Source organism: Rhodoplanes roseus (assembly GCF_003258865.1).
Taxonomy (GTDB): Bacteria; Pseudomonadota; Alphaproteobacteria; order Rhizobiales; family Xanthobacteraceae; genus Rhodoplanes; species Rhodoplanes roseus.
Map to the genome: position 1 here is coordinate 1 of NZ_NPEX01000001.1, position 57,345 is coordinate 57,345.

At 62.0% G+C, this 57,345-nt stretch carries 54 protein-coding genes (1 of these 54 only partly in view); 22 read left to right on the forward strand and 32 right to left on the reverse strand.

Features of this window, described 5'->3' with window-relative positions:
- The 5 genes from CH341_RS00005 to CH341_RS00020 form a co-directional block, all read left to right on the forward strand.
- Positions 1-644, forward strand: a 644-nt coding sequence (locus CH341_RS00005; protein ID WP_146604323.1) for a 2-hydroxyacyl-CoA dehydratase family protein, incomplete at its 5' end; no start/stop codon positions are given.
- 677 nt (positions 645-1,321) lie between these two features.
- Positions 1,322-1,987, forward strand: coding sequence for a hypothetical protein (locus CH341_RS33510; RefSeq protein WP_146604324.1), 666 nt, complete (start codon positions 1,322-1,324; stop codon positions 1,985-1,987).
- An 11-nt stretch (positions 1,988-1,998) separates the two neighbouring features.
- Positions 1,999-2,406, forward strand: coding sequence for a hypothetical protein (locus tag CH341_RS00010; protein ID WP_111416985.1), 408 nt, complete (start codon positions 1,999-2,001; stop codon positions 2,404-2,406).
- Between the two features lie 391 nt (positions 2,407-2,797).
- Entirely contained in the window at positions 2,798-4,069 is a 1,272-nt protein-coding gene (locus CH341_RS00015; RefSeq protein WP_111416986.1) for a tetratricopeptide repeat protein, read from the forward strand.
- Positions 4,070-4,227: 158 nt separating this feature from the next.
- A complete protein-coding gene (locus CH341_RS00020; RefSeq protein WP_111417053.1) occupies positions 4,228-6,228 on the forward strand; it encodes a carbohydrate porin in 2,001 nt (666 codons plus the stop codon).
- A gap of 218 nt (positions 6,229-6,446) precedes the next feature.
- Here CH341_RS00020 and CH341_RS00025 read toward each other — a convergent pair whose 3' ends face one another.
- Complete coding sequence (locus CH341_RS00025) at positions 6,447-7,574, reverse strand: divalent metal cation transporter (protein ID WP_425376134.1); 1,128 nt, start codon at positions 7,572-7,574, stop codon at positions 6,447-6,449.
- Between the two features lie 976 nt (positions 7,575-8,550).
- Between CH341_RS00025 and ihpA the strand changes: the two genes are divergently transcribed.
- The 14 genes from ihpA (at position 8,551) to CH341_RS00090 (ending at position 25,298) form a co-directional block, all read left to right on the forward strand.
- Complete coding sequence (ihpA, locus tag CH341_RS00030) at positions 8,551-9,825, forward strand: divalent metal ion exporter subunit IhpA (protein WP_111416988.1); 1,275 nt, start codon at positions 8,551-8,553, stop codon at positions 9,823-9,825.
- Entirely contained in the window at positions 9,822-10,769 is a 948-nt protein-coding gene (gene ihpB, locus CH341_RS00035; RefSeq protein ID WP_210208136.1) for a divalent metal ion exporter adaptor subunit IhpB, read from the forward strand. The genes ihpA and ihpB overlap by 4 nt, the downstream gene beginning before the upstream one ends.
- A complete protein-coding gene (locus CH341_RS00040; protein WP_111416989.1) occupies positions 10,759-11,124 on the forward strand; it encodes a P-II family nitrogen regulator in 366 nt (121 codons plus the stop codon). The genes ihpB and CH341_RS00040 overlap by 11 nt, the downstream gene beginning before the upstream one ends.
- Entirely contained in the window at positions 11,117-14,326 is a 3,210-nt protein-coding gene (locus CH341_RS00045) for an efflux RND transporter permease subunit (RefSeq protein ID WP_111416990.1), read from the forward strand. The genes CH341_RS00040 and CH341_RS00045 overlap by 8 nt, the downstream gene beginning before the upstream one ends.
- Positions 14,323-14,703 carry a hypothetical protein gene (locus tag CH341_RS00050; RefSeq protein WP_111416991.1) on the forward strand — a complete coding sequence of 127 codons (381 nt, stop codon included), beginning with the start codon at positions 14,323-14,325 and terminating at the stop codon, positions 14,701-14,703. The genes CH341_RS00045 and CH341_RS00050 overlap by 4 nt, the downstream gene beginning before the upstream one ends.
- Before the next feature lie 35 nt (positions 14,704-14,738).
- Positions 14,739-16,916, forward strand: a complete 2,178-nt coding sequence (locus CH341_RS00055; RefSeq protein ID WP_111416992.1) for a heavy metal translocating P-type ATPase — start codon at positions 14,739-14,741, stop codon at positions 16,914-16,916.
- A 47-nt stretch (positions 16,917-16,963) separates the two neighbouring features.
- The gene (locus CH341_RS00060) at positions 16,964-17,278 is read left to right on the forward strand and encodes a ferritin family protein (RefSeq protein ID WP_111416993.1); all 315 of its coding nucleotides are present in this window, start codon (positions 16,964-16,966) and stop codon (positions 17,276-17,278) included.
- A 145-nt stretch (positions 17,279-17,423) separates the two neighbouring features.
- Positions 17,424-18,281, forward strand: a complete 858-nt coding sequence (locus tag CH341_RS00065; protein WP_111416994.1) for a hypothetical protein — start codon at positions 17,424-17,426, stop codon at positions 18,279-18,281.
- A 3-nt stretch (positions 18,282-18,284) separates the two neighbouring features.
- Positions 18,285-19,184, forward strand: coding sequence for a cation diffusion facilitator family transporter (locus CH341_RS00070; protein WP_111416995.1), 900 nt, complete (start codon positions 18,285-18,287; stop codon positions 19,182-19,184).
- A gap of 14 nt (positions 19,185-19,198) precedes the next feature.
- Entirely contained in the window at positions 19,199-19,594 is a 396-nt protein-coding gene (locus tag CH341_RS33515) for a hypothetical protein (RefSeq protein WP_146604325.1), read from the forward strand.
- A gap of 132 nt (positions 19,595-19,726) precedes the next feature.
- A complete protein-coding gene (locus CH341_RS33520) occupies positions 19,727-20,191 on the forward strand; it encodes a hypothetical protein (RefSeq protein WP_146604326.1) in 465 nt (154 codons plus the stop codon).
- Between the two features lie 138 nt (positions 20,192-20,329).
- Positions 20,330-20,737: a FixH family protein gene (locus CH341_RS00080; RefSeq protein WP_111416997.1), complete on the forward strand. Its 408-nt coding sequence runs from the start codon at positions 20,330-20,332 to the stop codon at positions 20,735-20,737.
- Positions 20,734-22,122, forward strand: coding sequence for an efflux RND transporter periplasmic adaptor subunit (locus CH341_RS00085; RefSeq protein ID WP_111416998.1), 1,389 nt, complete (start codon positions 20,734-20,736; stop codon positions 22,120-22,122). The genes CH341_RS00080 and CH341_RS00085 overlap by 4 nt, the downstream gene beginning before the upstream one ends.
- Positions 22,119-25,298, forward strand: coding sequence for an efflux RND transporter permease subunit (locus CH341_RS00090; RefSeq protein ID WP_111416999.1), 3,180 nt, complete (start codon positions 22,119-22,121; stop codon positions 25,296-25,298). Before CH341_RS00085 ends, CH341_RS00090 begins: the two co-directional genes overlap by 4 nt.
- A 140-nt stretch (positions 25,299-25,438) precedes the next feature.
- Here the strand turns inward: CH341_RS00090 and CH341_RS00095 are convergent, their stop codons facing one another.
- The 24 genes from CH341_RS00095 to CH341_RS00205 all read right to left on the reverse strand — a co-directional run bounded on the left by CH341_RS00095 (position 25,439) and on the right by CH341_RS00205 (position 48,472).
- Positions 25,439-25,789 (reverse strand): DUF1515 family protein, encoded by a 351-nt coding sequence (locus CH341_RS00095; protein WP_111417000.1) that lies wholly within the window; start codon positions 25,787-25,789, stop codon positions 25,439-25,441.
- Positions 25,790-25,897: 108 nt separating this feature from the next.
- Entirely contained in the window at positions 25,898-26,287 is a 390-nt protein-coding gene (locus CH341_RS00100) for a hypothetical protein (protein WP_111417001.1), read from the reverse strand.
- A 2-nt stretch (positions 26,288-26,289) separates the two neighbouring features.
- On the reverse strand, positions 26,290-26,676 hold the full coding sequence (locus tag CH341_RS00105) for a hypothetical protein (protein WP_111417002.1): 387 nt from the start codon (positions 26,674-26,676) through the stop codon (positions 26,290-26,292).
- Between the two features lie 14 nt (positions 26,677-26,690).
- The gene (locus CH341_RS00110) at positions 26,691-27,503 is read right to left on the reverse strand and encodes a glycoside hydrolase family 108 protein (protein WP_111417003.1); all 813 of its coding nucleotides are present in this window, start codon (positions 27,501-27,503) and stop codon (positions 26,691-26,693) included.
- Between the two features lie 67 nt (positions 27,504-27,570).
- A complete protein-coding gene (locus CH341_RS00115; protein WP_111417004.1) occupies positions 27,571-28,902 on the reverse strand; it encodes a DUF2793 domain-containing protein in 1,332 nt (443 codons plus the stop codon).
- A 9-nt stretch (positions 28,903-28,911) separates the two neighbouring features.
- Complete coding sequence (locus tag CH341_RS00120; protein ID WP_111417005.1) at positions 28,912-32,739, reverse strand: baseplate multidomain protein megatron; 3,828 nt, start codon at positions 32,737-32,739, stop codon at positions 28,912-28,914.
- A 3-nt stretch (positions 32,740-32,742) separates the two neighbouring features.
- Positions 32,743-33,378: a hypothetical protein gene (locus CH341_RS00125; RefSeq protein ID WP_111417006.1), complete on the reverse strand. Its 636-nt coding sequence runs from the start codon at positions 33,376-33,378 to the stop codon at positions 32,743-32,745.
- Between the two features lies 1 nt (position 33,379).
- The gene (locus tag CH341_RS00130; RefSeq protein WP_111417007.1) at positions 33,380-33,811 is read right to left on the reverse strand and encodes a C40 family peptidase; all 432 of its coding nucleotides are present in this window, start codon (positions 33,809-33,811) and stop codon (positions 33,380-33,382) included.
- Complete coding sequence (locus tag CH341_RS00135; protein ID WP_111417008.1) at positions 33,811-34,650, reverse strand: DUF2163 domain-containing protein; 840 nt, start codon at positions 34,648-34,650, stop codon at positions 33,811-33,813. The genes CH341_RS00130 and CH341_RS00135 overlap by 1 nt, the downstream gene beginning before the upstream one ends.
- Before the next feature lie 22 nt (positions 34,651-34,672).
- Positions 34,673-35,260: a DUF2460 domain-containing protein gene (locus tag CH341_RS00140; RefSeq protein ID WP_111417009.1), complete on the reverse strand. Its 588-nt coding sequence runs from the start codon at positions 35,258-35,260 to the stop codon at positions 34,673-34,675.
- On the reverse strand, positions 35,257-38,376 hold the full coding sequence (locus CH341_RS00145; protein WP_111417010.1) for a phage tail tape measure protein: 3,120 nt from the start codon (positions 38,374-38,376) through the stop codon (positions 35,257-35,259). Before CH341_RS00145 ends, CH341_RS00140 begins: the two co-directional genes overlap by 4 nt.
- 33 nt (positions 38,377-38,409) lie before the next feature.
- Positions 38,410-38,550 (reverse strand): DUF7697 family protein, encoded by a 141-nt coding sequence (locus CH341_RS33985; RefSeq protein WP_170149403.1) that lies wholly within the window; start codon positions 38,548-38,550, stop codon positions 38,410-38,412.
- 161 nt (positions 38,551-38,711) lie between these two features.
- Positions 38,712-39,092 carry a hypothetical protein gene (locus CH341_RS00150; protein WP_245430782.1) on the reverse strand — a complete coding sequence of 127 codons (381 nt, stop codon included), beginning with the start codon at positions 39,090-39,092 and terminating at the stop codon, positions 38,712-38,714.
- A gap of 3 nt (positions 39,093-39,095) precedes the next feature.
- Entirely contained in the window at positions 39,096-40,037 is a 942-nt protein-coding gene (locus tag CH341_RS00155; RefSeq protein ID WP_111417011.1) for a phage tail tube protein, read from the reverse strand.
- Positions 40,038-40,062: 25 nt separating this feature from the next.
- Positions 40,063-40,476, reverse strand: a complete 414-nt coding sequence (locus CH341_RS00160) for a hypothetical protein (protein ID WP_342634982.1) — start codon at positions 40,474-40,476, stop codon at positions 40,063-40,065.
- Between the two features lie 31 nt (positions 40,477-40,507).
- Complete coding sequence (locus tag CH341_RS00165; RefSeq protein ID WP_111417056.1) at positions 40,508-41,164, reverse strand: DUF6441 family protein; 657 nt, start codon at positions 41,162-41,164, stop codon at positions 40,508-40,510.
- A 5-nt stretch (positions 41,165-41,169) separates the two neighbouring features.
- Positions 41,170-41,487 (reverse strand): head-tail joining protein, encoded by a 318-nt coding sequence (locus CH341_RS00170; protein WP_245430784.1) that lies wholly within the window; start codon positions 41,485-41,487, stop codon positions 41,170-41,172.
- 9 nt (positions 41,488-41,496) lie between these two features.
- Positions 41,497-42,519, reverse strand: a complete 1,023-nt coding sequence (locus tag CH341_RS00175) for a major capsid protein (RefSeq protein ID WP_111417014.1) — start codon at positions 42,517-42,519, stop codon at positions 41,497-41,499.
- An 83-nt stretch (positions 42,520-42,602) separates the two neighbouring features.
- A complete protein-coding gene (locus CH341_RS00180) occupies positions 42,603-42,992 on the reverse strand; it encodes a head decoration protein (RefSeq protein ID WP_111417015.1) in 390 nt (129 codons plus the stop codon).
- 15 nt (positions 42,993-43,007) lie between these two features.
- On the reverse strand, positions 43,008-44,306 hold the full coding sequence (locus CH341_RS00185; protein ID WP_111417016.1) for a S49 family peptidase: 1,299 nt from the start codon (positions 44,304-44,306) through the stop codon (positions 43,008-43,010).
- Complete coding sequence (locus tag CH341_RS00190) at positions 44,303-45,790, reverse strand: phage portal protein (RefSeq protein ID WP_111417017.1); 1,488 nt, start codon at positions 45,788-45,790, stop codon at positions 44,303-44,305. The genes CH341_RS00185 and CH341_RS00190 overlap by 4 nt, the downstream gene beginning before the upstream one ends.
- Positions 45,791-45,793: 3 nt before the next feature.
- Complete coding sequence (locus tag CH341_RS00195; RefSeq protein WP_245430794.1) at positions 45,794-45,991, reverse strand: phage head-tail joining protein; 198 nt, start codon at positions 45,989-45,991, stop codon at positions 45,794-45,796.
- Between the two features lie 17 nt (positions 45,992-46,008).
- On the reverse strand, positions 46,009-48,024 hold the full coding sequence (locus CH341_RS00200; RefSeq protein WP_111417019.1) for a phage terminase large subunit family protein: 2,016 nt from the start codon (positions 48,022-48,024) through the stop codon (positions 46,009-46,011).
- A complete protein-coding gene (locus tag CH341_RS00205; protein WP_245430786.1) occupies positions 47,972-48,472 on the reverse strand; it encodes an elements of external origin in 501 nt (166 codons plus the stop codon). Before CH341_RS00205 ends, CH341_RS00200 begins: the two co-directional genes overlap by 53 nt.
- 208 nt (positions 48,473-48,680) lie before the next feature.
- Here CH341_RS00205 and CH341_RS00210 point away from each other — a divergent pair, with 208 nt between their 5' ends.
- On the forward strand, positions 48,681-48,953 hold the full coding sequence (locus tag CH341_RS00210; RefSeq protein WP_111417021.1) for a DUF3489 domain-containing protein: 273 nt from the start codon (positions 48,681-48,683) through the stop codon (positions 48,951-48,953).
- Here the strand turns inward: CH341_RS00210 and CH341_RS00215 are convergent.
- On the reverse strand, positions 48,950-50,179 hold the full coding sequence (locus tag CH341_RS00215) for a site-specific DNA-methyltransferase (protein ID WP_111417022.1): 1,230 nt from the start codon (positions 50,177-50,179) through the stop codon (positions 48,950-48,952). The genes CH341_RS00210 and CH341_RS00215 overlap by 4 nt on opposite strands.
- A 112-nt stretch (positions 50,180-50,291) precedes the next feature.
- On the opposite strand from CH341_RS00215, the gene CH341_RS00220 reads away from it, so the two are divergent.
- Together CH341_RS00220 and CH341_RS33525 are read left to right on the forward strand one after the other, a co-directional pair.
- Positions 50,292-50,471, forward strand: a complete 180-nt coding sequence (locus CH341_RS00220) for a DUF3606 domain-containing protein (protein ID WP_111417023.1) — start codon at positions 50,292-50,294, stop codon at positions 50,469-50,471.
- A 361-nt stretch (positions 50,472-50,832) separates the two neighbouring features.
- On the forward strand, positions 50,833-51,117 hold the full coding sequence (locus tag CH341_RS33525; protein ID WP_146604327.1) for a hypothetical protein: 285 nt from the start codon (positions 50,833-50,835) through the stop codon (positions 51,115-51,117).
- A gap of 101 nt (positions 51,118-51,218) precedes the next feature.
- Here CH341_RS33525 and CH341_RS00225 read toward each other — a convergent pair whose 3' ends face one another.
- The 6 genes from CH341_RS00225 to CH341_RS00250 form a co-directional block, all read right to left on the reverse strand.
- On the reverse strand, positions 51,219-51,680 hold the full coding sequence (locus tag CH341_RS00225; protein ID WP_111417024.1) for a DUF6362 family protein: 462 nt from the start codon (positions 51,678-51,680) through the stop codon (positions 51,219-51,221).
- The gene (locus tag CH341_RS00230) at positions 51,673-51,870 is read right to left on the reverse strand and encodes a hypothetical protein (protein ID WP_111417025.1); all 198 of its coding nucleotides are present in this window, start codon (positions 51,868-51,870) and stop codon (positions 51,673-51,675) included. The genes CH341_RS00225 and CH341_RS00230 overlap by 8 nt, the downstream gene beginning before the upstream one ends.
- Complete coding sequence (locus CH341_RS00235) at positions 51,867-52,184, reverse strand: TSCPD domain-containing protein (protein WP_111417026.1); 318 nt, start codon at positions 52,182-52,184, stop codon at positions 51,867-51,869. The genes CH341_RS00230 and CH341_RS00235 overlap by 4 nt, the downstream gene beginning before the upstream one ends.
- Positions 52,181-52,690 carry a crossover junction endodeoxyribonuclease RuvC gene (locus CH341_RS00240; protein WP_111417027.1) on the reverse strand — a complete coding sequence of 170 codons (510 nt, stop codon included), beginning with the start codon at positions 52,688-52,690 and terminating at the stop codon, positions 52,181-52,183. Before CH341_RS00240 ends, CH341_RS00235 begins: the two co-directional genes overlap by 4 nt.
- 495 nt (positions 52,691-53,185) lie before the next feature.
- A complete protein-coding gene (locus CH341_RS00245) occupies positions 53,186-56,077 on the reverse strand; it encodes a DUF927 domain-containing protein (RefSeq protein ID WP_111417028.1) in 2,892 nt (963 codons plus the stop codon).
- Positions 56,078-56,087: 10 nt separating this feature from the next.
- Positions 56,088-57,345: the 3' portion of an ATP-dependent DNA helicase gene (locus tag CH341_RS00250; RefSeq protein WP_111417029.1), read on the reverse strand. Its footprint extends 35 nt past the window's final position; only the last 1,258 of its 1,293 coding nucleotides appear in the window; its start codon lies off the right edge, out of view; its stop codon occupies positions 56,088-56,090.

Consider the following 57,345-nt stretch of genomic DNA (forward strand, 5'->3'; position numbering starts at 1 on the left):
GGCGCAAGAACCGCGTGCTGCGAAAAGTCGCTCGCGTGCTGGAGCTGCGCTCGCTGCATCCGCTGCATGTCGACGGCTATCACACCAAGCTGATCTTCATGGGCGCGATGCACGGCTACGGCGATCTGGAGGCGTTCGCCGAGGTGCTGGATCTGCTGATCGGCGAGCTGGAGGATCTCGGCGCGCCCGACGCTGCCGCGCCGCCGTCCTACATCCCGCTGGTGCTGGCCGGGTCGGTCGGCAATGTCCGGCTGTTCCAGGCCATCGAGGAGTCGAACGGCGCCATCGTCGGCTGGGTCTATCACGGCGCCGACCTCTATCGCGAGGATCTGCCGCCGCTCGAGGCGCTCGCCCACTACGTGCTGGACGCCCAGGCGCGCGGCGATCTCGGCGAGGCGATCGGCACCTCGGTCAACTACCGGCGCGTGCTGGTCGAGGAGGAGGTGCGCAAGACCGGCGCGCGCGGCATCATCTCGTCGTCGATCACCGGCTGCCCCTATGCGAGCCTGATGCAGCAGCTCGAGCGCGATCACTTCAAGTCGGTCGGCATTCCGCTGATCGCGCTGGAGACGGACGTGCACCGCGAGCCGCCCACCGAGGAGCAGATCATGCGGGTGAAGGCCTTCATCGAGATGCTGTCCTAAGCTGACCGATCTGGGTGCGTGCCGAGCTGCTTGGCCGCGATGATGCCGTCCCGGTCGCGCTGCGCGCCGGCCTGCAGGAGCATCGGCTTCCACGGATCGATCGCGCGCGTCCGGCGCCACCCTCGGGGCTATGGGATGCGACACCCCAGGGCTCGCAGCTCCGCTCCCCATGACCCGAGGCGGGAGGGTCGACTCTCGGCATCGGCCGACGCCTCTGGTGACGACGCCCGCTGCCCCTCGGCCTGGATGGAGACCTCGTGGATGAAGCCGTGGCCCTCGGCGACGCGGCGGCCGAGGCGTCTACGAAGGCCTGGTAGCGCTCGGCGCAATCGCGACGCCTTGAGCGCCGTGCCTCGGAGGCGAGCCTCCACCCGAGAAGCGTACCCCGGAGAAGTTCCGATTCGAGGTCGTCTCGGTCCGCCGGCGGAGGGAGTGGAACCGGGGCGAACATTCTCCATGTGGAGCGACGCACCAGATCGTGCGATGGCGGACTCGATCGCAGAAGTGACAGCGCAAAATCGGAGACGAAAACTCCACCACCTGCTCCCGTTTGAGCCTCACGTCCGGAGGTGTGAGCGCGAGCGGCTCAATTGGGGCGACGCCGGCAACAGGAATTATTTCCTTGCCTACCCGGCTCCGATATAGGATTATTGTCATGGTCCACCGAGACACTGATCATGGCACCCTCTCCCGACCTCGCCTCCCAAATCCTCCGGTACAAGTCCTTGGTCGCAGCCGAGGCGGTCTTGCTGGGCTTGGCGGAGCTGCTGCCTCCGGGACCACGGCAGCGCGCCGAGTGGCTCCGCATCAAATCGAACCTTGCCTTTCGCCAGTTCCAACTCGATCTTGTCCTCTTTTTTGATGCGGAACAGAAAGCGGGGTTCATAGAGGACCAACCGCGTTGGCCGAAAGGGAATGGTGAGATCAGCGGACGCTGGTCGGGCGGAGCGGGAACAGGTGACAGCGCTGCCGAGGGTGCGAGCGTTTCGCCGGGTTCAGCACCGAGGGGTCATCATTTCGTCCACAGATCCCTTTATGAGAAGCTCTCTCTGCGTCCCGACACACGGAAAGTATTCGAAACGGCCGTTACGGGCCCCCTCCGAGCGGGACCGCATGGATGGAGCAAAGAGCATTACACGTACAATCGAGCCGTAGAGGAGAGCTTTGAACGTTATCTACGAGATAATCGTATTCGTATCGAGGACATGACGCCGGACGAAGCTCGGAAGTTCATCGATGCCACCAAGCGCAGCACGGACCCCCGGATCAGAGCCGTCAACATGAGAATCTACATGCGCGAGATCATGTACTGGCTTCGCCGTGTCCCACGTGGAAACGAGTAAGGACCGACACCATGTCTCACAATGGGGGTGACGAAGTTCAGGCAGAAACGTTCGACCGTTTGAGCGATCGGGTCGGTAAGCTACTCGAACAGTTCGGACGACACGACAGCTTGTTGGAAATGGGCGACTACTCCATTTATGGGGACTACTGGGGCTTTCCTCAAGTCAAAGTCACCGTCGAGAGCCTCGAGCTTTTACGCCCCGACATCGTCGAGCGTCTCCAACGCATCGTCGCGGACTTCCCCGGATGGGAGATCGTGGTCGCCGTGGCCGTCCCCGAACACATATCCGATTGGCCGGACATGGGATTATATATTCGGCCAAACGAGATCATCGATGGATTGCAGCGGCGGTATTTTCCAGCCGAATATCAGACGATCGAATACGCGGGCAGCCGCCGCGGCACGGAACAGGATTGAAGGGAGGAACGGAGGACAGCGAAGAGTTGCGACATACTCAGCGCGGCGCCTCGGAGGCGAACCGCTCGAGAAGAAGCGTACCCCGGAGAAATTTCGATGCCAGGTCGGCTCGATCGCGTGGCGGAGGGAGAGGAACTGGGATTCAACGGTCTCCCGCACGATTGCGATCGACTTCGCTAGGTCCCTTTCCTTCCCACTCGCTAGCCCAGAGTTTCAAGCAATTTGCCGGAAAATGTGCCTTCGATGGTGAGACCTTCGTTGTGGCATGGCCACGCCCGCGCGGCAGAATCCCGTCCTTGTCCGCACGGCTGGCAGGCAATTGAGTCATGACAGCCTCCTCTCTGCGGAGTAAAGTACACTCGCCATCCCCGGTCCACACCGAAAACGTTCAATGAACACGTCGCCGCTTGCCCGAAGGTCCTCTGTCGTCGCAGCAATCGCCGCGCTGTTGCTGTTTGGCGCCGGCTCGTACGGCCGTGCGCAGTCGGGCAACGAATTCGCGCAGGCCGGGTTCGCTGCGAAAGAGCGCCGGGACTACCCACGTGCCATACAGCTGTTCACCGAGGCTCTAAGGATCGGGAACTTTCCTGCTGATCAGCGTGGCTTTTTGCTGTACAGCAGAGGAGTAGCGCTCGAAGGCCTTGGGATTCGCGACAGAGCTCTCGTAGATCTTGACGCAGCTATTGCGCTGCTTCCGAGTTTTCCGAACTCCTACATTTATCGCGCGTTAATCTGGACCGACAGGCAGGAATACGACCGCGCGATCGAGGATCTATTGCAGGCCAGTCGCCTGAACCCGTCCGATCCGATGGTCTTCAACAATCTAGGTGGAGTGTACGAAAATAAACGCGAATTTGAGAAAGCGATCGCCAGCTACAACCAAGCTCTCAAGTTGAGCCCTAATTATGCTGACGCCTATTACAACCGCGCTCACGCTTATCTCATTCAGAAAGACTTCGATCGCGCCCTTGCGGATTATGACCAGACTATCTGGTTGAACCCCAACTTCGCCAATGCCTATGGAAATCGGGGTGCACTTTACCTGATGCGTGGTGACAGCGAAAAGGCGATCGCTGATTTTGACAAGGCCATTCAACTGACACCGCGCGATGCAACTTTCCGGAACAATCGCGCCAACGCGTATCTGACGCTCGAAAAATATGACCGGGCATTGAGCGACTTCGATCAAGCTTTACAGTTAGATCCTGGCAATGTCGGAACATATCTCGGGCGAGGCCGTGCTCGGTTGTTTGCGGGCAATTCTGAGGCGAGCGCGGAGGACTTTCAAACAGCCGTGCGCCTTCGACCGTCGAACCCATATCCGGTTATCTGGCTTCACATCGCGAGAGTCCATCGAGGCGAATCCGATGAGGCGGAATTGGCGACCAATGCCGCGAGGGTAAACCGAGGGAAGTGGCCTACGAACCTGCTCGATCTCTACCTACGCAAGTCAGAGATTGGCGAGGTTCGCGCGTCCGCTTCCGCTGGTGACCCGAAAGAGGCTTGCGAGGCAGATTTCTTCATCGTGGAATTTCAGTACCACGTTCGACAAGTGTCAGAGAAAGACGCCCGTGAGTTGCTGGAGGCAATTGCAGCCCGGTGCCGTGCCCACGACGTGGTTTTTAGCGGTGCCAAAGCAGAGTTGCGACTTCTAGCCCGCTAATCGCTCACGGTCTCGATTTTCCTCTTTGTGGTGTCTGGGGTACGAACATTCGGCCAACGACGGGCGGGGCTCCTCAAGCTGTTGCAAGTCATTCGCATCTAGGCTACGCCCGGTAAGCGGTACTTTGTTTGCGGGCGGGGGTCGGCGTGGGTCGCTTGATGAGCGTGTTAGTCAGGTCGTCGGTGGCAATCCTGATATTTGCCACCGGCCGGCCTGTAGCAGCCGACACCTTCAGATCTCCGGCAGCCCCGGCTGCACTCCCCTGGGCAGGATCCTACATCGGAACGAATTTCGCGCTTGGGTGGGGCCGCTCGGATTGGAGCATCGCGCCAACAAACGGGCCGTCCTCTCCCAGCTCTGTTATTTTCCCAGCAACCTTCGACGCATTCCGCGGCACTGGCAGCTACGCTCTCGGCTTGCAGGCAGGCTACAATCACCAGTACACCTCGGGACTGGTGCTTGGCATCGAGGCAGATGTTTCGTTCCCCAACACAATCGGTGGGAATCGGACATCCGGAAATGCGATTTACGAAGAGAAGCTTCTTTTTGGGGGCACTATTCGTGGCCGCCTCGGATACGAACTTCCAAACCATTGGCTGTCGTATGTCACGGGGGGATTGGCTTGGTCATATAGCCAGTTCACGCGAACTCCGGATGTGACCAGCCTAAGCGCCGACTCCGTTTCCATGATACCGCGCCTAGGCGTCGCTGTCGGCGCAGGCATTGAAGTGCCGCTCACATCCAGTTGGTCGGCAAGGCTCGAATATATGTTCACAAGTTGTGGCAATCGAGCAGTCAATTTTCCGGACTTTGCAGAGCGATCCGACGCGGACTTGCATCTACAAAGCCTTCGCGTCGGCCTGAATTACAAAATACAAGGATCCAGCGCCACGCTAGACCTTACGAAAGAACTCGAACCTCTTGAGACTGATCGGTTCGCGTTCCGTGGCCAAGCTACGTTCTTGTCCCAATATGCTGCGCCCTTTAGGGCGCCGTACTCCGGTCAGAATAGCCTCTCTCCTAATCAAGGTCGCGAAACGTGGGACGTGACCTTGTACGCCGGAGTTCGACTCTGGCAAGGAGCTGAAGTCTGGTTCAATCCGGAGATCGATCAGGGGTTTGGGCTGAGCGGGACATTGGGCGTTGCCGGGTTTCCTAGTGGCGAAGCGTACAAGGTGGGATCCTCCGCTCCCTACGCGCGCCTGCAGCGCTATTTCTTCCGCCAAACAATCGATCTCGGCGGTGAGGTGCAAAAGGTGGAACCCGGTCCCAATCAATTCACCGGACAACAAACAGCAGATCGACTCGTGATCACGGCAGGCAAGTTCAGCGTGGTCGATATCTTTGATGTCAACAAGTATGCACACGATCCGCGCGTCGACTTTATGAACTGGTCGGTCATCGACACGGCCACGTTTGATTATGCAGCCGATGCATGGGGCTATACCTACGGAGCCGCAGTCGAATGGTACAAAGGAAACTGGACGTTGCGGGGCGGACTATTCGATCTTTCCATCGTGCCAAACAGCACACAACTCGATCCTCAATTCCAGCAATTCCAGTGGGTGGGCGAGATCGAGCATCGGCATAACATTTGGGGGCAACCTGGGAAAGTTCTTCTAACGGGATTTCTTACCAGAGGCCGAATGGGCCGCTTTGATGATGCCGTGAATTTGGCTCAACTCACCGGAGGTCCCGCCGACATCACAGCTGTCCGGCGGTATAGAAGCCGAAGCGGAATGAGTTTAAGCCTTGAACAGCAGATCGTTCCCGGCGTAGGCATGTTCGCCCGCGGGGGCTTAGCGAATGGACAGATTGAACCTTACGAATTCACTGACGTGGACCGTACGTTGGCTGCAGGTTTATCCGTCTCGGGGAAGCCATGGGGTAGGCCAGATGACACGATGGGCTTTGCTGCCGTTGCGAACGGCATCTCGGCAAAGCACCAGGAATTTTTCAATGCGGGAGGTTTGGGAATTCTTATCGGAGATGGGCAACTCCCTAATCCGGGCTGGGAAAAAATTGTTGAGGTGTATTACAGTTTGCCTCTCAATTCGTGGCGGCTAACATTCGATTATCAGTTCATTGCCAATCCCGCCTACAACCGAGATCGTGGGCCCGTTTCCGTTGCAGGTGCACGACTGCGGGCGTCATTCTAGAAATGGCGAAACGTGTTAGTCCTCATCATTTGCGGGATTTGGTCCGTGTCGATAACGGCCGCAAATTGGGCTACGCTGATCGCGGATGTAGGCTGTCTCATGTCTTCAGGCGCGGCAATCTAAAGCCGACGTGGCCAGTGTCGTAGCTTGCAGCGGTCGCGCGCGCCATGCTCGGCTCGGCCCAGCGCAGCTGGTGTCGCAGGTTGCGATAGACAAGGCTACAGGAGGAAAGTGACGCCCATCGCACTCGCGGCCGCGGCCATGATGGCCGTTGCGGTCCAGCCCAGGCCCGTCAGCCAGCCGCTAATGGTAAAGGCACCCATTATCTTGGTGTTCGCCGCCATCAACATCATGAGCGCCATGATCGGCACGGCGACTATTCCGTTGATGACCGCGCACCAGTACAGCGCTTTGATAGGGTTGATGGGGGTGAAGTTAAGCAGCACTCCCACACCTGTTGCTATCACGATGGTGGCGTAGAATGCTTTTGCTTCTTTCGGCTGCCGCGCAAGTCCTATCGGCCATTTGCGGGCTTCGCCGACCGCATATGCCGCGGAGCCGGCCAGAACCGGAATAGCCAAAAGGCCCGTTCCCAGAACCCCAAGCGCGAAGATCGTTGCGGCATAATTACCCGCGATCGGGCGCAGCGCTTCGGCCGCCTGAGCGGAAGTTTCAATGTTCGTCACCCCGGACACATGAAGTGTTGCTGCGGTCGTTATGATGATAGCCAGTGCAATAAAATTGGAGACTCCCATCCCGATGAGAGTATCCAACTCAATGCGTTTCAGCGCATCTTGTCCTTGTTCAGGCGCACGCTTCAGGATTTGGCGTTCTGGAACGGCTCGGATGTCCTCTGCCTCCTGAGAGGCCTGCCAGAACAAAAGATACGGACTGATCGTGGTACCGAAGACAGCCACGATGGTCTGAATGTATTCAGTTTTCCAAGTAAACGATGGCAGCACGAATTGGCGTAACGCCTCGTCCCAATGCACGTCCACCATAAATAAGGTTGCCACATAGGCGAGAAGTGCAAGGGTGAGCCACTTCAAATACGAGACGTAACGGGTGTATTGCAAGAGCACCTGAAGCCCGATGCATAGAGCCCCGAATATGACCACGTAAAGAGTTTTCGGACCGCCCAGCACCAGACCGGTGGAATCAGCCATGGCCCCTAGGTCGGCGCCAATATTGATGGTGTTAGCTGCTGCTAATAGCGCGACGAATATCTGCAACAACCAATTCGGATAGTGCTGACGCAAGTTTCCTGCGAGGCCACGCCCGGTCGTACGGCCGATTCTGGCGCTGATCATCTGGACGGCGGCCATGAGCGGATAGGTCAGCAGCATGGTCCAACTCAGGGAATATCCAAATTGAGCTCCGGCTTGGCTGTATGTGGCAATGCCGCTAGGATCGTCGTCGGACGCCCCCGTGATAAGTCCAGGACCTAGCGCGTCCAGCAAGCGCGGCTTGCTCGTAGCCACTACCGCGCTAGGGTTTTCGGGGAGAGGTAAATCCGACACGTCTGCCCTCAATCTGGGACGAACACAGACAGTTCACGCCGAAACGTGAGGGGTTAATCTTCCTATAACCAACGAGTGCGCACCGACGAATCAAGGGAAGCCTCGCATACGATGACCCGAAACCAAAGAACCACATTCGTTATCGGCATTTTGGCTACAATCGCTTTGGTCGCGACAATCGCAGGAATTCTCCTGCACCGTGTCTTTCCGGATCATCCTTGGGTCACCATCGTGGGCCCCCTTGGTGCCGCAGCCATGGTGATTGCGTTGTCGGGAACCTTCCGGCGCGGATGACGATCCAGCCTTCACTGCCGGCATAAGTGGGGAAATGTGATAGTGTTCGCCAGTGCATCTGTGTTACCCCCCCAGGCATGGAACGACAGCTCGGCCCGAGAACGCCGCGACTGCGAGCACCGGCATTTCGCCGGATGCTGTTGATGTTCCTCGCTTTTTCTTACTTGTTCGTGGGTTTGACTCACACGGTCTCATGCGCAGAGGCATCGGTCGCAGCTGCTATTTCATCCAATGCGGATAGCATCTCGGATGACAGATCGGACGGGGACGGCGGGAAGGACTCTCTGGTTATCGTGGGCCACTGCCACGTTTGCGCTCCGGTCTTGATGGCGGCGCCATTTGTGGCGGGTGGCCCCTCAGAGCGCCCGATCGAACTTGTGTTCCTCACGCAACAGCTTCAGTTCGGCGACCACTCTCGACTTGATACCCCACCTCCCAAAAATCTGACCTAAGACCGTCGCTGCGCGGCTTCGGCCGCGTTGTCTTGTCGCGTTTCCAGGTTGGTGTGATGCATTGGGTTGGTGTGGCCTTGCGCCTGACGTGCGCACTGCTTTTAACGACAATTCAAGTCGAAGCTGCTGAACGTCAGACGCGGCCTATTTCATTGCCGCAGGCCCTTCAGCGCGCCTTGGCTGCAAATCCGCGTTTGACGGCCGCCGAACGCGATATTGGAGTTGCGCGAGGACTTCGGATCCAGGCGGGAGCCCTCCCCAATCCGGATCTCTCCTTCGAGCTCGATAATGCATTGGGCTCGGGCCCCTACAGGGGACTACGATCGGCCGAGTCCAATTTGCAGCTAAGCCAGTTGGTCGAACTTGGCGGCAAGCGCGAGGCTCGCGTTGCGGCGGGTGAAGCCGGCATCGATACAGCCGTCTGGCAGCGGCGAGCGACGCGGCTGGAGGTGCTGTCCGAGACGGCGACCGCGTTCATCACCATCATCAGCGCCCAGCGCCGCATCGAGATATTTGATGAGCAGATCGCCAGCTTCGATCCGCTCATTCCGTTGCTGCAAAAGCGTGTCCAGGAGGGCGCCTCCTCGCCCGCCGAGACGCTGCGTGGCCAAATCGCAGCCGACCTTTTTCGCGTCGAGCGCGAGCGGGCGAAGACCCAGTTAGCCTTGGCCCGCCGCGATCTAGCTATACTCATGGGCGACAGCAGCCCGCGATTCGGCAATGCGGTCGGACGGCTCGCGACTGTCGGTCAGCCGCCATCCTTCCAGTCCATTGTCCATGCCATTGAAGCAAATCCGCAGTTGCTGCGCTGGACCGCGGTCACCGCACAACGCAACGCCGAACTCCTCATCGCGCGCCTGAAAGCCATCCCCGACCCGCGCATTTCTGCGGGCTGGCGCCACTTTCAGGATACCAACGACAACGCCGTCCGGCTCGGCGTTTCGATACCACTCCCAGTGTTTGACCAGAACACGGGCAACATAATCGCTGCCCGGGAGACGCTCGCGAAGACCGAAGCAGAGCGAGCGATAAACAAGCTGGTGCTGATCAGCATCGTTGGCCGAGCCTACGACGCTCTGACTGGTGCCCTGGCCGAGATAAAGCTGCTTCGTTCGTCGGTCATTCCCAATGCGCGCAGCGCCTCGGAGACAATCTTCAGCGGCTATTCGCAAGGGCGTTTTACTCTACTGGAACTGCTCGATGTCCGAGGATCGCTCTTGCAAGCGTTGCTGCGCGAACAGGAAGCCCTACAGAATTTCCACATCGCCATTGCGACTATTGAAGGTCTTGCCGGTAATCCGTTCACGCTCACTCGCGAGAGTTCGAGATGATCAAGCGACTGATCCGATATTCAATCTTTATCCTGCTGACTGCAGCGCTCGCTTATGTTGGCTACCGGATGCTACCCGCAACCTCCAAGACAACGCCGACTGAAAAGTCAGAGAAGAAAGAACATTCAGACGCCATCGCACTAAGCGATGCCAAAATCCTGGCGGCGGGAATCGAACTTGCAAAAGCCTCAGCCGGCGTGCTGCGGGACAGCCTCTTGCTGAACGGCATCGTCCAACCGAACCAGGAAGCGCTCGTGCAGGTCACGCCACGCTTCCCAGGGATAGTTCGCGAAGTGCGCAAGCGTATCGGGGATCGCGTCCAGAAGGGCGATATCCTTGCCATCATCGAAAGTAATCAGAGCCTGACGACGTACGAATTGAAGGCGTCCCTGGGCGGCACGATCATCGACCGTCAAACATCGTTGGGCGAATTCGTATCCGAACAGAAATCAGCATTCATCATCGCGGACCTGTCTACCGTTTGGGTCGACTTTTCCGTTTATCGCCGCGATCTGAGGCGGGTCAGCGTCGGAGACCAAGTCCTGATAGACCCCGCAGACGGTGGAAAGCCGATCGAGGCAAAGATCTCATATCTATCGCCAGTTGGCAGTAGCGACACCCAGAGTGCCCTGGCTCGAGCGCTCGTCTCGAACTCAGATCAGCGCCTTCGTCCGGGGCTGTTCATCACCGGCAAACTCACCCTGTCCGCCAAAAACGTCAACATCGCGGTGAAGTCCTCGGCGCTTCAAACCCTGGAAAATCGGAATGTCGTATTCGTGCGCAGCGGAGAAAAGTTCGAGGCGCGGGACGTAGAGATTGGAGACCGCGACCAAGAGTTTGTCGAGATCACATTCGGTGTAGTCGAGGGCGAGATGTACGCCGCGCAGAATAGTTTCATCGTCAAAGCGGAAATGGCGAAAGGAACAGCCGAACATGAGCATTGATGGCGAAATGACATTGGTGACAGCTCTCATCAGGCCACACATGGAAGGGCATGTTGTGCGGGTTCTCCATGACCTGCCGGACTTCCCCGGGTTTACATTCAGCGAGGCCCGTGGTCAGGGACGCGGGCGCGGACAAGGCGGCGCCTTTGTATCCAGCGATACCGACCTGACTTATCACCGCTTTTTGGAACTGCGACTGGTCTGCAGAAGCGAACTTGCAGAAGATATTTGCGATCGCATCGCGTCAGCTGCTTGGACGGGCAGGAAGGGCGACGGCGTTGTGCTCACCACGCCGGTCCACACGTTCGCACGCATCCGCGAAATCGGCCGGCGTTCGGAGAAGCGCGATGATTGACGGGATCCTCTCGTTTTCCATCCGCCAACGCTGGCTCGTGATGATCGGCGTGCTGGTTATGGCGGCCTTTGGCGCGTGGAATTTCACGCGCCTGCCGATCGACGCTGTTCCCGATATTACAAACGTTCAGGTCCAGATCAACACGCGCGCGCCGGGATACTCGCCGCTCGAAGTCGAGCAGCGAATGACTTTCCCAATCGAAACCAGCATGGGCGGGCTACCCAACCTTCAGAATACCCGTTCGCTGTCACGTTATGGTTTGAGCCAAGTGACTGTCGTCTTCAAGGATGGAACGGATATCTACTTCGCGCGCCAATTGGTCAACGAACGGGTGCAACAGGTCAAGGATCGTCTTCCAGCCGGAATTGAAACCGCAATGGGTCCAGTCTCCACGGGGCTAGGGGAGATTTATCTCTTTACCGTCGAAGCGAAACCCGAGGCCCGAACGGCAGAGGGCAAACCATACAGCCCAACCGATCTCCGCACGATTCAAGACTGGATCATCAAGCCGCAGTTGAGAAATGTTCCCGGGGTCATCGAGATCAATACGATTGGCGGCTTCGAAAAGCAGTTCCACGTACTGCCGGATCCCGCGCAACTGATGGCTCACAAAATGAGCTTTCGCGAGGTGATGACGGCTCTCGCGGCGAACAACGCGAACGTTGGCGCAGGCTACATTGAGCGGAACGGCGAGCAATATCTTGTGCGCACCCCGGGTCAAGTGGCCAACATAGAAGAGATCAAGGAGGTCGTGATCGGATCCCGGAATGGCGTTCCCATTCGCATTTCCGATGTGGCCGACGTTCAGGAAGGAAAGGATCTGCGGACCGGCGCCGCGACGTTGAACGGAAAAGAGATCGTTCTCGGAACCGCCATGCTGCTGATAGGAGAAAACAGCCGCACCGTCGCGCAGCGGGTCGCCGCCAAGATCGAGGAGATCGGCCGCTCCTTGCCGCAAGGCGTAATCGCGCGGGCGATCTACGACCGTACTCATTTGGTCGAAGCGACGATTGCGACCGTCGAAAAGAACCTGGTCGAAGGCGCGCTGCTAGTCATCGTCATCCTGTTCTTGATCCTCGGGAATTTCAAGGCGGCTATTGCGACTGCCTTCGTCATTCCCTTGTCCATGCTCTTTACCATTACAGGAATGTTCGAAAATAAGGTCAGCGCCAACCTGATGAGTCTTGGCGCCATCGATTTCGGGATCATCATCGATGGGGCCGTCATCATCGTCGAGAATTGCCTGAGGCTGCTCGCGGTCGAACAGCACCGCTTGGGCCGCGTTCTAAGTAAAGATGAACGGTTCGAAACGATCCTTGCGGGATCCAAGGAAGTGATCGGTCCGAGCTTGTTCGGCACCTTGATCATCGCCGTCGTCTATCTGCCAATCCTGACGCTGACGGGTGTTGAAGGAAAAATGTTCACGCCGATGGCGCTGACAGTGCTGATGGCGCTGTTGGGCGCAAGCCTACTGTCGATGACATTTGTTCCAGCGGCCGTAGCTCTGCTGGTGACGGGACGCGTTTCTGAACATGAGAATTGGTTTATGCGCGGGGCACGTCGCGTCTACGTTCCGCTTCTCGCCGGATCAATTCAGCATCGCGGCATGATCGCAGTTGTCGCGGCAATCCTCGTCGTTGTTAGTGGCTTCGCGGCCTCCCGGATGGGGGGTGAGTTCATTCCGAGCCTGGACGAGGGAGACGTAGCAATCCAAGCGCTGCGCATCCCGGGGACAAGCCTCACGCAGTCCCTTGCCATGCAGCAGATGCTCGAGACGCGTCTTCTCAAGATACCAGAGGTCAAGGAAGCGTTCGCTCGCACCGGTACGGCCGAGGTGGCAACGGATCCGATGCCTCCGTCGATCTCAGACGGCTATGTGATGCTCAAGCCGCGCGACCAATGGCCGGATCCGAAGAAAGCCAAGTCGGCCGTGGTTAAGGAGATCGAGGAAGCCGCCGAAGAAATTGCCGGCAGCAGCTATGAATTGTCGCAGCCGATACAGTTGCGGTTCAACGAACTAATCTCGGGCGTACGAAGCGACGTCGGTGTGAAGATTTTTGGCGACGATCTCGAGGTTCTTGCGCAAGTAGCCGGCCAAGTACAAACCGTCCTGCAGACGGTTGAAGGCGCCGCTGACGTCAAGACCGAGCAAGTATCCGGACTGCCGGTACTGACGGTCAAGCTCAACCGCCAAGCCCTGTCGAGGTACGGGATCAGCGTCGGCGATGTGCAGAACCTGGTCGAGATTGCAGTCGGCGGAAAGAGCGCGGGTTTGGTGTTCGAGGGCGACCGGCGCTTTGAGCTGGTTGTCCGGCTTCCCGAGTATCTCCGATCGAATGTGGAGGCGATCAGATCCCTACCCGTACCTCTGCCGCCCATCGAGAACCAGACCAAGGCAACGCCCGCGATCTGGGGCAATTCTCCCCTTGCCCAAATTCGCTATGCTCCGCTGTCTGAACTGGCTCAGATCGACATTGCACCGGGACCAAATCAGATCAGTCGCGAAGACGGCAAGCGGCGGATCGTGGTCAGCGCCAACGTTCGGGGGCGGGATCTCGGATCGTTTGTTAGCGACGCCCAAAGCCAAATTGCGGAGAAAGTGAAGCTCCCGGCAGGGTACTGGATCGGATGGGGTGGGCAATTCGAGCAACTGGTCTCCGCAACAAAACGGCTGACCATCGTGGTGCCGATCGCACTGCTATTGATCTTCATCCTCTTGTTCATCAGCTTGGGTTCGGCCGCGGACGCTCTGCTGGTGTTTAGCGGCGTTCCCCTTGCACTGACCGGAGGGATTCTTGCGCTTCTACTTCGTGACATTCCGCTATCAATCAGTGCCGGCATCGGATTTATCGCGCTGTCCGGCGTGGCCGTGCTCAATGGTCTCGTCATCATCACCTTCATCGAAAAGCTTCGAAGGGAAGGACATGCTCTTGTCGACGCCGTCCGCGAAGGGGCATTGACCAGGCTGCGGCCGGTACTGATGACGGCACTCGTCGCATCGCTCGGTTTTGTGCCGATGGCGATAGCGACTGGCGCCGGCGCTGAAGTCCAAAGACCACTGGCGACCGTCGTCATCGGCGGCATCATCTCGTCGACACTTCTCACGCTTCTCGTGCTGCCGGCACTGTACGTCTTGTTCCGGCGTGAAAACGGAGAGCGAGACGAAGCAGCTCAATCCACCACGAATGGAGTCACAACATGAAGTTCGCATCCATCATTATTCTGTCCCTCTTCTGGGCTGCACCTTCGTTCGCGCAGCATTCGCATGGCAGCGAGAAGGGGCCGAACGGGGGTCAGATGGAGGATGTCGCCGGCATCGACGCGGAGCTTGTCACGTCCGGCAACAGGGTCACGATTAACGTTTTTGATCCCAAGAATTCCAAACCAATCGCAACAAAGGGCTACTCGGGGGCAGTGTTGATCGTTAACGGGACCGTGAGGGAAACGGTACCGCTCACCGTTTCAGGTGAAAACTCGTTGCAGGGCGAGGCAAAGACGGCAATTGCACCCGGTGCGACGGTGACGCTTACTATCAAGACCGCCGATGGTAAGTCTGGCCAGGCAAAATACAAGAAATAGCTTTCGCGAATCTCTCCACCGAAATGGAATCTACAATGGCCGACGCATCTCGATCACGAACGCTCCGTCTCCGAGTCGAGGGGATGGATTGTGCCTCTTGCGCAACGAAGATCGAGAACGCCCTCAAGCGGATGCCCGGCGTCACGGAGGTGAATGTATCCGTCGTCGGCGGTACGGTCACTGTTAGCCACGACCAGGCGGATACCGGGGCGATGAGTAGCCGGATCGCGGGTCTGGGATATGCCGTCACCGGATCGGACGAGGTCACAGCCAGTCATGCTGGCCATGAAGTGTCTGCGCCTGAAGAAGGCGCTGGACATTCTCACATCCGCGACCACGGCCCAGCCGACCAGAGATGGTGGCAAACCCGCAAGGGTCAGTTGACCATCGCGTCCGGAGCCGCTCTCGCGATCGCTTTCGCCGTAGGGAAAGCCGTTCCAGCCACGGAGCAGTGGGCATTTTTGCTTGCGATGATGGTCGGCCTGATCCCGATTGCCAAGCGGGCGATTTCCGCAGCGATGACGGGCACCCCGTTTTCCATTGAGATGCTTATGACGATCGCCGCGGTTGGCGCGGTATTCATCGGGGCGACGGAGGAAGCGGCGACGGTGGTTTTTCTTTTCTTGATCGGCGAGCTGCTCGAGGGGGTCGCCGCGAGCCGCGCACGCGCCAGTATTCAGGATCTCACCAAGCTTGTCCCGAAGACCGCCCGCATCGAGGAAGGTGGTCAGGTCCGCGAGGTCCAGGCGGATTCTCTTACGGTGGGAGACACAATCCAAGTGCGACCCGGCGACCGAATCCCCGCGGATGGCGTCATCGAATCCGGAGAGAGTTCGATCGATGAGGCCCCCGTTACTGGCGAAAGCACGCCAATCCGGAAGGGCCCCGAGGAGAATCTGTTCGCCGGCACCGTGAACGGGGACGGACTGCTTAGGGTGCGTGTCACGGCCGCCGCTGCAGACAACACGATTGCGCGCGTGGTGAAGCTCGTCGAAGAGGCGCAGGAGTCGAAAGCGCCAACGGAGCGCTTCATCGACCGCTTTTCCCGATACTACACGCCCGGCGTTGTGGCAGTTGCAGCCCTGGTGGCCATCCTTCCGCCCCTGCTGTTCGGCGAGGCGTGGAGCGGCTGGATTTACAAAGGTTTGGCTATCCTGCTGATTGGGTGTCCCTGCGCCCTTGTCATTTCGACCCCTGCCGCAATCGCCGCCAGCCTGTCTGCTGGCGCCCGCCGCGGCCTGCTGCTGAAAGGGGGCGCCGTTCTTGAACAGGTCGGTAAGATAACCATTGCCTGCTTCGACAAGACTGGAACGCTCACCGCAGGTAAGCCGCTGGTCACGGACATTATCGGGTTTGATCGGAGCGAGGCAGACGTCCTGCGTTTCGCCGCGGCGCTCGAGTCCGGATCAAGTCATCCACTTGCCACCGCAATCCTATCGAAGGCTGCAGAGCAGAAGATCTCGGTGCCGCCCGCTTCCGACTCCAACGCGATCGGCGGCAAAGGCGTCCAAGCGACCGTTGAGGGCGTAAAGACATTCCTCGGTTCACCGAACGCGGTTGCCGAACTTGCTTCCGTTACTGCGGATCAGAAAGCCCGGATTTCGGCGCTTAACGACGAGGGCAAGACGGTTTCTCTCCTCGTCATGGACGACAGGGTTGCTGGAGCCATCGCCATGCGGGACGAGCCCCGTCCGGATGCCAAGAAGGGGCTGAAGCGGTTGTCCGACGCAGGGATCCGAACGGTGATGCTCACCGGCGACAACCGGCGTACCGCCATCGCGATAGGCAAACAACTTGGCATCGACGTCGAGGCGGACTTATTGCCGGAAGACAAGCAGAGGATTGTCGGCAAATTTCAGCGGGAAGGTCTTGTGGTCGCCAAGGTCGGCGACGGCATCAACGATGCACCGGCGCTCGCCGCGGCAGACGTTGGCATCGCCATGGGCGGGGGTACCGATGTCGCGCTGGAGACCGCCGACGCCGCCGTACTACACGGGCGCGTCTCGGACGTCGCCGCCATGGTGGACCTGTCGAAACGGACGATGACCAACATCAGGCAGAACATCACAGTGGCACTGGGTTTGAAGGCAGTCTTCCTCGTCACCACGGTCATTGGGCTGACAGGGCTCTGGCCGGCCATCCTCGCTGACACCGGTGCCACCGTCTTGGTGACGTTGAATGCACTGCGTCTGCTCAAGCTTCCCACGACCTGACAACCATCAATCGCAACACAATTTCGTTTCAGCTACAGGACATCAAAATGGGCTTCGACCAGTACCATGAACCGCCGGACGAACTCTCGCAGGAAACTCGCACCTTTGCCCGCATGATCATTTCGTTGATCGAGGAGGCGGAGGCGATCAGTTGGTATGAACAGCGCATGTCCGTCGAAAAGGATAAGGACGCGAGGGCGATTATGGAGAATGCGCAGAAAGAGGAATTCAAGCATTTTGGGATGAATCTGGAGTTTCTACTGCGCAAGAAGGAGGACTGGCGGACGGAGCTCCAGGGAATTCTTTTCACCAAGGGCGACATCGTGAAGCTTGCAGAGGCAGCCGAGAAGAAGGTCGACTAGGGCTGCGGCAGCGGAGGCGCTCATGGGATAGAACGTAAGCTGCAGCGAAAGCCGAAACGGCCGGCAGCTGTAATGAGGAAAATCAGGAGATTGTCTGGAACTGAATCATTTCCGTTGAGCCGAACGGAAGAGGGATCTTAGATCAATGACGTCATCGATAACCGCGCACCTGCACTTCGGGGGCGCAGACCTTAGCTTTCGCAAGAAATTCCGGTTGTTCTTCACGGTCGCCGTCGTGGTGCTGGCGCTCGGCTGCGCCAAGGTAGCTGTACACTACTACGGCTTTGAAATTCTTGAACTCAATAGCTTACTGACCAGCGGCATCGGCGGCGCAATCTTCATCATCGGATTTCTGCTTTCGAGCGTGCTCGCCGACTACAAAGAAGCAGAGCGCATCCCCGCCGACATCCGGACCTCGATCGAGGCGATTGACGGCGATCTCGGATCTTTCGCGGCAATCAACCGGGACTTTGATATAGCCGAATGCCGTCGAATCCTGCTGTCGATCATCGACAAGCTACGGTCCGGCTTAGGCCATGCTGGAGATCACAAAGATCTTCCTCCCGTCCTCGCCGAGATCGGCAAGCTAAACCCGCTGTTCACACAACTCGAAAGGCAGGGAATGCCGGCCAATTTCGTCGTGCGTCTGCGCGCCACGCGGGACGTGCTCAGCAGGTCGATGCTGCGCATCTATCAGATCCAGCGGGTCGAATTCGTGCCATCGGTACACGTGCTCGTCCAGACCCTAGTGTTCTCCATACTGGCGATGATGCTGTTCTTGAAAACGGAAGGCGATCCGGCATCGGCTATCCTCTTCGGATTCATCTCCTATATGTTCGTTTACGCGCTTTACCTCGTCCGTCTGCTCGAGCAACCCTTTGCCAAGGGGCACGGGTCAGTCGATGACGTCAGTTTCTTCTTGCTGGACGAGCTCGAAGCAAACCTGCGGAGGTCCATCGACGGGGGAATTTCGCCAGTTCGCCATTCACATTCAGAGGCTTGAGCGATGCACGGTGGAGGTTCGACGGGAACGGCGGCCGCTCAGCATGCCGGAAGACTCAAATGGGCGCTCGGCTTAACCGCGACCTACATGTTCGCCGAGATCGTTGGCGGTTTGGTCACAGGCAGCTTGGCGCTACTGGCCGACGCCGCGCACATGATGACCGATGTCGGCGGTTTGGCTCTCGCGCTGCTTGCGATCAACTTTGCAGCGCGCGAGGCGACCCCACAGCGGACCTATGGCTATCTGCGCATGGAGGTGCTGTCTGCGCTCACGAATGCGGTCGTGCTGTTGTTGCTGACGGTCTACATCCTCTATGAAGCGTACCAACGGTTCCAGGCGCCGCCAGAAATTCGGAGCGGGCCGATGCTGGTCGTCGCGGCGATAGGGCTCGTCGTCAACCTGATCAGCATGCGCCTGCTGGCCGGGGGATCGTCCGAAAGCCTGAACGTGAAGGGCGCCTATTTCGAGGTGCTGAGCGACATGCTGGGCTCCATCGGCGTCATTGTCGCGTCTTTACTCATCATGTGGAAGGGCTGGGTTCTCGCCGACCCGATAATTGGCGCCAGCATCGGGCTGTTCATCGTGCCGAGGACCTGGACGCTGCTGAAACAGGTAACGCACATCCTCATGGAGGGTACACCGGCGAACGTCGATCTGGGAATACTGGAACGGAAGCTCATGCAGATCCCCGGCGTTACGGCCGTCCACGATCTCCACGTATGGACGGTCACCTCCGGCTTCGACGCCATGAGCGGACATCTCGTCGTCGCCGACATATCTGCGGGGCGGGAAGCACTACGCCAAGCGCGCCACATCATGAAGGACGACTTCGGTATCGATCACGTCACGATCCAAGTTGACGACGAAGTTTTGAGGTCCGAAGAGGCCCTGCTCCACGTGTGACGGAGCGAAGTAGTGTGAGCGGCGGAGCACATTTAAATGCGCTTGGCCTATTGGTCATTCGCTACCGGTTTCACCTGCCTGTCGCCTGCCGGCAAGACAAGTTAAACGAAGCTCAAAGATCGAGGGAGAGCGGACTACTGAATGGGCCGAAGGAACCGAACACGCTGTCCCGCGTTTCGCTCTATGGTTTCAACCACGGAGGAATGCCATGGCACAAGACAAAGCGGGCCCGCATCACGATCATCCTGGACACAAGCCTGGAGATGTGGATCAGCATGGGCACCGCGATAAGGCGGGACAGAAAGAGGTTCCTGGCGAGCATCATGATCATCCTGGCCACAAACCTGGAGATCTGGATCAGCATGGCCATCGAGATAAGAGCGGCACAGGCAAGAAATAACAAGAAATAGCCCCGTTCTCCTCTCCTGCTCCATCCATACAGTTTGACCGCCTTTGCGCGCTCGCAAGGCGGTCAAAGCTTTATTGCGCCATAGTTCTGATCACGTGGTTCATGGAATATAAACGTTCCGTCTTGAGGGCGCGTGGTTGTCCTCAATTGCACTCAGCAGGAATATCTTGGAACGCCGGGCTTCTTTGACGGATGCTGGCAACGTGCTATCATCAATGAGGTGAAGCTCCGTCTTGCCATATCGCGGCTGCTTGCCGCGCTTACTATCGTCGGCCTGGTGCTGGCACCGCTGGCACGTTCTGCAATGGCGGGGGCTATAAATGCCGACCCGCACGTCGGCATCACCGCCCATGCGGTCACCTCAGTCGACATGGGCATGCCGGCGGACATGCCGTGCTGTCCCGACCAGGATCCGGTGCCGGATTGCGGCAAGGATTGTCCGCTGATGGCAATGTGCCTTGCGGCGATGGCGCTAAATCTGCCAGCGAGCATCGGACTTGCCATCCCTGAAATGGCCGCAGGCCTGATACTGCCAGGAAACGATCAGGACCTCTCCAGTCTCGGCCACGGTCCGCCCCCAAGACCCCCCAAAGCCTAGTTTCAGGCCGGTACGCGCAACGTACCGGATGCACCGCCGTGCGCTCGTCGCGCGGCGAGAACGCGCGCGGCTTTGCCGCGAGCAGCCGCGCTGGGAATCCCCGCGCGGATTCGCACCTGAAACCAAGGAAACGAACACATGACAATGCTGTGGAAGAAGTGCGCTCTGCTCGGAGCGCTAGCGGCCCTCTCGTGGGTGGTTATCACATCGCAGGTGCTGGCCGATGTGAAGGATTACGAATTCCAACTGGTACAAAGTGAGGTGAAGAAAGCCGACGGCGCGATCGTTGCGGTACGCCTCCTCAACAAGAAGACCGGGAAGCCGGTCCCAGATGCCGTGATATTCGCCAAGCGCATCGACATGGCGCCCGACGGCATGGCGACGATGGCGGAAGCCATTGAACAGCTGCCGTCGACCGAACCGGGCGTCTACCGCTTCAAGACCAATCTCAGCATGGCGGGACGCTGGCAGCTGTCTTTGGGCGCAAAAATCCAGGGTGAGGAAGGCACGGTCGAGTCGAAGCTGGTGCTGAAAGCCACGCCGTGAATCGATCTTTCCAGGTTTTCGCCACCTTCGTCGCCGTTCTGGCGGCGGGGGTTGGCGGCTATTGGGCTGCCACTCTCGGTCTTAAACTGCCCGCGTCTGTCTGGGCAGAGCGCGCATCCCAAACGAATGGGCAGATGGCGGCCGGGCCGGTCATCTATTACCGGGACCCCGATGGCCGGCCGATCTACTCCTTGGAGCCAAAGCAAACTCCTGATGGGAGAAGCTACCGCGCGGTGCTCGCGAGTGAGGACGTTACCTTCGATCCGCCACCCCAAGCTCAGGTCGCCGCCCCCGACTCTGCGGCTTCGAGGCGAGTTCGGTATTACAGAAACCCGATGGGCCTTCCTGACATCTCACAGGTACCTAAGAAGGACTCGATGGGGATGGACTACATCCCGGTTTATGAGGGCGATGACGAAGACGGCTCTTCCATCAAGATAACGCCAGGGAGGCTTCAGCGCATCGGCGTAAAATCCGAGGCAGCGCAAATACGCATCATCGCCGAACCTGTACGGGCGCCGGGCACGATCCAGCTCGATGAGCGTCGGGTCGCAGTGATCTCGATGAGGGCCGAGGCTTTCATTGAATCCGTCGAGAACGTGACCACAGGAAGTGAGGTCCGTAAAGACCAGAAGCTGATGCAGGTCTACAGCCCTGCGATCGCCTCCGCGGCAGCGCAGTATCTCTCATCACCAAGCCTGCCAGGGTCTGCGCAGCGACTCCTGAACTTCGCCGTTCCGCCGCAACTCCTCAGAGAGATTGAGCGCACCAAACAGGTGCCGATCACATTCACCTGGACGGCCCCACGTGACGGCATCGTCCTCGAACGCAACGTGGTCGAAGGCATGCGCGTGATGCCAGGCGATGTGCTGTTCCGAATCGCCGATCATTCGGTGGTCTGGGCGCTGGTGGATGTACCGGAGGCGCAGCTCGCCGGCGTTTCCGAAAATCAGCCCGTGGTCGTCCGGGTGCGTAGTTATCCTGAGAAGCGCTTCCCCGGCCGGGTTGCGCTCGTCTATCCGCATCTCAATTCGTCGACCCGCACAGTGCGGGTGCGGATCGAGCTACAGAACCCCGACTTCTTGCTTCGTCCGGACATGTACGCGGAGGCCGAAATCGATATCGGCAGCGGCCAGCCGACCTTGAGTGTTCCCGTAGGCGCCGTGATCGACAGCGGGGATAGGCAGATCGTCATAGTCGATAAGGGCGAGGGGCGATTCGAGCCCCGCCCTGTCAGCCTCGGACGCCGAGGTGGGGGCTACGTTGAAATCCGTGAAGGCGTTGCGGATGGCGAAGCCGTTGTCACCGCCGCAAACTTCTTGATCGATGCGGAAAGCAACCTGAAGGCAGCGCTGAAGAGCCTGACGGCCGGGGCTCCGCAATGATCACGAAGCTCATCGCTGCGTCATCCCGCAACTTGGTGCTTGTGCTGATTGCGGCGGTCTTTGCTGTGGCGGCGGGCCTCTATGCCATTCTTCACATGCCGCTAGATGCGATTCCCGATCTATCCGACACCCAGGTCATCGTCTACACGGAATACCCAGGCCAGGCGCCACAAGTCGTAGAGGATCAGGTCACCTATCCGCTCGCCACTTCGATGCTCACCGTGCCGCGGTCGCGCGTAGTCCGAGGCTTTTCCTATTTTGGGGTGAGTTTCGTCTATGTGATTTTTGAAGACGGCACGGACATTTATTGGGCACGCAGCCGCGTGCTCGAGTACCTCAACGCCGCCGCCCGGCGTCTCCCGTCAGGCGTCACGCCAACGCTGGGGCCTGATGCCACAGGGGTGGGCTGGGTCTATCAATATGCCCTCCTTTCCAAAGATCACTCGCTGGCGGAGTTGCGTTCCATCCAGGACTGGTACGTGCGCTATGGCTTGGCGAAAGCCGAAGGTGTGGCGGAGATCGCCAGCGTTGGGGGCTTCGTCAAACAGTACAACGTGGTGATCGATCCCCAGCGCCTGCGCGGCTTTGGAATCCCGCTTTCCAAAATCCGCGAAGCGATCCGCGCCAGCAACATGGATGTGGGCGGAAGGACGGTAGAACTATCCGAGTTCGAGTTTGTGGTGCGCGGACGCGGATATCTGAAGGGCATACCCGATCTGCAAAAGATCGTGCTGAAAGTCGAAGGCGGCACGCCAGTTTTGCTGCAGGATGTCGCGCGCGTCGAGCTTGGACCGGATGAACGAAGGGGTATTACGGAGCTGAACGGCGACGGCGAGGTGGCAAGTGGAATCGTGCTGCAGCGATTTGGCGTCAATGCTCTCAATGTCATCGAGAACGTCAAAAGGCGCGTTGCAGAATTCGCAAGTAGCCTCCCAAAGGGGGTTGAGATCAGAGCTGTCTACGACCGCTCGAATCTCATTTATTCGGCCATCGAGACTTTGCGACGCACGCTGATCGAGGAGAGTGCAATCGTCGCACTCGTGTGCGTCGTGTTCCTTTTGCACGTGCGCAGCGCCTTGGTGGCGATCCTCATGCTGCCGGTAGGGGTCCTAATGGCGTTCGCCGCTATGAAAGTGCTCGGGCTTGGATCCAATATCATGAGCCTCGGCGGCATCGCAATCGCGATCGGAGCAATGGTGGATGCCGCCATCGTGATGATCGAGAACGCTCACAAGCACCTGGAACGAAGTGACCCCAGCAAGCCGCGCGTTCAAATTCTGATCGAAGCCGCCAGCGAAGTGGGCCCCGCACTATTCTTCAGTCTACTCATCATCACAGTTTCCTTCCTACCCATCTTCACGCTCGAAGCGCAGGAAGGTCGGCTGTTCAGTCCGTTGGCCTTCACGAAAACATTCGCAATGGCGGCGTCCGCACTGCTGTCAGTTACACTCGTTCCCGCGCTAATGGTCATTTTCATCCGCGGCCGCATCGTGCCGGAGCACCGCAATCCGCTGAACCGGTTCATGATCTGGGTTTACCGACCCGTGATCAGAAGCGTGCTCAAGGCGAAAACGGTAACGATTGTTCTAGCGCTCATGATGCTGGCGATCACGGTGTGGCCGGCACGGCAGCTCGGCACCGAATTCATGCCCAACCTGAACGAAGGCACGCTGTTTTACATGCCAACGACGTTGCCTGGCATTTCGATCACTAAGGCAGCTGAATTGCTGCAAATGCAGGACCGGATCATCAAATCGTTTCCGGAAGTGGAGTCCGTCTATGGCAAGGCCGGCCGGGCTTCCACTGCGACGGATCCTGCGCCCACCGAGATGTTCGAAACGGTGATCAATCTCAAGCCAAAGGCCGAATGGCGGGCTGGCATGACGGTCGACTCGCTGGTGGCTGAACTCGACAAGGCGTTGCAATTTCCAGGCGTCTCGAACGCTTGGACCATGCCGATCAAGGCGCGGATCGATATGCTGTCGACCGGCATTCGCACCCCTGTGGGCGTGAAAGTTTTTGGCGCTGACCTTGCAGAAATAGAGCGCATCGCCCGGCAGATCGAACAGGTCTTAAAAGCCGTTCCGGGCACCTCCAGCGCTTATGCCGAGCGGATCATCGGAGGATATTACCTCGACATCACGCCGAACCGAGACAACCTCGCGCGCTATGGCCTGATGTTAGGCGACGTGCAGGATGTCATCGCCACCGCGCTCGGCGGCGAGGCGGTGACGACAACGGTCGAAGGCCGCGAGCGCTACACCGTGAATGTCCGTTACCCCCGCAGCCTGCGCGACTCGCCGCAGGCGATTGCGGATGATGTCCTGGTGCCGATGCCGGGTGGGGGCACGGTACCTCTCGGGGAGGTCGCCTCGGTCAAACTGACGCGTGGGCCCACCACCATCCGCACCGAAAACGGCCAGCTCGCCGCTTACATCTTTGTCGACATCCGGGACCGCGACCTGGGCGGATATGTTGCTGAGGCTCAGAAGGCCGTCACGGCCGGCGTGCAATTCCCGCCTGGATACTACGTCACCTGGAGCGGCCAGTTCGAATATCTGGAACGGGCGGAAGCGCGGCTGAAGGTCGTTGTCCCCGTCACGTTGCTGATCATCTTCCTGCTGCTCTATCTGAATTTCCGGGCTCTCACAGAAACTCTCATCGTCATGCTCTCGCTCCCCTTTTCGCTGGTGGGGGGGCTTTGGTTGCTCTGGTGGTTGGGGTTCAATCTCTCGGTCGCCGTCGCGGTGGGATTCATCGCTCTCGCGGGTGTGGCCGCCGAGACGGGCGTGGTGATGCTGATCTACCTTGACCACGCTCTGGAAGAAATCAGGGCGAGAAGAGCGGCCGAAGGCAAGGCGCTCACGCGCGCGGACCTTCACGAGGCCATAATGCTCGGCGCTGTCGATCGTGTGCGTCCGAAGATGATGACGGTCATCGCGATCATGGCGGGGCTGCTGCCGATCATGTGGAGCACGGGGACAGGCTCGGAGGTGATGCAGCGTATAGCGGTTCCGATGATCGGCGGAATGATCTCGTCAACGCTGCTCACCCTGGTCGTGATCCCGGCTATCTATGGCTTGATCAAAGGATGGAGGCTGCCCCGTGCGGGCTTCCACGGGAACGTAACTGCGCCATCAGCCGACTATCCACTCACTTCGGAAGTCTCATCATGATGGATGGAATGAGCGGAATGATGGGCGGCATGATGCTGATCGGCATTCTGGCCGTTCTGGTGCTGATCCTAACCGCTGCTGCGTTGATCAAACATCTGGTGCGTCGCTAGCGAGGCGGTGGGGAAATCGCAAATCAGGGCTTAACGAAACAGAGAAAAAATCCAGGTGATGATCTTGCCGGCAAAGAGGGAGACGATCCAACCGAGCGTGGTGATAAGGGTCGTACCCAATGCGAATGCGCCGGCGATTTTCCACCGCGTCACCGCATAGCCCGCCACGATAGGCTCCATTGTCGCGACGGTTTTGGCCAGCGGCTTCATGTCGGCCTCGATTTTTTCAACTCTGGCGCCGATGCACTGTAACCGTTGCCTGTTCTCCCCATGCTGCTCGGCCGCAGAATGACGCACCTCAGCGATTGAGGCTGAAAGTCCACGAACCTCCGCCTCGATGTTACCGATGACGCGGCTGATATCGTCCAGTCTATTGGGCATCGATGTGGCTCCGCAGTCGGCCGGCGCCGCTTGGCGTCTCAGCAGCGATGTTGGAATTGATCTTGTCTGGCGGGGGCCGAAACCGACCTGCGTTGCGGATCGGTGCGTCTACCGCCTGAAGATCCGCGCAACCTTCTCAACCGAGCGACCGCCCACATAGGCGGTGAGAATCATTCCAGCCCAATCAGCGATCATGCCCGTTATCGGGTCAGTGCTTCCCAATCCCAGCACCTTGTCCCACACGATTACCTTCCAGAAGTAGACGATGAGTGGGAACGCGAGCAGCGGCCGAATGATCGCGGTGTACCACCGGCCCTGTTCCGCGATGATGATTGCAGAAGCTTGCTTTCGCGCATCGATTTCTGCCTCGATTTCCTTGGCGGCGAGATCGGCGGCGATGTGGTCTTGGGTGTTGGCCGCATCGAGCTTGGCCTTGTAAGCATTGATCAGCCCGCTGATCACGGGCCCGCCAATGAGGCTGGCAAGCCAGGTCCACATGGCTATTCCCTCCCAACTGGCGAGGCTTCGATGAGCTCGGATTGGTGCCGCTTGTCGGCGAGATTTCGGAGGAACTGAAAGAGCGCGGTCAATGAGATAAGCACCAGGGGCCAAGCCCATGAGGGGACCTGGGCTGTCAGCGAACTCACGTCGACGCCGCTGACTATTGGGGCAAAAAAGTCGTAGCCGCTGACCGCGGCGCTCGCCGCGATCACCAAAACAGAGGAGAGCTTCTGCTTGATGCCTTTGAGCTTCTCACGCAGGGCGACGAAGAAGCTCTCCTCCTGCTGATAAAGCTCGCGCAGTTCGGGGCGGGACTTCAGAATCGGCCGAATCCAAAGCCAGTAGACGGCGGCGACGGTTGCGAAGATCAGGACGAATGTCAGCATAGTGAGCTCCTCTTTCAGATCGGGACGGGAATGAGATTGGGCGTGGGCGCCTCTTGGCGCGCCTGATGCCAGCCATTGAGCGCGTAAACGGCGCCGCCGATTGCACTCGCGCTGACCAGAACGATGGCGCCAGACTCGTAAGGATGGGCGGCGATCCACTCCCAAAATCCGATGCCGCCGGCCGCGCCGCCCGCCGGTATTCCTTTGGTGACGAGTCCTTTGAGGGCCTTCGGCGGAGGGACCACGCCCTTGGCTGGCGCTGCCGTAGCGGCCGGTGCGGCTGCCACCTGCGGCCGAGCTGCAACCGAGTGCTCGGCGAGGCTGAGCGAAAACGCTTTGACCTCGGCGACGCGTCGGCTCCAACCCGCGCCAAAAACCGGCCAAGTCTTCAGCCCTTTGAGAAATCGCAACCGCTCGTCATTGATCGCGAGGACGATTGCTTTCGCGTCGCGCTTGGCGACCGCTTTCAGGACCTCGTTGGTGACTACGCTGGTGTTGTCTGGAAGCCCGACGACACGGCGCAGGACCTTGCCGGAGCGCCCAATCCCAGAATTGACGCCGTAGTCGAAGATGCTGTCATCCACACCAGGCGGAAGCTCGTCACAGCGTTGGGCGGCCCAGTATTTTGCGCGGTAAATCGCCTTCGCCTCGTCGAGCTTCATTACTCGCACGTCGGCCGCTGTGGCGTTCGGCTTCACGTATTTGCGATAGTCGATGATTGTGATCCCGTAATTCGTCGGGCCGCCCGGATCGGATGGGTGGTTGGTGTAGCCACCCTCGTGCGCCAGCAGGCGCCGCAGCGCCTCGTCGTAGGTCGAAGCCGCCATGGGCATCCTCCAATGAAAAAAGCCGCCCGGAAGGGGCGGCTTGCGTTGTGGTTCTGGGTGCGTTCGTTCAGGGGACGTAGTGGCCCCAGAAATGGGAGTGGTCGCTTTCGATGTAGCCGTCGTTGGTCGCGAAATTGACCCGCACGTCGATGACGTCGTTCGCGGCGAGCGGCGTGAGAACCGTGAGATTGTAGGTCGTGACATCATCGGTCGGGGCACCCGACACAGCCCGGCCGCGGCCGAGTTCAGCGCCATTCTTGTAGAACGTCGCGATCACCTTGGTCGGGACGGTCGCGTTGGCTTTGAACCGCAGCGAGAAGCCTAGGGCGTATGGTCCAGCGAACGGCGCGGTAAAATTATTGCTGCCGCCGCTGAAGGCGCTCTGGTCGTTGGAGTCGGCGTTATTGAACTGGACCTTGGTCCAGGTATTCGCGGCGATGTAGTTGTCGAAATTGGTATAGCCCGAGAATTTTGGTGCGAGCGGGATTTTGAATTGTCCGTTGTCTTTCTTGAGGACAAAGCCGGTGTAATAGGTCGAGCCATCCGGCGAGACCTTGAAGGTAAAGTCATCGTCGCCGAGAAGGCCGACCAGCGCGCGCGCCGAATAGTTGGTCTGGAAGGTCAGCGCCACATCGTCGCCGGCAGCCGCTTTGTTGAAGGTGAAGCGGACGTCGTCGGTCTCGCGGTCGAACAGGAACGCGGTGCCCTTCACGATCAAAGCGTTGAGCGCGTCGGCAACCGCGCCGCCAAGCCCGATGTGGCCAGTGTCCTTATCGATCGAGAGGCCAAGATAGAACGTAGAGCCGTCCGGGCTCACCTTGACGCTGAAATCGTCGTCGCCGAGCAGGCCGAGGAGAGCGCGCGTGCTGAAGGCATCCTGAAATGTGAAACCCGCATCCTTGCCGGCGGCGCTCTTGTTTAAGGTCGCTCGGATATCTCCCGTGCCGGGCGTGACATCGTCATGGCTGAACAGCACCCCGTTGGATTTCACGGCGAGACGGTTGCTGGCATCGGCTGTCGTGCGGATGCCGAGCAGCGCCAGGTTCTGGATCGCCGAGACCGCCGACAGAGCATCCACCCAGGCGGAACCGTTCCAGGCCAGCAGTGCCGCCTCATCGATCACCCAGGCGAGCCAGCCGGTCCCCGGAATGAAAAACCGCCAAGCACCGTCGAGCCAGACCGCAACATGATCGGCATGCGTTGCCCAGGCGCCGGTCGGGCTTGCCGCCACGATGTAGCGCGCGCCTTCGGCGGGCGAGCCGGGCGCAGCCGAGAGGCTCCGATCGAGCACCGCCAGTTGCACGAGGGCGTCTAGGTCGAGCAGCGCCTCGTTCACTGGCACGTGTTTCTGTGCCTGGTCTGCCGCAAGCTGCGGCAGGCCCAAGTTCGGTGTCGACATGAGCGTCCCTTAGAGGATTGAAGTTTGTTCGGATGCGATGCCGGGTCCGTAGACCCGCGAGACCTGCGCGACGCGCCAAGTGATCGATGCCGGCACGCTGCCGAAGTCGGCACTCTGCTGCGCGGCCGTGTAGAACAGCATCGGTGCCGCCACCCGCGTTGTGCGCAGTACGGTTGACCCGCTCATGACCTGCACGTCGTAGGCCTCGTTCTCCTCACCGAGCGGCACTTCACTGAGCCAGGCATCGCCACCGAGTCGGGTTCGCCTGATCCAGGAAAGATTGACGTCACCAGAGGCTGGATCACGTCCTGCGTGCAGATAGACCGGCGAGAAGGGCCGCAGGCCGTTGCCTGTGTTGGTGAAAACCAACTCCTCCGACAGATCGCCGGCCGGACCCTGCGGGACCGGCGCGAACCGCCACGCGATGGAAGACCCAATCCGAGAGACGCCGAAGGTCGGGCGCGGCTGCCGCGACGGATCCAGCAAGATGAACCGGCTCGCAATCGGATGCGAGATGATCTCGTGTTCGGTGCCACGCTGACCCCGTAACAGGCGGCTCAGCCGATATCGGCCTTCTCCGATCAGTTCAGCCTGGCCGAACTGAAGGATTTCATTGTCGATCAGCGCGGCGTTGGCGCCTGCCAGAACCCTCTCGTCGGCCAAACTCTGCAGGCTCCCATAATCCAATTGCACCTCGACCGAGTTGACGCGATCCCAACGCCAAGCCGGGCCGACCGCTAGTGTCGTCACGGTCTGGCCCATGACCGACGGCAGTCCGGCGATCGAGGCGACGACGTAGTCAAGTTCGTCCGCCGTTGGCTGGAACAAACTGGTGCCGCGAAATCGGCCGACCCCGACCGGACATGACGCCATATAAAAGCTGGGCGCCGAAGCCTCGTGGGCGTCCATCATGATTGGCATGTCGAACAATTCGACGCGGACCGGCGCGACAGGCTCCGCCGCGGACGGTGGAATGGCGCCGCTGCCGGTTGGCGCGGTGTAGAATTCCGGGATGCCGCCGTCAGTCGCGATCCCGCGCAGCAGCACGAGGCCGGGCTTGCCGTAAGTCACGGAGGTCGCCCGGATGCGGCGATAGACGCCGTCCACCGGCACCTCGATCAGGTCAGTGGCGTCGAGCCGGACCGCCCGGGTTGGAAGTCGGATATCGACTGCTTCGCGGCCTTGCCAGATTTCGCGCAGCGCGCGCTGGCCAATGGCCTGTGCCTGTTCGATGGACAGCACGATCGGCAGGCTGACTGTCGTGACCGATTCAGAACGCCCTATCTGCTTGCGAACCGTCGCGGTCGAGGACTGATAGTCCCGCGCCTCGTCGAGATGGACGACATCGATGGAGATCGGAAGCTCAGTGTCCTGGGTGCGCTCGATCTTGATCCGGGATCGGTCGCCGTCATTCTCGCTGGCACCTAGATCGTTTGCATCGATCACGATCGGCGTGCCGGCACCCCGTTTGACGAAGACGAGTTTGCCGTCGCTTTCAAAGGCATCGAAGAAATAGGCGGTCTGCAGGACGCCGATCATGTCGCGGATCGGCTTTCGTTCTGTCACCACATAGCCGACGACCTCATCATCGAGCGCGGACACGTCGAATTCGTCCTCGGTCAGTCCCGCGCGCAGGCAAAGATCCCGGACGATTTCCGAGAGCAGCATGTTGCCGATCTTCCCTTCAATCCAATGGCCGAGGCGGAAGTTCTCGCCGTCCGACCAGACGTTCGTCAGCGCCGGAAAGAACGGATAGGGCCGAGCGTCCCAGCACCAGACGAAGCGGCGTTCAACCATCTCGCGGCCATTGAGCGGAGAGACCGGATTGTTCGCTGATTCCGACCAGAATTCCTCGGTCGCCTCGAGCGCCGCGCGCTGCACCACCCGATCGACGGCGCGGTTTGAATAATAAGGCGCGAAGCTCTCGCTTGATTTCGGGTCGATGAAAACGTTTGGCTGGTTGGTGGCGCAGTTCACCGAAGGAACGCCGTACTCTGTGAACCAAATCGGTTTCGAGCGCGGCGCCCAAGCTGTCGGCGGTCCCGTCGGCGTGCCGCTTACTCGGGGAACGTGCTCATTTTCCCACCAGAAACGGATGTCCTTGATCGCATAGAAACGGTCGTCGATCGCGGAGCGTTGCGGATCGAAGCCGCGCCGCTCGAGGTCACGGTCCGCCTGCGCCTCGTAGAAATAGTTGATCAGTTCGCCCGAATTCCAACCTGCTGCGATCGTCGCCTTGTCATAGATGGCGCGTGGCACGTCGGTGAGCGGGAAATAAGCGTCGATCCCGATCACGTCGACGTTGGCGTCGGCCCAGAGCGCATCGAGCGGAAAGTCGACATTGGCGCCGCCTTGATCGTGGTAGCGGTATTCCGACCAGTCCGCGGCATAAGTGACGACGCAATCCGCACCCAGGCGGGTCTTCGCCTCGCCCGCAATCGCCTGCCAGTAAGGCACCGCCGGATATGTGCCGGCGCCGTCACGGATCCGGTTGAGTGCCACCATCTCGGAGCCGATGACGAAGCCGTCGACGCCGCCGCCGTCCTCAGCGAGCGACATGCAGTGGCGAACGAAGCGAAGATATCCATCCGGCCGCTCGAAAAATCCAGCAACGTCCGCGGCAGCGCCGCCGATCCGGCCTCGCCAGGGAAACGGTGATGGGTCGGGCGGCGGGATATCCATCATCAGGAATGGATAGAGCGCCACCTTGTAGCCAAGACTGTGCAAGTGCTGGATCGCGCGCACGATTGAGCCATCGCTGATGGTCCCGCCGTAATAGAGTCCCGTCGATCCGTCGGGCTTGGCGAAGGATGACACCAGCGGCCAGGCGGCGCCTCCACCGCCGACCACCGGCCGGCCGGTCCCCATCACCGACCAGGTGTAGGGCGCGGTGTCCGGCAGACGGTCCGGGTAGATCGAATACTCCGCCTCCGGTCGGATCGAGCAACTGGCAACGTCGAGCGATGTGCCGAACCAGGCATAGACCAGGCTCACCCACTCGACATTCGGCACCTCGCGCTTGAGGCCCTCGATCGAGACCGCGAAGTCCGAGGCCTTTCGCCCAGCATTGCTGTTGATATTGGCGTTGCGGACGCGGCTGCGCACGATTGTGGGCTCGTAGGCCCATTCGCCGCTCGCCGGAATGACGCAGACGCTTCGCACCAGATGCCGCGCGTCGGCGACCTCCGGCCGTGAGCCGCTATAGACCTCGATCTCGAAATTCGGAAAGTGGTTGCCGTATGGCGTGAGGTAGAGGTTCTCCAGGACGACGTAGGCGAGGCCACGGAGCGCCGACGTCTTGTCGCTTCCCTCCACTGCCTGAATCAACGGATCCGGCACTTGGCTCTCGTCTCCGTAATAGAGCCGGATCTCGTCGACGTGCTCGGGATCGATTGGCGTCTTGTCGAGCCAGATGCGGTAAATCGATGTGATGGGCCCTTCGCAGATGCCAAGCGCGACATCGGCATAGTAATGATACGTCGTCCGCGTGACTGTCTGAGCCGCGCTTCCGCCGCCACCTCCTTTGCCGCCGCCGCCGACCGTCTCGGTTTCGGTCCGCACCACCTCGCGGATGCCGCGCAGCCAGACGATGTTGGCGGGAACGCGCATGCGGCCCCAGATCGTGGGAATCGTCTGCCCATAAGCGGAGCCCGACAGGCTGACGTCGGTGACGCGCGCGCCCTCGACCGCTTTGCGGTCCTGCTGCGGCCCGAACAGCTGTTGATCGACGAGGCCACCGACATAGGCGCCGAACAGCGCCCCCAGCGACTGCCCCAGGCCGCCACCGATGCCCCCGCCGAGCACGCCACCGGCAAGCGTCAGAACGAGCTGCGCCACCGCTCAGGTCTCAAGCTCGAAGGTCAGATTCGGCAGGCGATTGCCAAACGGCGTGATGTAGAGCTGCTCCATCACCACGTAAGCCAGCCCACGATAGGCCGGCGTTCGATCGGCGCCTTCGACCGCCTGAATCAGCGGATCAGGCGATTGCGCGCCGTCTCCGAGGTAGACGCGCATGTCACCAACCTTGTCGTCCTCGAAAGCATTGCCGTCCGCGAAAACGCGATGCACAGCCGCGATCGGACCGGCGCAAAGGCCCACCGCGATATCGGCGTAGTAGTGGTAGCTCACATTGGTAACGGTCTGGCTTCCGCCGCCACCGCCGCCCTTGCCGCCGCCCCCGACCGTCTGCGTTTCGGTGCGGACGACCTCGTCGAAGCCGCGCATCCATAGGATGTTCGAGGAGAGCCGACCCTTGCCATAGAGCGTCGGGATGACGGCGCCGTAACTCGACGACTGCACGCGCAGATCCTGCATCCGAGCGCCGTACACGGTCTGGCTTGGCGTGCCTCCGAACAGCTGCTGGTCGACGATGCCGCCGACATAGCCGCCGACCAGACCGCCGATCGCACCGCCCAATCCGGGCAACAGCAGGTTGCCGAGGACGTAGCCGCCGACCGTGAGGACGATCTTGGCCACGTCAGTCTTCGATCCCCGGCAGCCGAAAAGCGTGGCGTAATTTTGCGCGCCACCACGGCGAGAACCCTTGCTCGACGACAGCGCGCGCTTCCCGGTAGCAATGAATGAGACCGCCGCCGGGCGTCACGTAAGCACAATGATGCGCAGGACCCTTGCCCGCACCGAACAGTAAGACATCACCGTCTCTAATATCGTCGGTGTCGATTTCCTGGCATCGCTCCTTGAAACCGAGATACATGCGCGGCTCGGCGCGATAGAGATGCCAGGTCTCCGGATAATCGAGTTCGATCGCGATCGGCCCGACGAACGGCAAGGCGGCACCGCGCACGAAGCCGATGCAGTCACAGCCGACGCCTTTGAGAGAGGCTTGATGGTGCCACGGCGTGCCGAGCCAAGTGCGGGCCTCAGCGATCAGCGCTTCGCGCGTGAACATCAGCCCTTGATGGGATAAGAGAAGACTTTGTCGTTGCCGGGAATGTGAGGCTCGCCGCGAAAGTTCAGAATGTTTGCGAACCGCACCTGGCAAGTCTCCGGCGTCTTGTCGCAGCCGGCAATGAGCCGGACCTGATCGCCGATCACAAGGGGACGCGGCATCGCCGTGAAGAGCTGTATCGCTTCGCCGTTGTGCTGAAGCACTTCGGTTGCGGCGCCGGCGTTAGCCCCGGTGAGGAACGTACAGAGACCGAACGTGTAGAAGCCGGTCGGCCTCAGCGTCGGCACGCTGAAGGTGTCGCCGGCCGACACCGCCGACACCGCGAATTCATCTGTGAGCGGTCCTAGATTCACCGTGCACTCGGCACTGCCGAGGTCGGTGCGGCAAAGGCGCGAATAAAGCTTGCCCGAGACCTGCTGCAGGCGGTTGGCGACGCCGCGAATTTCCGCGGAAAACCGGTTGTCCGCGCGCTTCACCTCACCGAGTGTCCCGCGCCGCAACAGCAGCTGCCCCTGGGTGAGGTCGGCCCAGTTGACCAGGAAGATATCGATTGCGGCTCCATCGAACCGGCCGGAGGTTAGATCCTCAGCCTTGAGGGCATCGTCGTCGAGGAAGCCGTCGACGTCGAGATTGTCCACCGAGAGGTCCGCGCCCGACTTGATGGCGCTGGGGAGGAATCCAGTCGAGGCTACGTAGGTGAGGTCATCGATCAGGAGCGGCTGGTCGTGGTCGGTGAAGCCACGAACCCAGCCGTCCTGACGCTGCAGACGCCAGCAGGTGGCGAGTGTCGTGACCTCTCCGTCCAAATGAGCGGCAAGCGCTGATGATGCGGGTTTCATGAGAGCTGATGATAAAGGGCTGCTAGACGCGAAGCTCGACGAGCTGGATCGAGGACACTTGCTGGATGTGATAGGCGACCGCCGTCACGGGCAAATGATCGGTGTCGAAGCGAACTGGCACGTCGAACGCGAAGTCCGCATAGGGCTGAGCAACGGGCGCGGTAGAAAACGTCACAAGACCGGTAAGATGATCCACGGTCACGGCAACCGGATCGCCGTCGACGCGCACGACGACCGTCCCGCTTCCCGGTTTCGTGATGGTGCGCTGCTCAGACGATGGTCCCGAAGCGTATTGCTTGCGCAACTGCCAGACCAAAGGATCCGCCGTGCTCGCCAGCGCCTCTCCTGTCGCCTCGAAATCATTCCAGTCGCGAAAGCGAAAACCGTACGCGCGTCCCCGTCGCGCACGAAAGAAGGCGATCACCTCTGCCATCTGCTCGCGTGTGCGGATGCCCGTCGAGATGTCGAACTTGGCGCGCGCCGCCGACCAGTTGACGTTGCGCTGCTCATAGCCGGACGCGACCGCGATCACGTCGGTGGAGAATTCCGGGCCGCCGATCGCCCCGCGGGCGATGGCGTCCGGAAACCTCACATCGTGAAAGCCGGTCACAGGTTGCGCTCGGCGCGCCGGAGTGCCGACGCCATGTCGGCGGTGATCTGTCCCTGGGCGCGCCGGAAGGACGCTGCATCTGGGGTCTGTACCGCAAAGTTCAGAATGACCGGAGCGGGTTGCTTGTCGCGGCCATAGGCAGCGGCCTCGGTGCGATTGAGCACGCGTTCGCCGCGTTGCAGGATCGCCGGCACTTCATCCGGCGAGAGGAACGCGCCTTCGTGCAGACGCGGCGCATTGTGGAATATCGCTGCGGGAGCAAAGCGAGGACTGCCGCCCACCCCAACCACGCCACCATCGTGAAATTTGAAGCTCTGGAACAGATTGCCGAATAACCCGCCGACATTGTTCAGCGTCGTCAGATTGGTGCCGAACAGCATGTTCTTCAGCGGATTGAGCACCGCAAGCCGCAGGATTTCCTTTTCGATATCGGCGAGTGCGGCGCGACCGGCGTCGGCCCAGGACTTCCAATCGGTCTTGCCTTCGGCGATCAGCGTCGAGAAGTGGTTGAAGGTCGTGTCAGTCATGCCTTGCAGCGATTGCATCGCGCCCTGCGAGCGCGCGAGCTCCTGGTTTAGCCGTTCGATGCTGCCCGCGTTGGCCAGAATGGCTTGACCCTCAGCGCTGGCGAGATCGATGCCTCGTTGGCGCAGCTGCTGCTCGGCCTGCAGCTGCGCAATGATGACCGCGCGCTGGGATTCGCTGGTGCCGGCCAGGTCGATCTGCTTCTGCAGCAGTTCGAGTTGGTTCTTCTGTCCCTCAATCGTTTGTAGCGCCGCGGCGCGGGCCTGCTCGCCATGCAGGCGTGAGTACGCTCCGCGTAGCGCGTCGATCACCCGGCCGAGCGTGCCCTTGGCATCGCCTTCCGCGAGCGATTGCGCGACCAGCAGCGGGCGTAGCGCCTGCTCGACCTGCATCTGCTGGTTGGCTTGCTCGGAGGAAAGCCGTCCCGCCGCCATCGCGTCGTTGACGCGCCGCCTCGCCGCTGCCTCAGACCCGAGATCGTTGACCGACTTCGCGGATTGCGCCGCCTGTTCGGCGACTTGCTCGAGGAGCAACTCGCGGGAGCGCTTCTCGACGTCAACGCCGTTCTGCACCGCCTCGGTTAGGGCCTTGCGCCTGACCTCTGCCTGCTGCGCGGCCGCTGCGCTCTTGAGATAGGCGTCGGCGACCGCCAGCGTCGCCTGTGCATTGACCGCAAGCACGCGCGACTGGTCGATCAGCGCCTGCGTCGCATCGGCACGCGCCTTGGTGCCGGCGCGGATGACGTCCGCCTCGGCGATCGCGGCCGGGATGGCCTGGCCGGAGAGTTCGAGCCGGCGGCGTTCCTCGGCGATTGCGGCTTTCTGCGCCGGCGTCTTGGCGGCAAGCGCCTGGATTTCCAGTTCATCGAGGCGGCGCGCCTTCTCGGCCGGATCGAGCCAGGTCAGGATCGCGCGCGTGACCGCGTCGTAGGCAGTCTCGACCTGCTTGAGATCGGCCACCTTCTGCCGCGCCAGCGGATCGTCGAGCGCGGTGCGCAATTGCGCCTCGCGCGCCTTCAGGGTCTGCAACTCGTCGAAGCCAGGCGTCAGATCCCGGGCGACGCTGCCGGCCCGAACCGAGAGCTCGTTGGCCTTGGCTTCCTTGGCGCGCGCCTGGACGGCGTCGAGCTTCGCCTCGATCTTGGCGATTTCCGCGTCGACGTCCGCCAGCATCCGCGTATTGAAGTTGCGGGCCTGCGCGGCGAAGCGGGTCGGCGGGTTCTCAATGAGCGCCTGCAGGCGTTCCCGCGTGGCCTGCAGCTGCTTGAGCTGCTCCTCGATCGGTGCGCCGTCGAACAGCCGAGACATGCCGCGGCCCAGCGCATCGAAGGCGTTCGACGCCATTCGGCCAACGAAGTCCCAGGCACGGCCCAACGTGGTCGCGGCGTCCGCCGCATTGATCAGGCTGCCCTTGAGGGCATCGAGCATGACTCGCTGCGCGCCGGTGCGATCGTTCTGGTCTGAGAGCGTCCGGATATAGAGACGCGTCCGGTCGTCCAGGAAATTGAGCTTCGCATTGAGAGCGTCGGCGCCCTTGACCGGATCCGCGAATCCCTGCGCGAGCTCCTTGGTGGCAGCCGTGATGTCGACGCCCGCGGTGGCCGCATAGTTCTTCGCGACCTTGATCAGGCCCTCAAAATTGGCGACGCCGATCTTGCCGGTCTGGAGGAAGGCTGCCTCCATCTCGCGGGCGGCGGCAACCGACACGCTCCCGGCGGAGGCGGATTTCTCCGCGATCTGCTCGATCTGGCCGACGGTGGCGCCAGCCGCGCGTCCGGTGCCGCCAAGCGCGACCTCCAGCTCCTTCTGCGAGGACACGTAGGAATAATAGGCGTAGGCGACGGCGCCGCCGACGCCGGCGATGCCGGCGATCACGGCCGTGGTGGCCGTGACCAGCGACGTCAGCCCCTGCCAGACACCACGCAGCACGCCGCTCACGCCAGCGCCGGGTCCGAAGATCTGGGCGATCTGCGAACCCTGCTGCATCAGCACCATCAAGGGGCGCTGGCCGCCGGCAAGCGAGACCACCACGTCGTTGAGCTGATAGCTCAGGTTGACGAGTTGGTTGGAGGTCAGCTTTCCGCTGGCGCTGACACCGCCGAGCGCCTTGGTGGTCGCGTCGAACCGCGCCTGCGCCAGGGCGTGAGCCGCGGCCTGCTCGGTCGCCGTGATCGCTCCGGCCTTGAAGAGTCCGTTTGCCTCGGCGACCTCGGCGTTGAGACGTCCTTGTGCCGCGCCGAGTGGATCGATCTGCGCCCGGAGCGCAGCCGTGCGCGCCGCCAGATCTTCCGTCGCCTTGGCGGACTCCTCGAAGACCGAAGCCGACTCGCGGGCGGACTTCGGTACCGTACCGACACCGAGCACGGCGTTGAAACTGCGCTGCGACTGATCGGCCGCGCCGGCTTGGCGCGCCGCTTCAGCCAACCGCTGCAGGCGTTGCGCCTGGCGATCCGCGGCGGCGCCAGCCGCATCCATGTCGGTCGCGACGCCACGGAACGCATCCTGGCCCGCCTTGCCGACTTCCTCGAAGGCGCGCTTGACGTCCGCCTTACCCTCGACGCCGAGGCGGATCGAGACGCTGGTGGTGGACATCGCTGGCGGAGGCTCGCTATCGGACGGCTGCTGTCAGTCGTTGTCGCGGCGGTAGCCGCGAACGATGATGGGCTCGATCTCGGGGATGAGCTCGACGACGAGCGGCGTGAGCGCGCCCATGGCATCGGCCAGCAGCAGGACCGATCCGAAATCCAGCGCGTAAACGCCGCCCATGACGGCACGAACCTGCCCAGCCGACCGGCGCAGCACCGCCCAGGCCGCGCGTCCTTCCGCGGTTTGCGGCGCCTGCTCCCGATAGGGGCAGGTCGCGCACGTGTCGGAACACGCCGCGCAATAACCCTCGCCCCCGCCGAAGTGCCATTCGGCAAGGGCGATCAGACGTTTTTTTCCGTGTCCCGAATGAGGGCTGGGCCGACATAGAGCCGGTCAATGGCGTCGAAGACGGGCCAGTGCTCGAGCAGTGCGTCGATATTGTCCGGCGACGGCTCGACGACATTGCCGTCGGCATCACCGATGCCCTCCCACGCCGCTATCCCGGTGTGCGAGAGCGATCGCGTGAAGGCGACGCCGGCCTTGATCGACGCATCATCACCGCCCGCTTGCAGCACATCGGCCGCCACACTGCGGGCAAGAAGGATCGCCGCCACGCTGATCGGGCGAAACTGGAGCCGGACGCCGCGCGCGACGTCGAGCCAGAACGGCTCGCGCCCGACACCAAGTTTGAGCAGCGTTGCAGCCGCGGTCTGGTCGGTCATGGATCAATACCCCGTCACGTCATTGATGAGTTCGGCCGTGCATGTCTTGCCGACGGTCGGGTCCTTGGCGGCCTGCCAGGCGAACCCTGCCTGGATGCCGCCTGGCCCCTGGATCGGCGTCTTGGCCTTCGGCAGGAATACGCTGTGCACGGTGAAGAGGAGTGCGTTGTCGGCGTCGATTTGCCAGCCGAAGGAGAGCTCACAAGGGTCGCCCGATGTGGCCTGATCGAGCAGCACCGTGTCGGCGAAACGCACATTGATGTTGCCGGACACCGCGACCATCGCCGGATCGGCATCCTCGATGCGGCCGTCAGGCCGGATCACCTCGACCTTGTCGAGATTGTTCGAGTACATGAGTTCGGCCGAGACGATGTGACCGAGCGCGACGTCGTCGCGCTTGATGTCGCCCATGAACTGCGAGAACCGCTCGATTACCGCGGTCGTCGGCGAGCCTGCGCCCGTTGTGGTGTTTTTGGTTTCGCCCTGGGCGATCAAGCTCATGGTGGCGTTGAGGAGATCCGAGCGTTGCAGCTGGATCTTCATGGAGTTGGCGCGCACGCCGACATTCATGCCGAAACTCGGCACCTCCGGCATGCCGAGTTCGATCGCCATCGAGGGCAGCGTGAGCGCGCCGGAGACGAAGGTGTGGGTGATGACCCCACTATTGTCGACCGAGGTAGGCGCTCCCATCAGCAGCTTCAGCCAGTAGCCGAAATTGCGAAGATCGACCGGCACGACCGCGTCGCCCTCGTTGTTGACGACGTCGCGGCTCGGCGGCAACGGCTCGCGGCCGTAACCTAGAAGATCGCTGGCGATCAGGTTCTGCTCGTCGCCAAGCGCGCAGGACACGAAAGGCAGCTTTTTGTAACCCGCGACCGGTGCGGTGCCGTAAGTGGTCTCGAACGCCGCTGCCATGACGGCATTGGCGCCGCGCGCGCGTGCCATGAGGTTCTCCCGAGCTTGAAGGAATTCAGTTCAGCGGATCGGTCGTGCCGTAGACCGCGACGATGACGGCGTCGGCCCATCGGACCGCGCGGGCACCTGCAGTCTCGATGTCTTCGGTCGCAGGTGCTTCGGCTTCGACGAAATCGCAGAGGCCGCCAAGGGTGCGGTTGGATGCGACGGCAGCGCCGATCGCGGCCAGCATGTCGTCGAGCACGCGCTCGCGGGTTTCGCTTGAAGTTTCGTAGGCTGCGATCTCGATCGGAATGCGGTGGGCATAGATGTAAGTGAGCGGCGATAGCGTCACCTCGGGTTCGCCGGGATCGCCATCGCGCACGATGACGAGGCCGCCTGGCGGGACACGCTCTGGCTTCGCCAAGTTGCGTTTCACCTCGGCGCTGGGGAGCGCTGAGGCGATCAGCGCGTGGATGGCACCGAGCACCTGTTCTCGACGGCTCGTCATGGCGTCGTGGTCACTTCCAGTGGGTCGCGAGAAGGTCTGGCACGCGGGACGCCCATTGCTGAGCAACGCTTGCAACATCCAGGCGCTTCCGCAGTGAGACCTGCGGCACCAGGATGAACACCACGACCGTTGAGCGACCCCCGATGCGCGTGAAGGAGGCGCCGCCGCGCGTACGTCCCAGATTCGGGCGTGCGAGGCCCTTCTTGCTCAGCCGCGCGTTGTCGGCGACGAGCAACGACGGCCGCCCACGCCGATACACGAAACGCAGCCGCATCCCGGTCCTCCGCTCCCAGCCACCCGGCGTGATCCGCTTCATGGCGCCTGTGGGGTTAATGCCCTTCACGCCGGCGGCCGCCGTCGGGATTGCGAGCCAGAAGCCGCGGCTCGATTTGATCGTAACGCCGCGGTCGAACGCATCGACGATATTGGGCGCTCTCGACCACACGAAGGATGCGGCCTCGAGGCTGATCGCGGCGTCTGGATAGGTCTTCCCGCGCCAGGTGTTCGCCAGCCGCTGTCCGAGCCCGGCATCCGCGACGTCCGCGCGCAGGTCGCCCTTGAGGCCATCCGTCGCTTCCCGCATAGCCGCGGTCACAGAACGCGCCGCCTCTGTTTCGACCTCACCGAGACGCGCGGTGAGATCATCGGTCTTAAAGGTGAAGCGCATCGGGATCAGACCGGCGGCGCCGCCTCGCATGTCCACACGAGCCGCAAGCTATCGATCACCGGTGTGGCGATGATCTCGAACGTCTCAGAGTCAATCTCGACGGTATCGCCAGAGGCCGGCGCCGCAATCTGTGATCGGCGAACGTCGATCAGCATCGTCGGCAACATGACGCGGCCGTCGCCGAAATTGGCGGCATGGTCCGGTCTTTTGCTGACGACGCGCACGACGGTGCCGGCGCCGATTCCACCAGGGCGCCAGAGAGCGTCGCGCGCGATGTTGGGATCGACGAACAGCGCGTCGATCGCCGCCGTGAATGCATCCATCAAGGCGGCTCAGTTGCTCGTCAGGATCTTCACCGCCAGCCGCGGGCGCTTGTTGACCGGCAGCGGAGAGGCTTCGGTCTTTACGTCGATGGTGCTGCCGTCCTGCCGTGCGATCTGGCGCGCATAGATCGGCAAGCCCATGGTGTTGACGGTCTCGATCAGGTTCGCGGGCGCGCCGTAGGTGACGAACGTGTCCATGGTGCCGAGCGGGAACGCGATGCCTTCGTTCGCCGGCACCAGAGTTTCCGTCGTGCCGGTCGAAAGCGTGACAGTGGCGTTGTATTCCTCGAACACGATGCCGGCGAACGGGAAGCGCCGTCGGGTGTCCTCGCGCAGCGGCTGCGCACCGGTCGATGAGAAGTACTTGTAGGCCTCCTCGACCTTGGCGTGGCTGATCAGCTTGTCGAAAAAGCCCGGGCTCACCAGCGCGAGCACACCGTTCATCGTCTCGCCCTTGAGCTCAGTCTCGATGTCGCGCAGCACTTCGCGGCATTTGCCCTGGATGTTGGTGCCGGCGGTGCCGAGCACGAAGTCGACCGATTGCTGGGCGAGGCCGAACTCGTCGAAATAGTCGTAGATCTCGGTACCGGCGCCGTCCTTCACCACGCCGCGCAGCGCATTGATTTCCATGTATTCCCGGGTTTGCGCGTGCTTGGCCCGCATACGCGTGATCTTGCGCTCCATGACGGTGGCAAGCGGATCGGCTGCGTCGGCGACGCCGAAGCCGCGCACGCCCTGGATATCCTGCGGCGTGATGACGTCGTCGTGCGGGATCCACGGCACCGTGAAGGAACGAGTCGAGCGGTTGTCGCGATTGGCGACCGTGGCCGGCCCGCCGAGCGGAACGGTCGGCAGCAGGTTGAGCACACCCTCCGCTTGCTCAATGATGACGCTGCGCTGCGTGATGCCTTCGAAGCGGAACAAGCCCATCGTGCCGAGCCGCGTGTAGATATTTGGCAGGATGTTGATGGCCGAGGTCATCTCCGCGAGCGTGTAGCCGCCGGCGTCGAACGGATTGATTATGGGTGCCATGGAGGTTCCTTCAAATGAAGTGGGCCCCGACGAGGATCGTCCAGGCCCGAAAGAGGACGAAAGTGGAAACGGGTGAGCGCCGGTCAGGCGGCGTCGCGAGGAACGATGCCGACTGCCGAAAGCTGCGCGTGCTTCGTGGTCTTCTCCGCGGTCAGATCGACTGATCCGTCGAAGACGAGCGCCGCCTTCGAGACGATGACGGGACCGCGCGCCACCACCAGACCTGTTTTGTCGCCACCGGTCGCATCCACAGCTCCGATCAGGACGGCAACCGCGGTCTCCGCGCCCTCGTCACCGGTGACCTCGGCCACGGGCGAGAGGCGATATTTGCCCGAGGTAGTGATCTTGCCGAGCACCGAGCCAAGCGCATAGCTCGTGCCCGATTTGAGCGTCACGGTTTCGCGCGAATAGCTTCCATTGAGCTCGAACTTGAGCAGGTCGCCGAGTGTCGGCGACATCGTCAGGGTGGTCATGGTTGCTCCTTGTGATCAGACATTTGCCGCTGCGGCGCGCTGCTTCGCGCGGCGCACGATCGGACTGTCGCCGGCGACCGGTGTGGACGGCGCCGCGGCGATGATGGTCGCGGCCTCCGAGCGCGCCGCGAGAGCATCGAGTACGCTGCGGCGCAGATCATCCGCCGAGATGCCCTTACGCATGGCGTCGGCCGCATCGACCGCAACGCCGAGCCTGGCCGCCTGCGCGGCAAGCGCCGCGAGGTCGGCATACTCGGCACGCAGGGCATCCGCCTGGGCCGATGCCGCGGCCGGAGCGGTTGCCGGCGGTGGAATTGGTGAAGGAGCCGGTTCAGCGATCAGCGGTTGCGCAACGGGCGCGGGCGTACCCGGTGAGTGCGGCTCGTTCGCATTTGGCCGATCGCCTTCGGTCTCGTTGGTCGCCATGGACGTGCTCCTTTTCGTTTTAAGGTTGGTCGTGAGTCGCGCGGGCGGATCGAGTGGAGCGACCGCAGCGGCCATCTCGGCGATCGCCAGGTCGAGCGTGCCGATGCGGTCGGCGAGCCCGGCTCGAATCGCCGCCTCACCGCGATAGATCGCGGCATCCGTCGCGCGCACCGCCTCGCTCGTCACCCTGCGGTTCGAGGCAACGATGCCGCACAGTTGCGTGTAGAGCTGATCGACGTCCGCCTGGATGGTGGCGCGCGCCCGATCCGACAGTGGCTGATGGGAATTGCCGTCAATCTTGGTTTCGCCGGCGAAGACGTAAGTCCAGGTCAGCCCCGCCTTCGTATCGGCCGCGCTCTCGTCGACGTGGACCGCCACCACACCGATGGATCCCACCTCACCGGTCCGCGTCACGTAGAGCCGGTCGGCGCTACTGGCGATCGCATAGGCGGCCGACAGCGCGCATTCGTTCGCCACCGCCCAAAGCGGCTTTTTGGCGTTGGTTTTGGCTGCCCGGATGATCTCGACCAAGTCAAAGAGACCTCCGACTTCGCCGCCGGGTGAATCGATGTCGAGGATCACACCCTGGACGGAAGGATCGGCCAGAGCGGACACGATCGCGTCGCCTACGTCCGCATATGACAGCAGCCCGCTGGCAGCATCGAGATAGCCCGACCGGCTCACCAACGTGCCGGTCACGGAAATCACCGCGATATTCTGCTCAGTGATCGATGTCTCGGGTCCAGCATCGGGCGTCCCATCGGCTGGAGCCAGCGGAGTGCCTGCGAACCGTGGCGCCAGCACCGCGAGGATCACCTCGAGCTTGCCGCGCGCGATCAGCAGCGGAGTCCCAAACACGCGGGACGCCACGAACGGCAGATCGATCATGCTGGTTGTCCAGTGTCAGTTGCGGCCGCATCCGTTGCCGCTTCGCTATCGCCGGGCCGCTGCGCCTCCGGCGCTGGCGGCGTCGCTCCGAACGTCAGGCCGAGCGATTTCTCGCGGGCCTTGTCGGCCGCGATCTCGGTGTCGACCTGCTCGGCGTCATAGCCCCGCTCGGCCAAGGCCTGGGTCCGGCTCTTCAGACCGGCGTCGATCTGCTCAATCTCGGCACGGGCGTCCTTAAGCGGATCGACCCAATCCCACTTCGGCGGCAGCCACCCGCATGCCAGATATTCGCGCCGGCGACGGTCGTACTCTGGGAGCTCGAGGGCGCCCGCGATCGCCGCGGTGTCCATCCAGCGCGCCCAGACCTGCCGGCAGAGCTGCCAAACGATTACCGCGTGCTGGTAGGCTTCAATCCGCCGCCGGAATTCCAGCAAGGCGAGGCGCGAGTTCGAGTAGTTCGCCTTGAGCATGTCGTTCGAAAGATACGCGTAGGGCACCCCGAGCGCGGCCGAGACCTGCAGGAGCGTGCGGTACTGGAACGGTTCATAGGTCTGGCCGACGTCGGCCGGCGCCGAGGTCTGCACCTCCTCGCCAGGCTCCAGCATCGTGATCTGGCCGGGCTGAAGATCGATGGTGCGCTCGTCGTTCTCGTCGCGGCCCTCCACGGCATCAAGTGGTTCGGCCGGCGCCGGCGTTGTGATGAAGAGCGCGTGCATCGCCGCGACCTTCTTCCGGTCGAGCTCAGCGTCGTCGTACTGATCAAGCAGGAACAACTTGACGATGCCGGCCGCGAAGCGGGAGACGCCGCGCAACTGTCCGGCGTCGACCGGATCGATGACGTGCACGATCTCGCTCGCCGGAATACGCACCATCTCGCCGGCCATGCCGAAATCGGTCATGTCGCCTGGGTGGCGTCGCAGAAAGTGGTAGGCAACACGCCGTCCGATCGCATCGAACTCGATGCCCTGGCGGATGACGTTGCCGCCCGGCACGCTCTCGTTTCGATTGAGCGGCAGCATTTCGGACGGCAGCATCTGCAGCTGCAGCGGCACCGTGAGCCCGTCCTGGGGCCGGCGCGGACGGAAGCGAAAGAACACCTCGCCGGCGATGAACACCTCGCGCGCGGCGCGCCGCTGCAGCCCGTAAAAATCCGTGAAGCCCTCGGCGTCGGCCTCGTCGGTCCAATCGACCCAGAGTTTCTGGATCGTCGTCTTTGTCTCGGACTCCTTGATCAATGAGGACGGCTTGATGCCGGCGCCCACCACATTGCCGGCCCAGCTTTCGATGGCGTTCGCCGCATAGCCGTTATTGCGGACGAGCCAACGAGCCCGCGCCGTGATATCCGGCCCGGCAGCCGCGATCAGCGTGTTGAGATGCGCCCGGCTTGGCTGGAAGCCCTTCAGCCTGCGGCTCGACAGTCCCGCCTCGAAGCCGCCGATGAACGCGCCGACGCGGCGTCGCACGTCATTCAGCGCAGCGAACACCGATTAAAGTCCTTTGGAGGCTGACGTAAGGATGCGACGCCGTCGGCCCCCTTCATTGGCGGCAGCGATCCGCCGTTCGAGATCTGTCAGCGCAGCGACCATCTCTGCGTCGGTTGCGTAGGTGACTCGTCGGCCATCGGTCTCGACGGTGCGGACGCCGCGATATCGCGCGGCGAGCAGCGCGTCGCGCTGCACCGTCATCTCCTCAAGAGTCATGGTCAGCCCAGATAACTTGAACGGAACACACGCCGGTCGCGACGTTTCGGCGAACGCCGAACCAAGCCGGCGATGCTGTCCGCCGGCGCTTCCATGTCGACAGGCTGCTCTTCCTCGATTTCAGGCGGACGCCCGACTTGTTGTTCGAGGTCGCGCCACATCGCTTCGGTCCATCGGTCGGCGCCGGCGATCCACGCCGCGGCCCGGGCGTAGACCCGACAGTCCAGCGCTTCGTTGCGCTCGCGCACCTTCTGCCATTCGAGTCGCTGGAAGCCACGTTTGGTTTTCACCGTGATCAGCTGCTCGGCCACGAGCTGCTTGATCCACTCGACATCCGTGCCGTGCGGCAAATGCACGTAGCCCGCCGGAATCTTGGCGCCGGCTGCTTTCTCCCCGTCCGTCGGCTTCGTCAGACGCAAGAAGCGATAGGTCTCGCTCTTGAAGGTCGAGACCGCGATCGTCCAGAGCCGCGCGCCGCGACGGAGCTTCTTTCCGCCTTCGGTCACGTCGACATGGGTCGGACCCGCGACGGGTGCCGACCGGTTAAAGCCTTCGACGCCCTTGATTGGCGCCACCTGCGCGTGACCCGCGCGGCGCGCCCAGGAATAGACTGCTGGCGATTCATAGCCCGTGTCGATCGCGAGCTTGGCAAGGCCAAGCTGCGTGCCGTGCGCGTGCGGCCAGGTCCGGGTTAGCAACCGGTCGAGGTCATCCCAAGTCTGACCTCGCTCGGGACCGCCGTCGATCACGATGTGGTCGACGAGCCAGCTTTCCAGGCCACGCCCCCAAGCCCAGACATCGACCTCGATGCGGTCCTTCTGCACGTCCGCGCCGGCCGTCAGGAACAGTCCACCCGACGGGATCGTGCCGAACGGCCAGTTCTCGCGCCGCTCATAGAGCCGCTGCCAGTCCGGCGCCTCGCCGGTCTCGACCCAGGTCAGACCGAGCACGCCGTTCTTGAAGCTGCGCTTGGCCTCGTCCGTCGCGTGTGCGGCTTCCGACATCCGGGCGATGTCCGCCCAAGACAGCCAGCCGACCGGCGAGTAGAGCGCCGAGATGTGGAAACCGATGCTGGCAGGGTCGGCGCTTTGCGCTGTGGCGCGCCACGCGCCAGCTTGCAGCATCGCGGTCTTATGGTGTTCCTCGATCCGGCCGTCGCAGGCTTCACATATATAATGAGTGGTCTCAGGCCGGCCCTTCTCCCAGCGAAGTCGCTCGAAGATGAGCCACTGCGCGTGCTGGCAGTGTGGGCACGGCACGACATAGCGCCGCTGATCGGAGGCCTCATATTCCCGCTCGATGCGGGAGATGCCCTGGATCGTCGGCGTCGATGCAAGGAACGCCTTGCTCCTCCACGAAAACGTTCGGGTGCGGGCCTCCGCAAGCGCGACTGGATCGCCTTCCTCGTCGGCGGAGGGGGGATACGCGTCGACCTCGTCGAGAAACAGATAGCGGGCCGGCATCGAGCGCAGCCCCACTGCGCTGTTGGCGCCGGTGATAACGAGCAATCCAGCCGGAAACTCCTTCGACAGCACGGTATTGCCGGCGTCCCGTGCGCGGGACGGCCTGACGCGCTCTCGCAACGCTGGGCTCTCGGCGATCAGCGGCTCGATGCGTTGCCGCGAGAAGCGTTTGGCCAGTTCGACGGTCGGCTGCACCGCCAGCATCGGGCCTGGCGCATGATGGATGATGTAACCGATCCAATTATTGCCGGCTTCAGTTGCGCCAACCTGCGCCGCCTTCATGAACACGACACGGCGCGCCGGATGAGACGGCGACAGCGCGTCCATGATCGCGCGCATGTAGGGCGTGCGATCGGTGCGATAGCGCCCCGGCTCCGCGGAGGCGCGCGGGCTTAGAAAGCGGTGCGTGTCCGCCCATTGCGAGATCGTGAGCAGCGGATCGGGCGTGAGCCCGTCGCACCAGGAGCGCCATAGATCCTCGCCGCCATCGAAGTCGATCAGTTCATCGGAATTCTGGTTTGACCTCGGTGAGTTCGGCGAGGTGAGCGCGGACATGCGTCTCCAAGGCTTTCTGCATCGCGTGCGCCTCCACGCCGAGTTCGGACGCCATTAGCGCGGCCACGCGCGCCGGCCAGTTGATCCAGGTGTCGCGTTCCTCGCGCGCGAGGCGGAACACCATCGCGGTGGTGCGGGCGCGGTCGATCAACTCGCCCTTCATGCGCTGCAACCGCAGCCGAGCGAGATGCGCCTTGGCGATTTCGTGTGCGGTGCGCGCCTGGACGAAGGTGACGCTGCCGCCCGCCGGGAGACCTTGTTCCTTCAGCGTCTCGCGAACCGAGCCGACCGCCGCTTCCGCGATGGGGCGAAGCTTTTCAGACGGTGCCTTAGGCCTGGCTTTGGAGCGGCCGGGATCGGTCGACCGTTCCCATGCGGCGTCCGCCTTGGCCTGGTCGATGGTACCGTCGGGCTCGGCGGGTACGCGGCCGGCCTTGATCGCCCGCATCACCGCGACGTGGCTGACCCCGCGGTGCCGCGCGTAAGCGCGAATGGATACTCCCATGCGTTCGGCGGCCCACGATAGCAATCAAATGATCGGCGATTTTGCTTGGCTTGCGGGCCGATCAGAGCATGTATGCCCCTCACCCCCCACTCGGGGCTCCGGTCAGTAGAAGAGCCGCGATGATCGCGGCTCACCACCAAGGAGCCCAGACATGGCCAAGGCGAAGACCCGCAAACCGGTTGCGAAGAAGCGGGTGTCGAAATCCAAAGCACCTACCAGCCGCGCGGACAGCAAGCAGGCACAACTGATCAAGATGCTTGAACGCCCTGACGGCGCGACCATTGACGAAATCGTCAAGAAGCTTGAGTGGCAGTCGCACACCGTGCGCGGCGCCATCGCGGGCGCGCTCAAGAAGCGGCTCAAGTTGAAGGTGGAGTCAGAGAAGATCGAAGGCCGCGGTCGCGTATATCGGATCCCCGCCTAAGCTTCCGGGTCCGACCCGATAAACTTTTGGCCGGTGACAGCATGCGTCGCGCTGCCACCGCTCAAGCTTTGCCAACGCTCGACGATGACATCGACATATTTGGGATCGAGTTCGACAAGCCGCGCTCGGCGACCCGCGCGCTCAGCGGCGATCATCGTCGTGCCTGACCCACCGAACGGGTCGAGAATGATGTCGCGGCTTTTCGACGAATTGCGGATGGCGCGCTCGACCAGTTCGACCGGCTTCATCGTCGGATGCAAATCATTCTTCACAGGCTTGTCGACGAACCAGACATCGCCCTGGTCGCGCGCGCCGCACCAATAATGATCGGCGCCGTCTTTCCAGCCGTACAAGATTGGCTCGTACTGGCGCTGATAATCCGATCGACCGAGCGTGAAGGTGTTCTTCGCCCAGATAACGAAGGTCGACCATTTGCCGCCGGCGTCGCGGAAAGCCTTCTGCAGTCGGTCCAGTTCCGAGGACGACATGCAGATATAGACGGCGCCCTTCGTGAGCGTGAGCATATTGACGCAAGCATCGTAGAGCAGCGCGCCAAAGTCCTCGCCGAGTGCGTCATTGAGGATCGGGCGGTTTTTGCCCTTGCGCTTGTCCTTTTCGGAGTTGGCGTAGTTCACGTTGTAGGGCGGATCGGTGAAGGCCATGTCGGCGAGCTCGCCGTCCAGCAGCTTCTCGACATCGGACAGCACGGTGGCATCTCCGCACAGCACCCGATGCTGGCCGCAAATCCACAGATCGCCTAGCCGGCTGATCGGCTCCGTCGGCAGCTCGGGCGCTTGATCCAGGTCCTCGCCCTCATCGCCAGTCTCCGCCAGCAGCCGGTCGAGGTCAGCATCGTCGAAGCCGAGCAGCGCGAGGTCGACATCCTCGTCCTTGAGCGCCGTCAGCTCGGCGGCGAGCATCGTGTCGTCCCAACCGGCGTTTTCAGCGATGCGGTTGTCCGCGATCATCAATGCCCGGCGCTGCGTCGGCGTGAGATGGGCGAGGACGATCACCGGCGCGTCCGAGAGGCCGAGCTTGCGGGCGGCGAGGACGCGGCCATGTCCCGCCACGATCACGCCGTCGTCACCGACCAGCACCGGATTGACGAAGCCGAACTCTGCGATCGACCCCGCGATCTGCGCCACCTGATCTTCAGAATGGGTTCGGGCGTTGCGGGCATGCGGGATCAGCCGGTCGAGCGTCCAATGTTCGACCGTGTTGGGCATTTGAGGCGTCATGATTGATGTGCGGTTAGGCTCGGTTCTGTGGCCGCGTCAGGCCTGTGACAAAGTCGGTGAACTGGCTATGGTCGACGTTTCGAGATGTGGAGGAGCACCAATGGCGGACGATCGAAAGAAGCGCGGCGAGCCAGATCGCAGCACCATCAATCTCAACGAAGATTACGAGAAGGATTACTGGAAGAAGAAGTTCAAAGTCTCCGGGCAAGCGCTGGCTGGCGCTGTGCGCGCGGTGGGCAAAAGCGCCAAAAAGGTCGAGGCCTATCTGAAAGACAAGTAGCTCGTCGACCAGCTGCCGTGCATTGCCGACTGGACCATTTGGTAACTGGAGAGGCCGGTTACCACTCGGGAGGTACCACGTTGGCCCGCCGGTCAGACGGTCAATACATGCCGTTTACACGGGGCTTTTCCGGATCGTCGGCTCAAAGGCCGACCGGTAACTGGTAACTCAGATTTCGCGGCTGTCGGTAGCGAAGTCCCGCGCCGATGCCCCCCGCATACCACCAAGCGCCAGGGAGGACCCGTGGGGCTGGCCAAGGTGCCCAATGCGGCGCATGATCGACCAATCGCCAGGCATTTCGAGAACAGGGCTCGGCGGCTGAGAGATGCGTGCGCTCCCGCCTGTGAACGAGGGGAATGCCATGCTCAAGCTGCTCGGCAAACACGACGCGGGTAGTACCTTCGACCAAGATGTCATCAGCATCCTAAGCGCAGCGCTCGACGATGCCTGGAAAACCGTTCAAATCAGCGGAGCTTTCGCAGGCGATGGGGATGAGGAAAGAGCGCGAGATACGCTAGCGAAACAGATTATTGAAATGGCCAAGCAGGGCGAGCGCGATCAGCGTCGCCTCTCCGATGCCGCTGTGGTTCATCTGGCTCAAGAACGCGCTACAGGCAGCGAACGATACTCAGCTAGGAACGGGTGATAACTTATCGCCGATAAAGGAAGCCGCACGCGACTCTTGCGATCATGCCAATCACCGTAGCTATTTCGCCTGCTTTTGTCCGCGCGAAAAGTGTTCGCGAACTATTTTCGCTCCTGTACTAACGCCTTCTCGGCTCGGACATGCTCGATGATGTGCTGCCGCGAACGTCGGCGCAGCGGCTCGCGCCCGCTGAGCTTCCAGGCAACGACGCAAAGCCCGTAGAGCCAGCGCTGGTTGGCCGCCGTTCGGCTAAGACCGACCTTCCAGCAGATTGCTTTCCAACGTTCACCGGTTGCTCGTAGCCACACGATCCTGGCATCGTCCGCGTCGAGCCAACGCAGCCAGTCCAGCGTCTCCTCCATGCGAGTGATGGCGCCAGCGGAAGGTGGAGGCAGCCGCATGGGGCACGGCTCTTGTCCCACCAGATCGGCAAACTCCCGCATCATCGATGGCCAAGTATTGAAGTAGCCCGGAACACGAACGCCGGGCAGTCGCTTCATCACACTGGCTGCTTCAACGAAACGCTCCTCGACCAGCGAAGGTGTCCAACGTGTCTCAGCCATTGCGATCCTCACTGATGTTGCGGGTGCCGTAGAGCTTTTCGCCGAGCTGGCGGACCAGTTCGCGTTCGGGCCAGGTGAGGCGCTGGTCATCCGGGCTCACCACCAGGATGTTCTGGTCGTGCCAGCCATTACGCTTGACGTGTTCTGGTGATGGACGCGTGCCGCCGCATCCGCGCGGTGCCCATCTCATTGCACGACCTCCTGCGCAATCAGGTCGGCGAGTGCACCAATGATGGATGCGGGCGCCTTGCCGTCTCCGAGGCGTCCCATGCTTGATGCGAGCGCTGTGGGTTCGACCCCATGCTGCAGCAGGAGCGACAGCGCCACGCATGCGTCATCGAGGATACGGTCCATCCCGGAGCCGATCCTGGCGCCATGCGTGAACACCTCCGCCACCCGCATGTTGCGCAGATCAATACCCAGCGTGGTCGCGTAGGACGTGCCGTCAAAGACAAGCTTCACGGTGACGGCCGGCCGCCGATCGGGAAGCCGCTCTCGCGTCATCGCGCGCCCCCGTCCGTCTCGATCGACCACAGTAGGATCGCGATCGCGTCCGCCTCGTTGTCGTCGGCTGGGGCAAAGCCGCGGGCGCGAACTGCGGTGATGACGGCCGCTTTGTCGGCGTTCCCCTTGCCCGCGATGAATCGCTTGATCGTCCCGACCGGAACGCCCTGGTAGGCGATGCCCTGCTGCTCGCACCACGAGGTCAAGGTGGCGAGAAAGCCGCCGTAAAGATGCGCGGCATCCGTGCCGACGTGACGGCGAACTTCCTCGAAGTAGATGGCGGCAAGACCGGCGGCATCGGTGGCCATACCGTTGAGCCATCCGCGGAAGCGCAGATAGCGCATGCCACCGCCATCATAGCGGCTCGGGCGAAACGACACGGTGCCGCTTTCGATCCTGCCGTCCGCGGGCCGCATCGCCCAGCCAGTCGCGGTGCCGAGGTCGAGTGCAAGGACGGCCGAACGCGCGCGGTCCAGCGGCCACCCGGCTGGATGAGAGCCTGTCATCGCGGGCAAAGAGAGTTTGTTCGCGGCGCCAGTGGCGCGCGTTGGTACGCTGATCATGATGAGGTCCTGAGATTCGTGATGGGAAGGAAGCGCGCTTTCGGGCGCGCGGTCCGGTCACGTCATCAGGTCAGGGAGGTGCGCGGGCTCGGCGTGCGCTGGGGCCACCAGGGCCACCGGCGAAATTGAGGTGGCCCCGGCTAAACCATTGAGAGATTAGGCGAGAAGCCACCGGGGCCACCCTACCTATCTCAAAACATAAGATACTACGCGCGACCCTTCCTCGATTTGAGGAAACGGGATTCCCATAACCCTTGCTCCGGAGGTGGCCCCGGTGGCTCCGCTGGCTTCTGTCCTGGGTCGCCAATGACTTACGCGGGGCCACCGCGTATTCGGCACTGGCCCCAGTGGCCCCGATCCTCGATTGGCGCACGCTTGTCGGGGCCACCGGAGCCACCGGGGCCACCCGGAAACGGTCGTGCAAGAAGATGTCGATGTTCATCGATCATCCTCCCGGCCCAGTTCGGAACTGAGCCACGTCGAGCGCCGGCCGAACTCCTGCCGCTTCAGCGCATATGCATCAATGCGTCCGACCTCCGGCACGTGCCGAACCGAAGCGCGTTTGCTGTTGTGACGCTTGGCGAGCAAGTCACGATCGGTCAGGGCCTTGACGATCTGCTGGGCTTTGAGGGTTTCGCCGCTCGCCTCGCGGATGCGCTGGACGGGGAGATAGATCGCCGTCTGGTCGTACCAGGCGACCGCCTCGCGGTTGTTGAGCTTGCGGTCGAACCCATCTGCTCCGGTGTCGACCGACTTGATGGTGACGTCCCACCGCTCCGCGATCCACGCGCGGATGTTGGCGATCGCCTGCTCGTCGGGCGCCAGCGCCTCCGCATCGGAGGAGCGCGTGAAGCGCTCCCAGCACCATTGGATGACGCCCTCGAGGTCGAGCGACCATGGCAGCAAATCGAAATCCTGCGCGAGCCGGCCCGCCACCAGCGGCAAGGCCAAACACGTGGCGGCCCGCAGCCGCGCCGAGTCCGCCTTCTCTCCGGCGATCTTGCGCGCCGCGTCCATCACCTCTTCACGCAGCACATCGGGCGCCTGATGGCGCTTGCCTTCGATCAGCTTGGTGACGAACGCCGGGCCGGCATGGCCATGGTTCTTCTCGACGCCAGCGATGGCGCGCATGACTTCGGACCGGACGTTGCGGTCCACGTCGGTGACGTCGACGTCAACGATGCGCACGGCCATGCCGGCGATCCATGACGCGCCGTCAGCGCGGACTTTCTCCTCGAGCGAGCATTCGCTCGACAGCACCGCATATGTCGACCAGGCGTACCGCTGTTTGAGGATCGCGCCGGCCGTTAGCCGCGCTTTGCCCTGGCCGCCGGCGATCGCATAGATTAGCCGCGCGATGGCGCGGCCGTCGGCATGAGCGAGTTCGTCCAGCGCGAGCACCGTGCCTGAGGCGCCCTGGGCGAACACCTCGACCGCATTCTCGGTCGAGCGCATGGATTGCAGTAGGCCTGCGCCGATCGACGGCGACGTCCAGGCGGAGACCGCCAACCGTTGTGCCGTGGTCTTGCCGCTCGACGACAGCCCCGACAGGTTGATGCCGCAGCTGTCGAGACCGGACAGCGATTGCACCACGCCTGCGAAGCCGCACAGCGCGCCGAGCAGGAAATGCGGACAACCCTTGGCCTCGGCGGCGGCGGCCACCGCCACCTTCCAGCCCTCGAGCGAGCCACGGGTGACGGTGCCGAAGCGCGCCGCGGTCGCGAGCTCGAGCCGCGCTTCGTCGTCGCTGATCGCGGCGCCGCCGGGCGTCACGAACAGTGGGTGATCCTTACCTTCGACGCGGTGCCAACCCGGCCGCGACACCACGACGATCTCGTCGACGGGATCGGCGGCCTTGAGGATCTGAACCGCCAGCGCATCGCCGTCGCTCTCGGTTCGCAGACCGGCGGCGAACAGCGCGCCTTTGATCTCGCTCGCGCCAACGCGGGCAAGCGACGCACGATCGAAGTCGACGGCACGCACGCGGGCGTCCATCGCCTCGACATGGACGCGAAGACCAAAGGCTTCGTCGTGGTCCATGTAGCGCAGCCGAGCGACGGAGCCGAACGGGCTCGCGACCGCCTCCCAGCGATCCTGCCCGCGCTTGTCCTTGCCAGCATGTTTATAGAGCCGGACCGAACCGTCGCTCCCCTCGCGGTAGTCGAGGATCAGGTTTTCGAGGCGCGGCAGCGGATAAAGCTTCTTCGTTTCGTCGATGGTCCGGCGCGCCGACGATGTCGGTGCGTCGACGATCGCGGCGCCGAGCACCGGCGACGCCGGGACAAATTCCGTGGCCGCGGACAGGATTGCCCGAACCGCAGCCGCACCATCCGTCGCCAGCACGTCCACGAAATCGGTATCGGCCTGGGGCGGCAGCGCGATCCAGACCCGACGGCCGTCAGCAATCAGGCGCTCGGCCAGTCTCTCGGCCGCCTTCAAGCCGGCACCGTTCGCATCATGATCGGCCGCGATCAGGACCTCCATGATCCCAGCCGGCAGCTGACATTCCGCCAGGTGCCCGGCCGCGATCGCCGCCCAGACCGGCAGGTCGGGACGCGCGGTGCGAACCGCGAGCGCCGTCTCGATGCCCTCGGTGATGACGACGAAGGTGCTGGCGGAAAACAGCCGAACCGCCCCACCACGGATCGAGCCGAGTGATTTCTTCGGATTGCCGAGCGCGGCCTTGGCCGGCGCGGCCGGATCGAGCCAGATCCGGTGCAGTCCGACGGGATCGCCGGCGTGATCCCGCACGATGGCGACCAAGGCCGGATAGCCGGCGCGTGTCTGGAAATGCGCCAGGTCGGGATGAAACAGCAGGTCGTCAATGTTGGTCGTATCGAGACCGCGTCCCCGCAGATAAGCCTCGGCATGCGTACCCGGCAGCGGCGCCGCACGAGATAGAATGAAGGTGATTTCCCGCTCGGTCGCGCCCTCTGGCTGTGCGCGCCTCGCGCCAATAGTCGACGTGCTCGCCGCGCCGCCGACCGACGGCAAGGTGCCGGCGAGTTCTGCGGCGAATGACAACAGCGCACGACCTTCGAGCCGGGTCGCCTCGGCGACGGTCGACAGGGGACCTCCACCGACATTGCCGTCGAAGTCGAACCAATCGCCGGCGTGCGGACCTTTGAGATGAATGACGCAAGAGCCGGTCTTGCGAGGAGCATCGCCGCGGATATTCGCCAGCCGCAGCACGTCGTCGACCTTGCGTCCGTTCGGAAACAGCCGTGGCGCCCAGGCGTGCACGGTGCGCCGGAGCGTGCCGCTCAGCGCGTCGAGGTCGATCGGCGGCTGTTCGACGAATTGCGGACCGACATCGTTGAAGTCGAGCATTCCCTCGGCCTCAATCGAGCAGCACGAGGCCGCGCTCGGCGCGCGTGATCGCGGTGTAGAGCCAGCGCGCCCGATCCTCGGCGGTGCGACCGAGCCCGTCGTCGTAGATCACGATGTTGGGCCAGGACGAGCCTTGCGACTTGTGGCAGGTGATGGCCCAGCCCCAGACGCATTCGACCGCGGTGCGCTTCTTCTGATACTCGCGCCGCTCGCGCTCCGGATCCGGCATCACATGATCAAGGAATGGACCGCGCCAGATCCGAAAGCGCTCACCCTTTCCGGTGGCGCCTCCACCGATCTTCTTGCCGTCCTCGGACGTGATCGAGGCGGTGAACGCGATGTCGTCACCATCGTCCTTGATGTCGTCGAGGGTGACGAACATGCCGTTGACGAGGCCAACGTCATTGCGGTTCTTGAGGCAAATCAGCTTCTCGCCGTTGCCGCCGGGAAACACCGCGTCGAAACCCGCGGCGCGCTTCATGGCGACGTTGAGTTGGATCCGCGTGGCGTTCCGCCCGCAGATCACCTGGTCGGCTTTGAGGAGTTGCTCGGGCCCAACATCGTTGCGCCGCATCTTCCAGACGAAGTCGTCGTGGTGTCCGTGCGGGATCCACTTGCCTTCGCGCGCGAGTGTCGCGAGCCGCAGCACCGCGCTCTCACCGGCCTGGCGGTGCACCTCGGTCAACATCACATCGGGGTTCGGCGCATCGAATGCGCCTTCGCCCTTCACCGGCGGCAATTGTCCAGGGTCGCCGAGCACCAGCGTCGGCTTGCCGAAGGCCAGGAGGTCACGCGCCATCTCGGCGCCGACCATCGAAACCTCATCGAGAACAAGCAGCTTACAGTCTCGCACCGCGGATTCAGCGTTGAGCACGAATCTCGGCTTGTGGGCGTCCTTGAGCCGAAGCTCGAGCGAGCGCAGCCGCGCCTCTTCAAACAGCCGCTCGGCAACACCGCGCGCCTGGAGGCCGGCACGAATCTCGGCGGCTTCCTTCTCGAGCTTCTCGATCTCCTGCGGCGTCGGTTCCGAGACACGATACACCAGCGAGTGGATTGTCGAGGCCGGTGTGCCCTTGCGCGTCATGACCAGAGCGGCCTTGCCGGTGAAGGCGGCGTAGAGCACCTCGCCGGGCTTCTCAGTCGACAAGCCCAATTCGTCGATTGCATATTTGACGATCGTGGACTTGCCCACGCCGGCATAACCGAACACACGGCAGACCTGCTGGTCTTTGCTGCGGTTCGAATACCAATCCTTGATGGTGGCGATT

What these genes read in the sequence shown, in the direction of transcription:
- CH341_RS33510 (WP_146604324.1), top strand. Translation starts at nt 1,322, where the DNA reads ATGGCACCCTCTCCCGACCTCGCCTCCCAAATCCTCCGGTACAAGTCC.
- CH341_RS00010 (WP_111416985.1), top strand. Translation starts at nt 1,999, where the DNA reads ATGTCTCACAATGGGGGTGACGAAGTTCAGGCAGAAACGTTCGACCGT.
- CH341_RS00015 (WP_111416986.1), top strand. Translation starts at nt 2,798, where the DNA reads ATGAACACGTCGCCGCTTGCCCGAAGGTCCTCTGTCGTCGCAGCAATC.
- CH341_RS00020 (WP_111417053.1), top strand. Translation starts at nt 4,228, where the DNA reads ATGAGCGTGTTAGTCAGGTCGTCGGTGGCAATCCTGATATTTGCCACC.
- CH341_RS00025 (WP_425376134.1), bottom strand. Translation starts at nt 7,574, where the DNA reads ATGCTGCTGACCTATCCGCTCATGGCCGCCGTCCAGATGATCAGCGCC.
- ihpA (WP_111416988.1), top strand. Translation starts at nt 8,551, where the DNA reads ATGCATTGGGTTGGTGTGGCCTTGCGCCTGACGTGCGCACTGCTTTTA.
- ihpB (WP_210208136.1), top strand. Translation starts at nt 9,822, where the DNA reads ATGATCAAGCGACTGATCCGATATTCAATCTTTATCCTGCTGACTGCA.
- CH341_RS00040 (WP_111416989.1), top strand. Translation starts at nt 10,759, where the DNA reads ATGAGCATTGATGGCGAAATGACATTGGTGACAGCTCTCATCAGGCCA.
- CH341_RS00045 (WP_111416990.1), top strand. Translation starts at nt 11,117, where the DNA reads ATGATTGACGGGATCCTCTCGTTTTCCATCCGCCAACGCTGGCTCGTG.
- CH341_RS00050 (WP_111416991.1), top strand. Translation starts at nt 14,323, where the DNA reads ATGAAGTTCGCATCCATCATTATTCTGTCCCTCTTCTGGGCTGCACCT.
- CH341_RS00055 (WP_111416992.1), top strand. Translation starts at nt 14,739, where the DNA reads ATGGCCGACGCATCTCGATCACGAACGCTCCGTCTCCGAGTCGAGGGG.
- CH341_RS00060 (WP_111416993.1), top strand. Translation starts at nt 16,964, where the DNA reads ATGGGCTTCGACCAGTACCATGAACCGCCGGACGAACTCTCGCAGGAA.
- CH341_RS00065 (WP_111416994.1), top strand. Translation starts at nt 17,424, where the DNA reads ATGACGTCATCGATAACCGCGCACCTGCACTTCGGGGGCGCAGACCTT.
- CH341_RS00070 (WP_111416995.1), top strand. Translation starts at nt 18,285, where the DNA reads ATGCACGGTGGAGGTTCGACGGGAACGGCGGCCGCTCAGCATGCCGGA.
- CH341_RS00080 (WP_111416997.1), top strand. Translation starts at nt 20,330, where the DNA reads ATGACAATGCTGTGGAAGAAGTGCGCTCTGCTCGGAGCGCTAGCGGCC.
- CH341_RS00090 (WP_111416999.1), top strand. Translation starts at nt 22,119, where the DNA reads ATGATCACGAAGCTCATCGCTGCGTCATCCCGCAACTTGGTGCTTGTG.
- CH341_RS00095 (WP_111417000.1), bottom strand. Translation starts at nt 25,789, where the DNA reads ATGCCCAATAGACTGGACGATATCAGCCGCGTCATCGGTAACATCGAG.
- CH341_RS00100 (WP_111417001.1), bottom strand. Translation starts at nt 26,287, where the DNA reads ATGTGGACCTGGCTTGCCAGCCTCATTGGCGGGCCCGTGATCAGCGGG.
- CH341_RS00105 (WP_111417002.1), bottom strand. Translation starts at nt 26,676, where the DNA reads ATGCTGACATTCGTCCTGATCTTCGCAACCGTCGCCGCCGTCTACTGG.
- CH341_RS00110 (WP_111417003.1), bottom strand. Translation starts at nt 27,503, where the DNA reads ATGGCGGCTTCGACCTACGACGAGGCGCTGCGGCGCCTGCTGGCGCAC.
- CH341_RS00115 (WP_111417004.1), bottom strand. Translation starts at nt 28,902, where the DNA reads ATGTCGACACCGAACTTGGGCCTGCCGCAGCTTGCGGCAGACCAGGCA.
- CH341_RS00130 (WP_111417007.1), bottom strand. Translation starts at nt 33,811, where the DNA reads ATGTTCACGCGCGAAGCGCTGATCGCTGAGGCCCGCACTTGGCTCGGC.
- CH341_RS00135 (WP_111417008.1), bottom strand. Translation starts at nt 34,650, where the DNA reads ATGAAACCCGCATCATCAGCGCTTGCCGCTCATTTGGACGGAGAGGTC.
- CH341_RS00145 (WP_111417010.1), bottom strand. Translation starts at nt 38,376, where the DNA reads ATGTCCACCACCAGCGTCTCGATCCGCCTCGGCGTCGAGGGTAAGGCG.
- CH341_RS33985 (WP_170149403.1), bottom strand. Translation starts at nt 38,550, where the DNA reads ATGGGCGGCGTTTACGCGCTGGATTTCGGATCGGTCCTGCTGCTGGCC.
- CH341_RS00150 (WP_245430782.1), bottom strand. Translation starts at nt 39,092, where the DNA reads ATGACCGACCAGACCGCGGCTGCAACGCTGCTCAAACTTGGTGTCGGG.
- CH341_RS00155 (WP_111417011.1), bottom strand. Translation starts at nt 40,037, where the DNA reads ATGGCACGCGCGCGCGGCGCCAATGCCGTCATGGCAGCGGCGTTCGAG.
- CH341_RS00165 (WP_111417056.1), bottom strand. Translation starts at nt 41,164, where the DNA reads ATGCGCTTCACCTTTAAGACCGATGATCTCACCGCGCGTCTCGGTGAG.
- CH341_RS00170 (WP_245430784.1), bottom strand. Translation starts at nt 41,487, where the DNA reads ATGGATGCATTCACGGCGGCGATCGACGCGCTGTTCGTCGATCCCAAC.
- CH341_RS00175 (WP_111417014.1), bottom strand. Translation starts at nt 42,519, where the DNA reads ATGGCACCCATAATCAATCCGTTCGACGCCGGCGGCTACACGCTCGCG.
- CH341_RS00180 (WP_111417015.1), bottom strand. Translation starts at nt 42,992, where the DNA reads ATGACCACCCTGACGATGTCGCCGACACTCGGCGACCTGCTCAAGTTC.
- CH341_RS00185 (WP_111417016.1), bottom strand. Translation starts at nt 44,306, where the DNA reads ATGATCGATCTGCCGTTCGTGGCGTCCCGCGTGTTTGGGACTCCGCTG.
- CH341_RS00195 (WP_245430794.1), bottom strand. Translation starts at nt 45,991, where the DNA reads ATGACGGTGCAGCGCGACGCGCTGCTCGCCGCGCGATATCGCGGCGTC.
- CH341_RS00200 (WP_111417019.1), bottom strand. Translation starts at nt 48,024, where the DNA reads ATGTCCGCGCTCACCTCGCCGAACTCACCGAGGTCAAACCAGAATTCC.
- CH341_RS00205 (WP_245430786.1), bottom strand. Translation starts at nt 48,472, where the DNA reads ATGCGGGCGATCAAGGCCGGCCGCGTACCCGCCGAGCCCGACGGTACC.
- CH341_RS00210 (WP_111417021.1), top strand. Translation starts at nt 48,681, where the DNA reads ATGGCCAAGGCGAAGACCCGCAAACCGGTTGCGAAGAAGCGGGTGTCG.
- CH341_RS00215 (WP_111417022.1), bottom strand. Translation starts at nt 50,179, where the DNA reads ATGCCCAACACGGTCGAACATTGGACGCTCGACCGGCTGATCCCGCAT.
- CH341_RS00220 (WP_111417023.1), top strand. Translation starts at nt 50,292, where the DNA reads ATGGCGGACGATCGAAAGAAGCGCGGCGAGCCAGATCGCAGCACCATC.
- CH341_RS33525 (WP_146604327.1), top strand. Translation starts at nt 50,833, where the DNA reads ATGCTCAAGCTGCTCGGCAAACACGACGCGGGTAGTACCTTCGACCAA.
- CH341_RS00225 (WP_111417024.1), bottom strand. Translation starts at nt 51,680, where the DNA reads ATGGCTGAGACACGTTGGACACCTTCGCTGGTCGAGGAGCGTTTCGTT.
- CH341_RS00230 (WP_111417025.1), bottom strand. Translation starts at nt 51,870, where the DNA reads ATGAGATGGGCACCGCGCGGATGCGGCGGCACGCGTCCATCACCAGAA.
- CH341_RS00235 (WP_111417026.1), bottom strand. Translation starts at nt 52,184, where the DNA reads ATGACGCGAGAGCGGCTTCCCGATCGGCGGCCGGCCGTCACCGTGAAG.
- CH341_RS00240 (WP_111417027.1), bottom strand. Translation starts at nt 52,690, where the DNA reads ATGACAGGCTCTCATCCAGCCGGGTGGCCGCTGGACCGCGCGCGTTCG.
- CH341_RS00245 (WP_111417028.1), bottom strand. Translation starts at nt 56,077, where the DNA reads ATGCTCGACTTCAACGATGTCGGTCCGCAATTCGTCGAACAGCCGCCG.